This is a genomic window from Nonomuraea sp. WAC 01424 (assembly GCF_003947315.1).
Classification (GTDB): Bacteria; Actinomycetota; Actinomycetes; order Streptosporangiales; family Streptosporangiaceae; genus Nonomuraea; species Nonomuraea spiralis.
Genome location: NZ_QHHZ01000011.1, coordinates 282,284 through 338,603, shown reverse-complemented (window position 1 = coordinate 338,603; position 56,320 = coordinate 282,284). Strand labels below are relative to the sequence as shown.

Below are 56,320 nucleotides of genomic sequence, written 5' to 3'. Positions count from 1 at the left end.
CAGCGCGGGATCCGCGGCCAGCCGTTCAGCTCCGGTGCGTACGTATGACATGGATCCATTCTCTGAAAGATATTTACAACTGAGAAGTAAAGGGTGGAAATTAGCGTCATGATTGATCCGCTACCCGAGCTGTCCACCGAGCAGAGCGATCCCCGCTTCAGCCAGATCGACCGGCTGCCGACGGAGCAGGTCGCCCGATTGATGAACCAGGCCGACGCCGAGGTGCCCGTGGCCATCGCCGCGGCCGTCCCGGCCATCTCGGCGGCCATCGACGCGATCGCGGCCCGCGTGGCCGAGGGGGGCAGGCTGCTGTACGTCGGCGCCGGCACCTCGGGACGGCTGGCCGTGCTCGACGCCAGCGAGTGCCCGCCCACGTTCGGCACCGACCCCTCGCTGGTCCAGGGCGTCATCGCGGGCGGGTCCGAGGCGCTGACCCGGTCCATCGAGGGCGCGGAGGACGACGCCGAGGCGGGCGCGGCGGCCATCAAGGACCTGGAGGTGGGCGCGCTCGACTCGGTGGTGGGCGTGTCGGCCAGCGGGCGGGCCCCGTTCGTGCTGGGCGCGCTGGGCGAGGCCGCGGCGCGGCCGGCCCTTACGGCGGCGCTGTCGTGCAACCGGGGCGCGCCGCTGTCGGCCGCCGCCGAGCACGGCATCGAGGTGGTGGTGGGGCCCGAGGTGGTGGCGGGCTCGACCAGGTTGAAGGCGGGCACGGCGCAGAAGCTGGTGCTCAACATGATCTCGACGATCTCCATGGTCCGCCTGGGCCGGACCTACGGGAACCGGATGATCGAGATGTCGCCGATGAACAGCAAGCTCGCCTCCCGCGCGCTGCGTATGGTGAGCGAGATCACCGGGGCCGACGCCACGACGGCCGAGTCGGCGCTCGAGGCGGCCGGCGGGCAGGCGAAGACGGCCGTGGTGATGATCCAGCACGGGCTGGACGCGGACGCGGCACGCGCGCTGCTGGAGTCGCACGGAGAGCGGCTCAGCGACGCCCTCAGCGGCTGACGACAGCGGCTGAGGACAGCGGCTGAGGACAGCGGCTGACGGCCGGCTCCGTACAAGGCTCGACCGAGGCTCGACGAGGGGGGAACGGGGATGTCGGACCGGCTGGAGCGGCTGCTGGCCGCGGCGGTGCCCGAGGTGTGCCCGGCGGCGGTCGCGCTGATCGCCGCGCACGGCACGGTGGTCGCCGCCGCCACGGCCGGGGAACTGGTGCGCTACGCCGGCGCCCGTCCCGTCCCCGATGACGCCGGCGGGCACGGCGGGGGGAACGACGGCGGGAACGGCGGCGGGAACGGCGGCGGGGGTGCGCCGGGTGCGCTCGCCGCCGTGCGCCCGCCCGTACGGCGGGACTCGGTGTTCGACCTGGCCTCGGTCAGCAAGCTGTTCACCACCGCGGTGGTGCTCTCGCTCACCGAGGAGGGGCTGCTGGACCTGGACGAGCCGATCCCGGCCCGGATCCCCGGCGGCGACCCGAGGCTCACGCTGCGCCGCCTGCTCACGCACACGGCGGGCCTGACGCCGACCCGCCGCGTCGACCTGGAACTCCCGCACGCCGGGCCGGCCGAACGCATGGCCGCGATGCTCGCCACGCCCGTCACCGGCCCGGTCGGCGGCCCCTACCTCTACAGCGACGTCGGCATGATCATGGCCGGCCGGATCGCCGAGCTGGCCGGCGGCGCGTCCCTCGACGTCCTGGTCCGCACCCGGATCACGGACGTCCTCGACCTCCCCGGCACCGGCTACCGTCCCGTTCCCGACCGCGGGCCGGTGGACCGGGTGGCCGCGACCGAGTTCAAGCCCGAACGCCCCGGCCCCGGCTGCGTACGCGGCGAGGTGCACGACGAGACCGCCCACGCCCTCGGCGGGGTGGCCGGCCACGCGGGCCTGTTCGCACCCGCCGACGACCTGCTGGCCTTCGGGGAGGCCCTGCGCCTGGGCGGGGGCCCGATGCTGGGCCGGGAGAGCGTGACCGAGATGACCCGCGACCAGGGGGCGGAGGGGGCGGCGTTCCGGCACGGGCTCGGCGTACGGATCGGCGACCCCGGCATCGTCGGCCCGCTGGAGGGCGCGTTCGGCCACTCCGGGTTCACCGGGACGTCGCTGGTGGTCGATCCGGCGCGCGGGCTGACCGTGGTGCTGCTGACCAACGCCGTCCATCCCGTACGCGGGCGGCCGGGGATGCGCGAGTTGCGGTGCGCGGTGGCCGCCGAGGCGTTGCGGCACGTAGCGTGAGAACATGCCCGTCCAGCTGAACCACACCATCGTCAGCGCCACCGACAGGGACGCCACGGCCGCCTTCCTGGTCGACGTCCTCGGCCTGGAGCCCGCGCCGGTCTACGGCCCGTTCCGGGTCGTGACGCTGGCCAACGGCGTCTCCCTCGACGTGATGCGCACGACCGGGGAGGTGACTCCCCAGCATTACGCGTTCCTCGTGGGCGAGGAGGAGTTCGACCAGATCTGGGGCCGGATCAAGAGCCGCGGCCTGCCGTTCTGGGCCGATCCCGGGCACACCAGGCCGGGCGTGATCAACACCAACGACGGCGGCCGCGGGCTCTACTGGTCGGCCCCCGACGGGCACAACCTGGAGATCATCACGGTCCCCTACGGCGGCTAGGCCCTGGGGGCCAGCGCCTCCAGTGCCTCCTCGGCGCGGCGCATCGCCTCCCCGGCGCCGGCGGTGACGAAGTCCTTGTCGAAGTTGAGGTCGTGGAAGACCTCCGTGACGCCCGCGGCGGCCAGGGCGTCCACGTCCCGCCGAATCTGCTCGTACGTGCCGGTCAGCGGCCGGCGCCCGTCCTCGCCGCCGGCGGGCCGCACCTGCGTGACACCGCGGCAGACGAAGCGGAACGAGGCCGCGTCGCGCCCGGCGGCGGCGATCGACTCCTTGATCAGCCCGATCCGGCCCGCGACCGCCGACAGGTCCTCCCTGCTGGAGCTGATCCATCCGTCGGCCAGCCGTCCGGCCCGGCGCAGCGCGACCTCGCAGGTGCCGCCGAGCAGGATCGGCGGCGGTCCCGGCGCCGGCTTGGGGTCGATGTGGGACGGCGGCACCCGGTAGAACTCGCCGTCGTGCTCGACCACCTCGTCCGTCCACGCCTCGCGCAGCACCTCGACGAACTCCTCGCCCCTGCGCCCGCGCCGGTCCATGCCGATCCCCGCGGCCTCGTACTCCTCCGGCAGCCAGCCGAGCCCGATCCCGGCGCTCAGCCTGCCTCCTGAGACGGTCTGCAGCGTGGCGAGCTGCTTGGCCAGCAGGACCGGCTGCACGTAGACGTTGACCACGGCCACGCCCAGCCGGATCGTGCCGGTCACGCCGGACAGGTGCGCCAGCGTGATCAGCGGGTCGTGGACGCTTCGGTAGGTCGGCCCCATGGGATGCCCGACCGGGTACAACACGCGCTGGAACGTCCAGAGCTCGTGGTAGCCCAGTTCCTCGGCCCGTACGGCGATCCGCCGCATGTTCTCCGGCGTGGCCCACGGCCCTGACTGGGGTACGGCGAAACCGATTCTCATGCCCCCAGTGTGTCCGACACGGTGTCACCTTCGCCGGACCCGGGCCGCGGTCATCGCGCTGTGACGGTCACTTCTTGCAGGTCGCCGAGTAGGGCAGCGCCAGGCTCGGTTTGTGCTGGCTGAGCACCTCGAACGTGAGGGTTCCGCTGGGTTTGTCGCCCCAGCTCCAGTCCGCCCCGATGGCGGTGACGCCGCCCTTCCTCAGGGTGATCGTGCCCGACTGGGGCGAGCCGCCGTCCCTGAGCGAGCGGTAGTCGACCCGCGTTCCCGCGGTGCCGGTGACCCAGGCGTGGACGGCGACGCTCGGCCTGAGCACGCAGTCGCCGACGTAGGACCAGGTCTGGACACCCGTGATCCGCACCACGTCGGAGGTGTCCCGGGGGACGCACGTCCAGGTGTACGGCGCCTCCAGGACCGGCCGGTTGTGGCTGAGCACCTCGAACCGCACCTTTCCGGAACCGCTGCTCGTCGGCGTGTCGTACCGGAGGATTTCGAGTTGTTCCGGGGCGCCGGGCCTGAGCCGGATCTTCTGCGGCAGTTCGGCGACGCCGTCCACGATGAACCGGTACTCCATCTCGACCTCGGCGTCCGCGCTGACCGCCGCGAACGACCGGCTGTTGTGGCCGGCGGCGCACTCGCCCTTGTACTGGGGAGTCGTCAGGTACCGGATGGACACGGTCGGCTCGTCCGGCTGCTTCTGGCAGGTGAACGCGAACGAGCGCGTCGCCGGTGCGGCGGCGCCCTGGGCCGTGAGCGTGAGCTGCTGGGAGCCGGCGTCCTTGGGGCCGAACGTCCAGGTCGCGCTGACGTCCTGCGAGCGGGGCTGCGTGCTGGCGGGGAAGGTGAGCTGTCCCTTCCACTCGGCCGACTTCTGCGTCCACCAGTAGGTGACCTGCTGCTCGGGGCCGGCGGGCAGGCGTACCCGGCCGAGGGCGTGGTACTCGACGGGCTCGGCGCAGTCACCCGCGTAGTCGCCCGGGTCCAGGCTCACGATCTCCAGCTCCGGCTTCTGCGCCGGCGGCGGGGTCGTGGTCGGCGTCGGCGTGGGGGTGGGGGTCGGCGTGGGTCGCGGGGCGTCGCCGCAGGTCACCCGGTACGTCGCCCGTCCGGAGTCGTGACCGCCGGGGGTGAGCAGGTCGACGGCCTTCCATCCGTCGGCGGAGGAGCCGACGCTGAGCGGCAGCGTCACCTGGCGCAGCCGGGGTCCGCCGGCCGCGAAGTACAGCGACTCGCGCGGGCCCTCGCCGGTGGCGCTGTCGATCCACCGGTAGTCGACCCTGGCGGGCAGACGCGACACCTGGACGGTGGCCGTGAACCTCACCGTGGTGGGGCAGGCGCCGGAGTAGACCGGTGGCGCGGCCTCGACGGCGACGGCCGTGACCAGCGGCTCGTCCTGCCCGGCGGGCAGCGGACGGGCGGCGTCCCACACTTGGGGCGCGCCCGCGCAGTCCACGCGGAAGCGGGCCCTGGCCGACAAGCCCTTCTTCCCGAGGATCTGCACGGCCTGCCAGCCGGAGGTGGTCCGGTCGAAGGTCTGGCGGTCCTTCACCGTGACCTTGCGCACGCCGCGGGTGCGGACGCTCTTGTACGCGCTCTTGCTCCCGTCGCCGCGTACCCACCGGTAGCGGACAGTGCCGGCGCCCCTGACCACCAGGACGGCGGAGAAGCCGACGGTGACGGGGCATTCGCCGGAGTGCCTGGCCGGGTTCGCCTTCACCCGCGTGGCGGCCGTCGTGACCGCGGCGGCGCCGGTCTCGGTGGAGACGGCGGCGAACGCGGGAGGAGCGGTCAGCAGGCCGCCGAGCAGCAGCGTGCTCAGCAGCAACGCTGTCCTGTTCATAGAGGATGTCCCTTTCTCAGCAAGAGGAAGGGAGCCCATGGTGCCGAACGCCCCTTGTGGTGCCCTTGTGGCGACTTGCGAGCCGCCGCTGTGGGGCGCGACCCCCATAACCGCCCAATAGTCTGTACGAGTGGGTCTAGAGCAGGAGCTTGCGGGCATCGCCGCGGCATACGGCGGCACGGGCGAACCCGTACGGCACCAGACGCGTACCGACGTGGTCGTGTTACGGATGGGCGAGGTCGTGGTCAAGGCCCACTCCGCCCGCGACGAGGTGGACCCGCTGCGCTTCCGGCTCAGGGCCGCCGCCTCGGCCGCGGTCAGCGGCGTGCTGCTGGCCCCGCTGGAGCCCGAGGTGCTGACGGCGGCGGGCCGCGCGGTCACGGTCTGGCCGACCGGGCGCCCGGTCGGCCACGACGACCCCGCCTCGGCCCCCTGGGAGGAGGGCGCGCGGCTGCTGGCCCGGCTGCACGCCGTCCCCCTCACGCTGGTGCCGCCGATGCCGGCCGCCGGCGGCCCGGCGCGGGCCGCCCGCGCGGTGTCCAGGATGAACGGCGACGGCCCGGTCGAGCAGCTCGTCAGGCACGCGTTCAAGGAGCTGCCCGAGCCCGAGCCGGTGCCCGGCCTGCTCACCCACGGCGACTGGCACCTGGGCCAGCTCGTCTGCCGCGACCGGTGGCTGCTCATCGACGTCGACGACCTGGGCGTCGGCGACCCGGCCTGGGACCTGGCGCGACCGGCCGCCTGGTACGCCGCCGGCCTGCTCGAACCGGCCGTCTGGGAACGTTTCCTGGGCGCCTACCTGGCCTCGGGCGGCCCCGCGCTCGGCCAGGGCGACGATCCCTGGCAGCGGCTCGTCCTGCCCGCTCGGGCGCTGACCGTACAGCTCGCCGCCGTGGCGGTGCTCAACGCCGAGCGCGAGAACCGGGAACTGGACGAGGTGGAACATTCGTTAATCGAATCGTGCAGCAGAATCGTCCGAGCGTGACGGGGGCCGCACGCGGTAGGTTTCAGCCTGAGACCCCGGATCCAAGGAGAGCGACTTAGATGCAGTGCCCGAAGTGCCGCGGCAACATGCGGACATATGAGCGCAACGGCGTCCACATCGAGCAGTGTGACAACTGCCGTGGGATCTTCCTCGACTATGGCGAGCTCGAGACCCTGACCCGTATGGAGTCGCAGTACAACGCCGCTCCCCCGCCTCCCGCCCCCGGCCCGGCCTGGGGTGCTCCCCACCACGGCGGCCACCACTACGGTCACCACCGCCAGCGCAGCTGGGTGGGCATGCTGTTCTCCACCTGATCGTCCTGACACGCGAAAGGGCCGCGCTCCCGCGCGGCCCTTTCGCGTTGCCGGGGGTCGGCGTGCCGGGTCAGCCGGGGAAGTCGTCCGGGTTGACGGGCGCCGTACGGGCGTTGCCGCCGGTGATGGCGTGCAGGGTGATCCGCCAGTCGTGCCAGAGGATCTGGGTGGCGGTGACCGTGGTCTTGAACTTCACCGACTTCTGGAAACGCTCGAAGCTGCACTGCCGGGTGAAGGACTTGTTCTTGCCGTCCCAGTCCACGCCGTGCGTGAAGTAGATCTTGTACGTGCCGTCGCGCACGCCCCTGACCTTGAACTTGGTCCTCTTGCGCACGTACACGGTGAAGGTCTTGCTGCCGCCCTTGACCACGGTGACGACGGCGTCTCGGGTGCCGCCGTTGTCGATCTCCAGGGAGCTGCGGCCGCCCATCGCGGACCTGCGGATGAACGCGCCGTTCTTCAGCCGCCTGTTCTGCTTGCCGCCGGCCTTGACCGTGACGACGTCGGCCGGGTAGTCGCCGGCGCTCTGCAGGGCCTCGCCCGCCTTGTTCAGGGCGGTGAGCTGGGTGCCGACGTCGCTCAGCACGGCCGAGGAGGTGCACAGCTCGCGGCTGCCGACCTTGCCGGCCGTGGAGCCGAGCTCGGTGGCGAAGTCGCGCAGGCTGGTGACGTACGCGTCGTGCTGGGCGCGTACGGCGTCGGGCGGGGTGAGCGCGGCCAGGGCGTCGGCGGCGCCGCTCAGCGCCTGCTCGGCCTTGTCCACGCGCTGGTTGAGCGCCTGGACCCCGCGCGCGCCGGCCATGGCGTTGATCGCGGCGAGCATCGACTTGTGCCTGCTGTCCAGCTCGCCCTTGTACGCCTCCGGCGTCAGGCCGCTCGCGCTCGGGCTGGGACCCGCCGTGGGGTCGCCTCCGGGGTCGCCGCCGGGACCTCCGCCCTTGCCGTCCGCCACGCCGCTGACCTTCGGCTCACCGCCGGTCAGCGGTGGAGGGGAAGAGCAGGCGGCGAGCGTCACCGTCGCCAGGGCGAGAACGCAGGAGATCAACCGGGGTGAAGCCACCTGCCACACTATCGCCCGGTTGATCCCCAGACGTCAATTACGATTCGGCCAGTCCCGCGTCCCGATCCTGTCGCAGCCACCGGGTGATCCCCAGCGTCTCCAGGAACGGCAGGTCATGGCTGGCCACCACGAGCGCGCCCCGGTAGGCCGCCAGCGCCTGGGAGAGCTGGCGCACGCTGGACATGTCCAGGTTGTTCGTCGGCTCGTCCAGCAGGAGGAGCTGCGGCGGCGGGTCGGCCGACAGCAGGGCGGCCAGGGTGGCGCGGAAACGTTCGCCGCCCGACAGCGTGCCCACGGGCTGGTCGGCCCGCTCGCCCCGGAACAGGAAGCGGGCCAGCCGCGCCCGTACGTCGTTGACCGAGGCCGACGGCGCCACCGCCCGGACGTTGTCCACCACGCTCAGCGTGTCGTCGAGCACGTCGAGCCGTTGCGGCAGGTACCGCACCGGGACGTGCGCGCCGTGCTCGACGATCCTCCTGAGCAGGGTGGTCTTGCCCGAGCCGTTGGGACCGAGCAGCGCGATGCGCTCGGGGCCCCGGACGACCAGCCGGTCGAGGACCTTGACCCGCTCCCCGTCGGCCCCGTCGTCCCCGTCGTCCGGCCGGCCGGGCGGCGGGTCGAGGGGCAGGGTCAGCAGGGTCCGGCCGGCCGGGACGGCGGTGCCGGGCGGGTCGACGCGGATCTCGGCGTCGTCCCGTACGGCCAGTTCGGCCTCGGTCAGCCTCTCCCTGGCATCCTCCAGGCGTTCCTGGTGCAGCGCGCGGTGCTTGCCCGCCGACACCTGGGCCTTCATCTTCAGCCCGTTGGCGACGATCTTGGGCACCTTCTTGTTCTCGAACGCCTTCCGCGCGTTGCGCCTGCGCCGGTCGAGCTTGGTCCTGGCCTCGATCAGCTCGCGCTGCTGCCGCCGTACCTCGCCCTCGGCGGTCCGGACCGTGCGCTCGGCCGCCTCCTGCTCGGCGGCGAGCCGTTCCTCGTAGTCGGCGAGGTTGCCGCCGTACAGGTGCACGGCGCCGTCGCGCAGGTCGGCGATCTGGTCGACGAGGTCGAGCAGCGCCCGGTCGTGGCTGACCACCACCAGCACGCCCGGCCAGGCGGCGACCGCGGCGTACAACCGCCGTCGCGCGTCCAGGTCGAGGTTGTTGGTGGGCTCGTCGAGCAGCAGCACGCCGGGACGCTTCAGGAGTTGCGCGGCCAGCGCGACCATGACGGCCTCGCCGCCGGACAGCGTCGCCACCGTACGGTCGAGCCCGACGTGGTCGAGCCCGAGCCGGTCGAGCTCGGCCCCGGCGCGCTCCTCGACGTCCCAGTCGTCCCCGAGGGCGGTGAAGTGCTCCTCGGCGACGTCGCCGCCCTCGATGGCGTGCAGCGCGGCCCGCTTCCCGCTGATCTCCAGCAGGTCGGACACGGTACGGCCGCCCTCCAGCGGCACGTTCTGCGGCAGGTACCCCACCTCGCCGGTGACCGAGACCGAGCCGGAGCCCGGCGTCAGCTCCCCGGCGATGACCTTGAGCAGGGTGGACTTGCCCGACCCGTTCACCCCGATGAGCCCGGTACGCCCGGCGGGGAAGGCGGCGTCGAGCCGGTCGAGCACCCTGGTCCCGTCGGGCCAGCCGAAGGACACGTGATCGACGACAATAGAAAAAGACATAAGGCGGCTCCCATCACAAAACCCGAAATTTCGTGACTTGGCGGGAAACACCGCTGCGCACACAGCGAACCGGACAGCCGGAGCTGGAAGGAGGGCGAGGAGGTCGCCGAGGCTCAGGTGTGCGCGCGACGCCCAGGACAGGGCGGAAAGGCGCGGTGCCCGCTGCCTCAGATCCTCACGTCAACTGCCCCCATGGGTCGGCGATACGACCCGGGCATTCTACCCATATCACAGCCGTCGGGCAAGGTCCCGCGCCCGATGGGCGGCCACGTTGACCCGGTTCGCGCAGGTCAGCGAGCAGAACCGGCGGCGCCCGTTGCGTGAGGTGTCCACGTAGACGATCTCGCACCCCTGCCGGTCGCAGCGCCCCAGCCGCCGCCCGTCGGAGAAGCACACCGCCATGGCCAGCCCGCCCGCGGTGGTGTCCTTGGCCCTGGAGACGATGTCGGCCTCGGTCGAGAAGAAGTGCAGGTGAGGCTCCAGCCCGTCGTGCGTGCTGATGTGCGGTTTCGAGGCGGTGATCTCCAGCAGCTCGTTGATCAGCCGTACCTGCGCGCCGGTGTCGGGCTCGCCGAACACGGGCGCGAGGCGGCGCGCCCAGGCCGCCAGCTCCGCGGCCTGCGCCGGGGTGACGTCCGTGCGCCACATGGCGTTGGCCGTGAGCGTCTCCCGTACGGCGGCCGGGCTGAAGTCGTCCGCGTTGACCAGTGCCGCCGCGAGTTCGGCCCCGTTGCCGCCGTAAGTGTTGAAATGCATAAGGTCATTACATCAGGTTGGAGTCATGCATCCCGGAGAGCCGCACGACCCCTTCGCCCTGACCCTCGTCTCCTCCCACCGCACGTCCGAGGGCCTGGTGAGCTACCTGCGCTGCGCCTGCGGCGCGTGGGAGGTGCGTACGACCGCGACGGTCGCGTACGCCGCCCCGCGCCAGGGCGGCGGCCGGCCGATCAAGGGCATCGACTGACCCGGCGCACTCGTCCTAGAGTCGGCAGCACACCCCTCAGGAGGTCAGGCATGTCCAGCATTCCCTCCCTGCTGCGCGACCGGATCGCGGCCACCCCCGACGCCGAGGCCTACCGGGTGCCGTCGGACGACACATGGGTCTCGATGTCGTGGCGGGAGGTCGGCGACCGGGTCCGGGGGCTGGCGCTGGGGCTGTCCGGGCTCGGCGCGGGGCCCGGCCGGCGCGTGTCGATCCTCTGCTCGACCCGGCTCGAATGGATCCTCGCCGACCTGGCCGTGTTGTCCACGGGCGCGGCCACGACCACGATCTACCCGTCGAACACGGCCGCCGAGTGCGCCTTCGTCGTCACCGACTCCGGCAGCACGATCGTCATCGCCGAGAACGACGAGCAGGTGGCCAAGCTCAGGTCCGTACAGAAGGAGCTGCCCGACGTCACCCACGTGGTCGTCGTCGACGGCTCCCCCAGCGACGACGGCTGGGTGGTCACCCTCGACTCGGTCAGCGGCGGCGAGGGCGACTACGACGCCCTGGTGGACGCCATCTCCCAGGACGACCTGGCCACGCTCATCTACACCTCCGGCACCACCGGCCGCCCCAAGGGCGTCGAGCTGACCCACGACAACTGGTTGTTCGCGGCCGGCTCGGTCCGCGAGATCGACCTCATCACCCCGGACGACCTGCACTTCCTGTGGCTGCCGCTGTCCCACTCGTTCGGCAAGCTGCTGGAGGTCGTGATGATCGACATCGGCGTGCCGACGGCGATCGACGGCCGCCTCGACCGCATCGCCGACAACCTCGGCGCGCTGCGCCCGACGGTGATGGCCGCCGCGCCGCGGATCTTCGAGAAGATCCACAACACCGTCGTCGCCACCGTGCGCCGCGAGGGCGGCATCAAGTTGCGGATCTTCGAGTGGGCGCGGGAGACCGGCATCAGGGTCAGCAGGGCACGTCAGCGCGAGGCGGCCGTCCCGCTCACCACCCGGGTCGAGCACGCGCTGGCCGACCGCCTGGTCTTCGCCAAGCTGCGGGCCCGGTTCGGCGGCCGGATCCGCTTCTTCATCTCCGGGGCCGCGCCGCTGTCGCGGGACGTCGCCGAGTTCTTCGACGGCGCCGGGCTGACGATCCTGGAGGGCTACGGCCTGACCGAGTCCTCGGCGGGCAGCTTCCTCAACCGGCCCGAGTCGGTACGGTTCGGCACGGTCGGCCCGCCCCTGCCCGGCACCCAGGTCCGCATCGCCGACGACGGCGAGATCCTCATCGGCGGGCGCGGCGTGATGCGCGGCTATCACGGCCTGCCGCGGGAGACGTCCGAGACGCTGGAGGACGGCTGGCTGCGCACCGGCGACATCGGTGAGCTCGACCAGGCCGGCCGGCTGCTCATCACCGACCGCAAGAAGGAGCTGATCAAGACCTCCGGCGGCAAGTACGTCGCGCCCACCCACCTGGAGGGCCGCATCAAGGCCGCCTGCCCGTTCGCCTCGCACGTGTTCGTGCACGGCGACCGCCGCAACTACGTGACCGCGCTGGTCACCCTCGACATGGACGTGGTGCGCCCGTGGGCCGAGGCCGAGTCGCTGCCGGCCGACCCCGAGGCGCTGCGCGGGCACCCGCGTATGCGCGAGGAGGTCGACCGGGCGATCCGGCAGGTCAACGCCGACCAGGCGAGCTACGCCACGGTCAAGAAGTTCGCGATCCTGGCCGAGGACTTCACCGTGGAGACGGGCGAGCTCACCGCCAGCCTCAAGATCAGGCGCAAGGCCGTCGAGGAACGCCACGCCGAAACCCTGAACGCCTTCTACGCCGACTGACGACGGGCCCGTCGACCGGCCCCGGTGACGGCCGGGGGCCGGCCTGTCCGCGGCCTCGGGCTCAGGCGTGGCCCGAGGGCTTGCGGAACCGGTCGATCAGCGCCGTGTAGCCCTCGCCGCCGCGCCCGGCGGCGACCGCCTCGGCGGCCAGGGCCCGGATGAAGCGCGGCAGCCCGGCGTCCACGCCGTGCGACTCGCTCTCCTGGACGAGGTGTTCCATGGCGGCCAGGTGGGTGTCGAGGGTGGAGTCGGCGGCCGGGTGCACGCCGTCGTCGATCTGCCGCGCGTACCCGGCCAGCCAGCCGGCCACGGTCTCGATCCCGTTCCTGGCGACCGGGGCGAACGCCGTGGCCTCCACCCCGGCCGCGCCGAGCAGCGCGGCCCCCTGGAGGAAGCCGTTCAGGATGTTCCACATCAGGCTCAGCACGCCGACGTCGTACAGCGCCGACAGGCCGTGGTCGGCCCCGAGGTACGTCGCCGTGCCGCCCAGGCTGCCCAGCGCCTGCTCGTGCAGGTCGAAGGCCGCCCGGGGGCCGCTGTAGAGGACGGCGGCGTCCGGGGTGCCGATGGCGTCGGGGATGGCCATGATCGCGCCGTCGAGGTAGGTCCCGCCCTGCCGCTCCACCCAGGCGGCGGTGTCGCGGGCCTCGGCGGAGGTGCCCGAGGTGAGGTTGACCACCACCCGGCCGTCCAGGACGTCGCCCAGCGGGCCGAGGACCTCGTGCACGGCGTCGTACCCGGTCAGGCAGACGAGCACGAGCGGCGCGGCGGCCACCGCGTCCCGGGCCGAGCCGGCCCGCGTGGCGCCGCCGGCGGCCAGCCGGTCGGCCTTGGCCGCCGTACGGTTCCAGACGGTCGTCGGGTGGCCCTCGCGCAGGAACGCCCCGGCCAGCGCCTCCCCCATCAGGCCCAGGCCCAGGACGGTCACGGGGGTACGCGGATTCTTCGTCATCACAGTGCTCTCCAAGGTGGTTCGGCAGCTATGGAAGAATCGTCAACGTTGAGACCGGTATGAAGGTCAAGGGGGACGACCGTGCTGATCGGGGATCTGAGCCGCCGGACCGGCGTCCGCGCGCACCAGCTCCGCTACTACGAGGCCCAGGGCCTGCTGGAGCCCGACCGCCGGGCCAGCGGCTACCGCGAGTACTCCGACGAGGCCGTCCTGACCGTGGGCCAGATCAGGAAGCTGCTCGACGCCGGGCTGTCGACCGAGGACATCGCGTACCTGCTGCCGTGCGTCACCGGCCCCGCGCCCGACCTCGTCCCCTGCCCGGAGCTCCTCGACACCCTGCGCGCCCGGCTGAGCGGCCTCGACGAGCAGATCGACACCCTCACCCGGTCCCGCCGGGCCCTGCGCGCCTACCTGGAGACCACCGAACGGCGCGCGCCCGGCGAGCAGCCGGCCTGAGCGCGCGCCGGAAGGCGGTCAGCAGGACAGGTTGCCTCCGGGGGCGACCCCGAGGATCTGGGTGAAGCGCTGGTAGGCGTTGATCCGGCTCTGGACCTGGCCCGGGTTGCCGCCGTTGCACTCCAGGCTGCCGTTGATGCTGCGGATCGTCTCGCCGAACCCGCGGCTGTTGACCATGGCGGCGTGCGGCGTCATGGTGCCGGGGCCGTTCTGGGTCATCCAGTACCACAGGGCGGTCTTCCAGGCCACGGACGCGTTCCGTTCCACCTGCCAGGGGTCGTTCAGCAGGTTGATGCCGAGGGCGTCGCCGGCCGCCTTGTAGTTGAAGTTCCAGCTCAGCTGGATGGGTCCGCGGCCGTAGTAGGCGGCCTGGCCGGCGGGGCACCCGTACGGCTGGCTCGCGTCGCAGTAGTGCGGGTAGTTGGCGGTGTTCTGCTCGACGATGTACACCAGCCCGCCGGTCTCGTGGTTGACGTTGGCCAGGAACGCGGCGGCCTCCTGCTTCCTGACGGTGTCGGAGCCGGTCCCGGCGAAGGCGGGGAAGGCGGCGATCGCCGTGGTCAGGCCGCTGTAGCTGTAGAAGGAGTTGCGGCCGGGGAACATCTGGTCGAACTGCGCCTGGCTCACCACGAAGCCTCCCGGGTCCGGCGGGTCGGTCGGCCCGCCGCCGCCACCGCAGGCGTACGGGCCCCAGTACCAGGTGCTGATCACCGGGTCGTAGCCGGGATTGTCGTGGACGGCGATGTAGTACTTGCCGTCGGTGTACCGCACGATGCTGCCGGTGGCGTACCACTGGCCGGCCACCCAGTTGGGGTGGTCGCAGCCCGGGGTGGGCGTGCCGCCGCCGCAGGCGCCCTGGTCGGCCCAGACGGCCGCGCTGCCCGGGGTCTCGTTCTGCGTCCACCACTTGGCCGACCAGTTGTGCCCGCCGCGGGACACCACGGCGCCGCCGTTGTAGACGGTCGAGGCGCTCCATGGTGTCGCGCAGGCGGCCGCCCCGGCCGGCGGGGCCGGGACGACGACCGAGAACAGGCCCGCCACCACCAGCGCGGCGGCGAACAGCGTCAGGCTCCGTCGCACCAGATCACATCCCTTCGCGGAATCTCTTAAGAAAGTTTCCTAAGAGTTAGCGCGATGGTGACATGCCCGCCAGGGCCCGGCAAGGCCCAAAGTCAAGCCCGGAGTCAAGCCGGGAATCAAGCCGGGCGTCAGAGCACCCGCCTGGCCCCCGGCAACGAACGGACCGCGTACGCCAGCGCCCAGCACAGCGGCAACGACAGCGCCAGCACGAGGGCGAACTTGACGATCGCCGCCGCGTGCAGCCCTTGCACCGCCCAGGCCACGGCGACCAGCACCAGCGGGTGGATGACGTAGACCGCGTAGGCGTGCTCGGACAGGAACCTGCCGCGCGGCCCCTGCCGGTCGAACCGCTCCCTGAACAACACCGCCAGCCCGACGATCATCCCGACGGCGACCACGGACTCCCACAGCGCCATGACCGCCGACGCCACCAGGCCCGTGGTCATGCCCGACAGCGGCAGCAGCACCACGCTCGCGACACCCGTGGCGACGAACCCGGCGGTGCCCGCCCGCCTGGGCAGCGCCTCGAACCAGCCGCGCCGGAAGGCGGCCAGGGCGGCCACGAACATGGCCGCGTACTGCGGCAGGAAGTAGGGCGTAGGCAGCCCCAGCACCGGCACGTACGTGCCCTGCGGCACCGGGATGCGCCACAGGACGGTGACCGCCGCCAGTCCGGCGGTGAACAGCACGACCCCCTTGAGGGTGAGCGCGCCGCCCGCCCTCTGCCCGCCGGACCGGCCGAGCCGCCGCCACCAGGCGTACAGCAGGGCGAAGACGATCAGCACCTCGACGAACCACATGGGCCCCGGGTCCCAGGACGCCAGATAGAACTTCCAGTACGGGATGCCGTGGTCGCCGAGCGTGACCAGCGGCCGCAGCACCAGCAGGAAGACCAGCAACGGCACCCCGAGCCTGACCAGCCGGTCGCGGACGAACGCGCGCCCGCCCTTGCGGTCGTGGGAGCCGGGGGTGAAGAAGCCGGAGATGAGGAAGAAGAACCCCATGAAGAACGCCTGGTTGAAGACCACCAGGATGTCCAGCACCGTGCCCGAGGGGTCCTGGGCCGGTTCGGTGTAGTACCACATCGGGATGTTGCCGTAGGTGACGGCGACGTGGTGGGCGACGACCAGCGCGGTCAGCGCCACGCGCAGGTTGTCGATCGCGAGGAGCCTCGTCCGGGTGACGGTCGTCATCGTCTGCATGCCCTCTCGAACAGGTCGGCCAGCTCCGCGGCGTGCGCGTCGAGGTCGTGGTCGGGGTTCGCCACCCAGTAGGCGAACATGTTGTCGATGGCGGAGGAGTGGGTGACGGCCATGACGCGCCGGTCGAAGTCGCGGAACTCGCCGGTGCGCTGGCCGTAGGCGTAGATCTGCTCCATCGCCTGATAGAGCTCCTCGTTGGCCTTGACGCCGTAGCGCGGCTGCCCGTCGGCGGTGCGCAGGTTGTAGAAGATCTCGCCGAGGGCCTTGAGCCGTGTGCGGTGGTCGCGCATGTGCTCGGCGACCGCGAGGATCTGCGTCCGCAGCATCGCGGTGGGGCCTTCGACGCCCTCGACCCGCGCCATGACGTGCGCGGCGATCTCGCCGTAGACGCTGTTGACCACCTCCTCCATCAGCTCTTCCTTGCCGGCGAAGTGGTAGGAGATGACGCCCTTGCTGATGCCCGCGTGCTGGGCGATGCGCGCCAGCGACGCCTGGGCGAACCCGACCTCGGCGATCACTTCCACGGCCGAGGCGATGATCTGCGCCCGCCTGGCCTCCTCGATGAACGACCGCGATTTCTGGCCGCTCGATTGATTTTCTGACCGCATGGCCAAAATCTAGCACACTCGGCCAGACGGCTCGATGGCGAGGCCTCAGGACAGGCGGCTTCGGTAGACCTCTCTGGCCTGGTCGAGCAGGGCGACGTCGTCGGCGAGCTGGCCGGTGGTGGCCAGGCGGGCGTGCGACCTGATCAGCTCCTCCAGCAGGTCCAGCCATTCCAGGCACCAGAGCACGTCCTCCCGCCTGGCGACCCGGCGGCCGGCCACGTCCACGTGGACGGGGCTGGTCAGGGCGTAGCCGGTGCCGGTCATCGTGCGCGGGTGCGGGTCGCACACGACCTCGGCCATCACGTACGTCGGCTCGTCCACGCGCAGCTCGGCCGTCACGGTCAGCCGCTCCTCGCCGTCCGGGCGCCGCTCGTCGGCGAGCAGCCGTTCCGCGCCCGCGCGCACGCCCTCGGCCGTACGGATGCGCACGGCGGCCACCTCAGGACCGATCGCGGTGGCGGTGACGCGGACGTGGTCGCCGGGGCGGGCGTCGACGACGTCGCCGGGGCCGTACCCGTCCACCGAAAGCTCCAGCCAGGGGCCGGTGGTGGCGAACGTGCGGCCGGCCCGTACCGCGTCGGCGAACGTCCGGGCGCTCAGCCCGCCCTCGACGCGGGCGTACACACGGGCCCAGCCGGGCGGGTTGGACTGGTTGTCCGAACGGGTGAAGGAGATCATCGAGTCGGTCCCGGCGGTGACAGCCAGCCGGTTGCCCGCGCCGATCAGCCGCCGGTAGACGGCCGCGGTGGACGCGATCGAGGCGTGGGTGAGCACGTCGAGGCTGTCCACCAGGCCGAGCGCGGCGTCGGCGACCAGCTCGCGGGCGGCGCAGTTGCGCGGCACCGGGGAGACGACGGCCTTGGGCGGGTCGCCGTCGCCGACCGGGACGGAGAAGGGATGGCTGTAGCCGAGAACCGCGCCGAGGCCGCGCAGCTCCCGCAGCCCGTCGGCGTTCGGCGGCCAGTCGGCGTCGCCGTCGAAGCCGGTGTGGAAGCGGCCCGGCGCGCGGTCCGGGGCGAAGGCGTAGACGTGGCCGAGCAGGTCGTTGCGGTACTCGACGCCCATGCGCGCCACGTGCGTGGCGTCGGACCAGGGCAGGTCCATCCCGGCCCAGTGGTCGAGGGCTTCCCGGTCGTAGACGCGGGCGCCGGAGACGTTGCCGGCCAGCAGGTTCAGCACGTGCAGGTCCTCGCCGTGCTGGGCGGCGGCGGCGTCGGCGGGCCCGCCGGCCACGTCGCCCGCCCAGTTGAGGTGGACGTGCAGGTCGCCGCCGTACCAGCCGCGGGCGGCGGCGTCGTAGAGGCGTTGCGGGGCGATCCGGACCACGCGCTCCTCGCCGGGGTCGAGGGTGAGCTCCAGGGCGGACTCGGCGTACTCCATGCCTCTCGTGACGGTGATCGTCAGGGGCTCGGCCGGGACGTCGAGCGTGAGGCCATCGCCATGGAAGTACGGCCTGCCGTGGTAGTCGTGGCGGCTGGGGAAGCCGGGCGGGTACCAGCCGCGGCCGTCCCGGGAGGCGACGCTCCACCGGCACGGCTCCCCCGCCACCAGGGTGAGCCGGGCGGCGGGCATCAAGCGCAGCAGGAGGTCGAGCCGGACGCGCCGCCCGTCGGCCACGATCACGCTGTCGTCGTCGGCCTCGACCAGCCAGGCGCCGTGGGGGGCCAGCTCCCGGTGGGCGTCGTCCACGGTGACCGGGCAGGGGGTGTCGCGGGCGGAGTCGACGAGCAGGAAGATCTTCTCCTCGCCGCGTCCGGGCGGCGGCGGGACGGCGGGCGCGGGGGCCGCCGGGGTCAGGACCGTTCTCGACGCGCCCCGCAGCTCGATCCCCTCCGGCCCGATCCGCAGCGCGACCAGGTGCGGCGGCAGCTCGCCGTCGAGGGCGACGCCGAGCACCCGGTCGAAGTCGGCCTCGGCCAGGTGGGGGCCGAGCCGGTCGATCGGCTCGCCCGGGTGCAGCCGGGCGGCCTCCTCGAAGGCCAGGCGCCAGAACGTGCCGACCCGCGCGGGCGGCAACACCCGGCGCCTGGCGAAGAACCTCACGTAGTGGATCTCGGGTTCGCCCCAGGTGATGCCGTGCCCGGCCAGCAGTCCGGCGTACTCCTCCAGGGCCCCGGCGACTGTCTCGGGCAACATCGGTTCCGCACACATCGCGCTTCTCCCCACGTCGGTTGCGGGACATCGTGACATGTCCCACACAATGTGTAGATCGGCGATGACTCTGCGGATATGGATATTTCTGCCCGGGGCGCAAGTCTGTTCATCCCGGGGTGGAGACAACCCCGGGATCGCCGCCGGGTCAGGGGCGCTTGAACACCGACAGCAGGCGGTCGGCGGCGAGCGACGGGGTCAGCTCCCCCGCCAGCACCTCCCGTTCGACCTCCGCCGTGATCGCCGCCACCTCGGGGTCGTGGCGCAGTTCGGCGAGCAGGCGGTCGCGTACCAGGGTCCAGGTCCACTGGACCTGCTGGCTTCGGCGCTTGGCGGCCAGGTCGAGCGCGTCCTGATGGGCCAGGACCCGCCGCCACAACTCCTCCAGGCCGTCCCCGGTCAGGCCGCTGCAGGTCAGTACGGGTGGCGGCCCGAAGCCGGGACGCGGGTCCGAACGCAACATGCGCAGCGCCCCGGCCAGTTCCCTGGCCGCCTTCCTGGCCGCGAGCCCGTGCTCGCCGTCGGCCTTGTTGACCGCGATCACGTCGGCCAGCTCCAGCACGCCCTTCTTGATCCCCTGGAGCTGGTCACCGGTACGGGCCAGCGTCAGCAGCAGGAACGTGTCCACCATGTCGGCCACGGCGGTCTCCGACTGCCCGACCCCGACGGTCTCGACCAACACCACGTCGAACCCGGCGGCCTCCACGACCACCATGGCCTCCCTGGTCGCCTTCGTGACGCCGCCGAGCGTGCCGGAGGTCGGCGACGGGCGGATGAACGCGGCCGGGTCGGCAGACAGCCGGGCCATGCGGGTCTTGTCGCCGAGGATGCTGCCGCCCGTCCTGGTCGAGGAGGGATCGACGGCCAGCACGGCCACCTTGTGCCCCTGGCCGGTGAGGTACGTGCCGAGCGCGTCGATGAACGTGGACTTCCCCACCCCCGGCACGCCCGAGACACCGACCCGGCGGGCCCGTCCGGACAGCGGGGTGAGCTCGACGAGCAGCCGTTGGGCCAGTGCCATGTGGTCGGGCCTGGTCGACTCGACCAGCGTGATCGCGCGGGCGATCCACGTACGGGAGCCTGCCCGTACACCTTGGGCGTAGTCCTCCAGCGAGCGCACCCGGTTCACCCCTTTCATCTGCATGATCAGCCTAACTTCTGACAAGTCTTGATATTTGCCAGTAAGGTGCTGGAGTTCTGATCACAGCCGTCACAGGAGTCACTCCCCTCATGCCCAACGTCGAACCCCTCCGCGAGGGCGACCCGGCAGCGGTGGGACCCTACCGGCTGGCCGGGCGGCTGGGCGCGGGCGGCCACGGTGTGGTCTACCTCGCGCGCGGCCGCGACGGCGGTCCGGTGGCCGTCAAGGTGCTGGCCGAGGGCGTGACCGCCGGCGAGGCGTTCGCCAGGGAGATCGCCGCCGCGCGCGGTGTGGAGCCGTCCTGCGTGGCGCAGGTGCTCGACGCCTCGGCCAGAGGGCGGCCGTACATCGTGACCGAGTACGTGGACGGGCGCTCGTTGCAGGAGGCCGGAGGGCCGCGCGGCGGGGCGGAGCTGCAGCGGCTGGCGGTGGCGACCGCGACGGCGCTGGCCGCCGTGCATCAGGCGGGCGTCGTGCACCGGGACTTCAAGCCGGCCAACGTGCGGCGCGGGCCGGGCGGGCCGCGGGTGACCGATTTCGGCATGTCCGCGGCGTTCGGGGCGGGGGTGACGGCGACCGGCACCATCACGGGGACGCCGGCGTACATGGCGCCCGAGCAGCTCTCGGGGCGGCGGGCGGGCACGCCGGCGGACGTGTTCGCGTGGGCCTCGGTGATCGTGTTCGCCGCGACGGGGGTGCCGCCGTTCGGCGACGACTCGCTGCCCGCGGTGATCAACCGCATCCTGCACGACGAACCCCGTACCGGTGACCTGCCGCAACCGCTGCTCGACGCGGTGCTCGACTGCCTGGCCAAGGACCCGGAGCGGCGACCGGCCATGCGGGACGTGCTCCTCCGCCTGCTCGGCGGCCCGCCGGCCGCCGCTCCCCGCGCGGCTTCGTACGAGACGCCCGCGGTGGTCCGCCCTCCGGCGATCCCCGGCATGCGCCTGGTCGCGGGCGGCCCCCCGGCGATGCCCGCTCCCCTGCCGGAGCGCCCCGATCCGCAGCCGGCGGCCCCGCACGACTTCGGGCCGCCGCCTCCACGCCTTCACCCCGACGGCCCGCACCTCCCCGAACCGCACTTCACCGAACCGGGTGTCCCTGAGCCGCACCTCACCGACTCCCGGTTGTCCGAGGCCGACACCCTCGGGGAGGCCGAGCCGCAGGAGCACGTGCCGGAACCGGCCGGTCCGGGGGCGCGGCGTCCGGGCCGGGTGCGCAGGCGGGTGAAGACGGCGATGGTGGCCGGGGTTTCCGGGGTGTCCGTGCTGGTGCTGGCGGGCGCGATCGTGTGGCTCACACCCTCGACGCCCACGCCGACGGCCGGCGACGCGGCGGACGCCGCCGGCGCCCCCGCCACGACCGGGGCCGCCTCGCCCACGTCACGCCCGAGGCGCACCCGTACGAGCGGGCCGGAGCCGCAGTCGGAGAGCACCCCGAGCCCGCTCCCCGACCTCCTCACCCTGGGCTCCCTACGCCCCTCCGGCGGCACCAGGAACGGCGACTGCTGGGACGGCGCGGTACGCCTCCAGGCCGCGGTGGCCAGGACCGGCGACCCGGTCACCCTCCAGTACGCCTGGATCATCGACGGCGCGGTCACCACCCGCTCCTCGGCCACGGTGACCGAGAACGGCCGGCGCTACCTGACCTCCCCGAGCACCCTGACGAGCTCCGGACCCCACACCGTCACGCTGCGGATCACCGCCCCGGTCACCCGGCAGCGCACCATCGAAGTCACCCTCTGCGACGACACTCCGCTCTGACCCCCGCCGGGCGGGGTCTAGTGGCGCTCGCGGAGGGTCTGGATCAGGTCGAGGGCGGCGTCGGCGATCACCGTACCCGGCGGGAAGATGGCCGCGGCGCCGGCGGCCCGCAGCTCGTCGTGGTCGCCCGGCGGGATGACGCCGCCCACCACGATCATGATGTCCTCGGCGTCCAGGTCGGCCAGCGCGCGCCGCAGCGCGGGCACCAGCGTGAGGTGCCCGGCGGCCAGGGACGAGACGCCGACGATGTGCACGTCGGCCTCGACCGCCTGCCTGGCCACCTCCTCCGGCGTCTGGAACAGCGGGCCGACGTCGACGTCGAAGCCGAGGTCGGCGAAGGCGGTGGCGATCACCTTCTGGCCCCGGTCGTGGCCGTCCTGGCCCATCTTGGCGACCAGGATGCGCGGCCGGCGGCCCTCGTGCCGCTCGAAGTCGGCGCAGGCGCTGCGGACGCGTTCGATGCTCTCGGCCGGGCCGGACTCGTCGCGGTACACCCCAGAGATCGTACGCACCTGCTCGGCGTGGCGGCCGAACACCCGTTCCAGGGCGTCGGAGATCTCGCCGACGGTGGCCTTGGCGCGGGCGGCGTCCACGGCCAGCTTGAGCAGGTTGGCGTCGAGGCCGGGCGCGGGGTTCTCGGCGGCCTTGGTGAGCGCGTCGAGCGCGCGCTCTACGGCCTCGCCGTCGCGTTCGGCCCTGAGCCGGGCCAGCTTGTCGAGCTGCTGGGCGCGTACGGCGCTGTTGTCGACCTTGAGCACCTCGATCGGCTCGTCGTCGGCGGCGCGGTACTTGTTGACCCCGATGACCGGCTGGCGGCCGGAGTCGATGCGCGCCTGGGTACGGGCGGCGGCCTCCTCGATGCGCAGCTTGGGCAGGCCCGCCTCGATCGCCCTGGCCATGCCGCCGGCGGCCTCGACCTCCTCGATGTGGGCCCAGGCGCGCTCGGCGAGGTCGTGGGTGAGGCGCTCGACGTAGAAGGAGCCGCCCCACGGGTCGATCACCTGGGTGGTGCCCGACTCCTGCTGGAGGAGGAGCTGGGTGTTGCGGGCGATGCGGGCGGAGAAGTCGGTGGGCAGCGCGAGCGCCTCGTCGAGGGCGTTGGTGTGCAGCGACTGCGTGTGGCCCTGGGTGGCGGCCATGGCCTCGACGCAGGTGCGGGCGACGTTGTTGAAGACGTCCTGGGCGGTGAGCGACCAGCCCGAGGTCTGGCTGTGCGTACGCAGGCTCAGCGACCTGGGGTTGGCCGCCCCGAACCGCGCGACGAGCTTGGCCCAGAGCAGCCGGGCGGCGCGCAGCTTGGCGACCTCCATGAAGAAGTTCATGCCGATGCACCAGAAGAACGACAGCCGGGGGGCGAACCGGTCGACGTCCATGCCGGCGGCGATGCCGGCGCGCAGGTACTCGACGCCGTCGGCGAGGGTGTAGGCGAGTTCGAGGTCGCAGGTCGCCCCGGCTTCCTGGATGTGATACCCAGAAATGCTGATCGAGTTGAATTTCGGCATCTTTTCGCTCGTATAAGCGAAAATATCCGAAATTATGCGCATCGACGGCGTCGGCGGATAGATGTACGTGTTGCGGACCATGAACTCCTTGAGGATGTCGTTCTGGATGGTCCCGGCCAGCTCCTCCGGCGCGACGCCTTGCTCCTCGGCCGCCACGATGTACATCGCGAGGACGGGCAGAACCGCGCCGTTCATGGTCATCGACACCGACATGCGGTCGAGCGGGATGCCGTCGAACAACTGCCGCATGTCGTAGATGGAGTCGATCGCCACCCCGGCCATGCCCACGTCGCCGGCCACACGCGGATGGTCGGAGTCGTAGCCCCGGTGGGTGGCCAGGTCGAAGGCGACCGACAGGCCCTTCTGCCCGGCCGCCAGGTTGCGCCGGTAGAAGGCGTTGGAGTCCTCGGCCGTGGAGAAGCCGGCGTACTGGCGGATCGTCCAGGGCTGGTTGACGTACATGGTGGGGTACGGCCCGCGCAGGTACGGCGGCGCGCCGGGGTAGGTCCGCAGGAAGTCGAGCCCGTCGAGGTCGGCGGCCGTGTAGAGCGGCTTGACCCCGATGCCCTCGGGCGTCTCCCACACCTCGCCCTCAGGGACGGCGCCCGCGCCGGGGCCCGAGCCCCCGTCGAGCGGGACGCCGGTGAAGTCGGGGATCATCGGAGCACCTCCAGGTCCTCGAACGTCTGACGGAGCACGGCGAGCGCGTCGCACCCCGCGTACAGGCAGGCGTCCACGCCCTCGTAGTCTCCCTTCCCCGCCAGCCAGACCCGTCTCGCCCCCGCGTGACGCAGGGCGGCGGCCACGGCGCGGGCGTGCTGGGCGTACAGCTTGTCGGTGGAGCACAGGCAGGCGACGGCGGCGCCGCTCACGGCGAAGGCGGTGGCGATCTGCTCGGGGTCGGCGCCCGGCCCGGCGGTCTCGGTGGCCAGGCCACCGGCGTGGAAGAGGTTGGCCGCGAACGAGGCCCGCGCGGTGTGCGCGGCGACCGGCCCGATGGTGGCCAGGAACACCTTGGGACGCTCGGGCAGGGCGTCGGCGACGTCGCGCAGCGCCTCGAACTCCTGGGCGTGGCGCGCCACGGGCCGCCCGGCCGGGGCCGGCGGCCGGCGCAGGGGCCGCTCGCCGGGATCGGGGAACTCGCTGACGCCGGTGATCGGGGCCCGGCGGTGGGCGATGTCGTCGTCGCGGCGGGACCTGGTGGCCGCGACGCGGGCGTCGATCAGCTCACCGGCGGCCTCCACTCCCCCGGCGGCCTCGATCTCCTGGAACCAGGCCCACGCCCGCTCGGCCAGGTCGGCCGTGCGGCGCTCGACGTACCAGGAGCCGCCTGCGGGGTCGGCCACCCGCCCGATGCCCGACTCCTCCAGCAGCAGCGACTGCGTGTTGCGGGCGATGCGCCGGGAGAAGGCGTCGGGCAGGCCGAGCGCGGCGTCGAACGGCTGGACGGTGACCGCCTCGGCCCCGCCGACACCCGCCGCGAAGCAGGCCACGGTGGTGCGCAACATGTTCACCCAGGGGTCGCGCGCGGTCATCATGGCCGAGCTGGTGACGGCGTGCTGGCGCTGCCCGCCGTGCTCGGCCGCGCCGCACACCTCGGCGACCCTGGCCCACAGGCGGCGCGCCGCCCGCAGCTTGGCGATGGTGGCGAACTGGTCGGCGGTGGCGGCGTAACGGAAGTCGATCTGACCTAGCGCTTGCTCAACCGTGAGCCCCGCGCCGGTGAGCGTCCGCAACTCGGCCACGCCCCGCGCGATCGAGCACCCCAGCTCCTCGACGTCACCGCCACCCGCGTCGTGGTACGGCGTGCCGTCGACCAGCACCGCCCGCAACCCCTGGACCGCCGCACAGCGCGCGGCCAGCTCGGCCCCCACGTCGCCGCTCGCGCCCAGGTTGCCGCTGAGCGCGACCCCCTGCCCGGCCGCCAGGCCGAACAGCACCTCGGCGGCCTCCCGCGTGTGCTCCCCCGCCTCCAGCACGATCGGCGCCAGGTCGAGGTAGACGTCCTTCAGCACGGCCGCCAGGTCGCCCACCTGGATCGTGCCGTCGCCGACGACCAGCCAGAGCGAGGTCACCCCGTTCTCCAGGTCGGCCAGCACCGCCTCGGGGTCGGCCACGGTGTGCCGCTGCCGTACGTCCCAGCCGGGCACCGCCCGCGCCCCCCGCACGAACGGCGGCGCGCCCGGCGAGCCCGGATCGCCCGGCACGTCACCCGCGTCGTAGAGCGGCGCGACCGTCACACCGTCGCAGGTCAGGCTGGACAGCGCCGCCTCGGGCGAGGACGCCTCGACCCCCGACCTGCGCAGGACCTCGACCGCCAGCCTCCGCCAGTCGTCGCGAGTGGTGGGAGGAAACCCCGCTGCCAGTTCCATGCAACGGATAGTAGGCGCTGCCGGACGGCGGCAGTAACCCGGGGGTTACCCGTCGGCGAGCGGCGCCTCCCAGGCCAGTCTCCACGTGACCGGGCCCACGACACCGTCGTCGTCGACACCCTGTTCGCGCTGGAACTTGCGGCACACGTCGCGGGACTGGCTCCCGTACGCGCCGTCGACCGTCACGTCCCAGCCGCGCTTGCGCATCTGCCGCTGCCAGGTGCGCACGTCCTCGCCCTCCATGACCGGCGGGTACTTCAGCAGCCGGCCGGGGAAGGTCGGGGTCGTCGGCGGATTGGTGGGCGGGGTCGTGCCGCCGGGGCGGGGGGCGCCGCGCTTGATCCAGGCGTACAGCGGGTCGCCGGGGCAGTCGGTGGAGTAGCCGTCGCGGTGGCCCTTGATCTCCTTGCCGGCGTTGCCCCGGTCACGTACGTACTGGACGGCGTCGAGGATCGCGTGCAGGACGCCGTCGGGCGGCTGCACGAGACCGGCGTTGCCCACCAGGCCGAGCACGGCGTAATGACCGGAGTTGAGCCCCGGCCCGTTGGCGGCGGGCAGATGGTGCAGACCCCGCCCCTCGAACACCTTCTTGTGCGGACATGACACGAAGGAGTAGCCGATGTCGATCCAGCCGTTGCCGTCCATGTGGTACGCCTGGATCGATCGGACGAGGGACACACAGCCGGCGTGGTCGGAGACGATGGCGGGATCGACCCTGCCGCCGGTGTAGTGGACCTTGACGCCCTTGGTCGAGTCAAGCTGGGTGTAGGCGCCGCGCGGCGCGCGGGCCTGCCAGTCGCGGCGTAACACCAGATCGATGGCCACGGATGCTCTCCGAGAGTAGATATCGGGACGACCGAGCGTAACGCGAGCGGTGCGAGCAGGTCCGGGGATCGCGCCTTTTCAGGGCTCGATCATCCGCTCACGGCCTGATCACCCGCCGGTCGGTCACGATCGCGGTGATCAGGTCGTGCGGCGTCACGTCGAACGCGGGGTTCAGCGCCTGAGTGCCCTCAGGGGCGAGGCGTACACCCCGGACGGTCAGGATCTCCTCCGGGTCGCGGTCCTCGATCACGATGTGGTCGCCCGTGGGCGTGGCGGGGTCGATGGTGGATTCGGGGGCGACCACGATGAACGGCACCCCGGCGCGTTCGGCCCCGAGCGCGAGCGCGTACGAGCCGATCTTGTTGGCGGTGTCGCCGTTGGCGGCGATGCGGTCGGCGCCGATGAGCTCGGCGTCCACCTCGCCCTTGGCCAGCAGGTACGGCCCCGCCGAGTCGGCGACCAGCCGGTGGGGGGCGCCCATCCTGGCCAGTTCCCAGGTGGTCAGGCGGGCGCCCTGGAGCAGCGGGCGGGTCTCCAGGGCGAGCACCTCGGTCAGCCGCCCGCGTTCGTGCAGGGTCTGGACGACGCCGAGGGCGGTGCCGCGTTCGACGGCGGCCAGGCCGCCGGTGTTGCACACGGTCATGATCCGGAGCCGGTCGCCCTCCAGCAGATCGGCGCCGCGTTCGCCCATGGCCCGGCAGGCGGCGATGTCGTCGTCGCGGACCCGGAGCGCGGCGCGCAGCACCGCTTCCCTGCCCTCCCGCAGGTGGGCGGCGGCCCGGTCGACGCCCCACGCGAGGTTGGCGGCCGTGGGACGGGCCGCGCGCAGTTCGGCGATCTGGGCGGGGTCGCCGTCGGCGAGCACGACGCCGAGCGCCCCGGCGACGCCGAGGGCGGGGGCGCCGCGCACGGCCAGCCGCCGGATCGCCGCGACGAGCTCGGCCACGGTCTCGACGCGGAGCGTCACGCACCGGTCGGGCAGCAGCGTCTGGTCCACGAGCTCGACGGCGTCGCCGGCCCAGTCAATGGTCCTCACGCCGCACACCGTAACCCACCGCGCCGGTCCGGGGATCGGCGCCGGGGCCGGGGGTCAGCGTTCGGCCAGGACGATCACCGAGTCCTTGCCGCCGAGCACGACCGGGTCGCTCTTGTCCGGGTTCAGCACGATGCCGTAGTGCGGCGGGACGTTCCTGGACAGGTTGTCGCGATAGCCGATGGCGGTCTCGCCCCTGCGCCGGGCCGCCTCCACGACGGTGGCGAAGGTGACCTGCGTGCCGGTCCTGACGTAGGAGGCGGCGGGCCTGGGGTAGATCTCCGAGCCGTGGGAGTCGAACAGGTAGCCGAACACGTCGGCGAGGTGCCGGTTCTCGGCGAGCTGGGCCAGCAGGAGGCCGATGACGGTGTCGCTGATGACGATGTCGTCGGCCTCGGTGACCTCGGCGAGCGCCCGGTTGCCCTCGTCGTGCATCTCGCTGACGATCGAGTAGTGCTCGCCGAGCGTGCTCTGCATGTCGCGGAGCTGGAGCAGGGTCATGAGCGTACGGGTGTCGGCGTGGTGGGGCTTGAAACGGTCGTCGGAGAGCACGATGACGTGCTGGTAGAGGCCGATGCCGAGGGATTCGAGCGCGTACCTGTCGGTGGTGTCGCAGTCCTTGACGTTCACGGTGAGGGTGCGCAGCCCGGTCAGGCCGGCGCCGGCGTCGGGGTGGTCGGCGGCGATGTCGAGGACCGAGCCCGGGGAGACGTAGCCGTCGAGGTAGCGCACGATCTGCTCGGCGCGGCCGTTCCAGTTGAGCAGGAGGGTGCGTTCGGGCTCGGGTCGCGTGGCGCCGGTCGCGGTGACGGCCTGCTCGTCCACGGAGGGCTCGCCGGTGGCGAGCCTGATGTGGGAGTCGTCGTGGGCGATGACGATGACCTGGTCCTCGGCGGTGACGACGGTGTCCATGGGCGGGTTGAGCACGACGCCTGCCGGCCTGCGCAGGCCGATGACGGCGGCGGTCTGGTAGGCGTGCAGCGCCTGGCCGTAGGTGGCGCCCACGAGCTCCTCGTCGGCGCGCAGGTAGATCTCGCCGCCGTCGAAGTTGAGCAGGTCCATGCAGACGACGGACATGCCGGACTGGCGGGAGGACTGCACGATCAGCCGGGAGGCGGTGTCGTCGGAGTCGACGAGGTGCACGTCCTTGCCGCCGGCCAGCCGGGCGGCGGCGAGGTTGCGGCCGGAGGCGAGGGCGGCGACGACGGGCGGGTGCGAGCCGGCCCGCTTGGCCAGGGCCAGCAGGATCTTGATGACGTGCGCGTCGGGGTCCTCGCCCTCGGGGGAGAGCACGACGACCGAGCGGGCGTCATCCAGGTTCATCAGTCCGAGGTCGCGCGGCTCGGTGGGACGGCCGGTACGGCACACCAGCCGCGTCCTGCCCAGGTCGCCCACGTGCTCGCGGATGTCCTCCTCCATGGCCAGCTTGTCGTGGTCGGCCAGGACGGCGATGACCGAGCCCTTCTGGCTGGCGTGCGCCTTGACGAGTTCGGCGATGATCGTGAACACCTGGTCCGACCAGCCGAGCACCACCGTGTGGCCGGACTCGACGATCCGCGAACGGCCCCTGCGCAGGCGGTCCACCTTCTGCTTGAGGCCGTTGGACAGCAGGCCGACGAGCATGCTGACGATGAAGATGCCGCCGAGCGACCCGGCGAACATCACGGTCATGTAGCCGAGTGAGCCCTTGTCGCTGGCGACCTTGCTGGGAGTGAGGGCGTGCATGAGGGCGATCCAGAGCACCTGCCCGGCGCCGCTGACGCCGTCGGGCTCGTCGGGCGCGAGCCAGAGCGTGAACGCGGCCACCACGAGGATGAGGGCGACCGACACCAGCGCGAGCCAGCCGATGAGCGACGCCGTCCCCCTTGACATGGTGTTGTCGAACCAGTACCGCGCCCGTTCGCGTAACGTGACCCTCGACACTTCCCCGATACCTCCACGTAAGGAGTGATTTGACACGAGGACACAAGGTACCGGGCGATCTTGGTTCGCGCATGGCGGATCATGGCGGTCTTCTCCGGGTGCGGCCGGAGTGACCGACTTTCTCCCTTGGGGGCGACCACTGGCGGCCGCATCCCGGGTACTGTCTGGCTGGAGCTGAAAGGCGGCACCCTCGCCCGCACCCGGCATGACGTGCCCGGCCCCGGCAGACGTGAACGACCGCTCACATAACCCTTCGACATCCGAGCCCACGAAGGAGATCCTTTACCTATGTCTGTGATCAGGGAGGTGCCGTTCCCCAGCCCGGACTCCTCGTCCGAGCTGCCGATGAACATCTGGATCGACGACGCCGACTCAGCGATCGACGTCATCGACGCCCTGGCGCTGTCGCCGTTCGCGACGGGCGTCCAGCCCTGGTCCCGGCTGGCCAACCTGGAGCGCGTGCGGCCGGACGCGCGGCTGCGGCCGGCCGAGGGGCGGGTGTTGCGCACCGCGCAGGTGGAGGACGGTTCGGAGTCGCGGCTCATCTGCGGCGAGGGCTGGACCCTGCGGGTCGTACGCCACCGCAACCGCACCGCCACGGTGAGCGTGACGGCGGTGAGCGAGGAACTGGCCACCTCGGTGATGAAGGAGAGCATCGACGGCGCCGAGGAGCCGATGCCCGACGCCGACCACGTCGAGATGGGCTTCTGGTGGCGGGGCTCCCACGGCGGCAACCGGTCGGAGAAGCCGATCACCGCCCAGCCCTGGGACGAGATCGGTACGAACTACTCGGCGCAGGTGCGCCCGGCGCTCGGCCGCCTGATGGCCACCACGCCCGCCGGCGTGAACGGCCGGCTCATCCTGCTGCACGGCCAGCCCGGCACCGGCAAGACCACGCTGCTGCGCACCCTGGCCAAGCAGTGGCACGACTGGTGCCAGGTCGACTGCGTGCTCGACCCCGAGCGGCTGTTCAACGACCCGGGCTACCTGATGGAGGTGGCGGTCGGCTACGACACCGACGAGGACACCCAGCGGTGGCGGCTGCTGGTGCTGGAGGACTGCGACGAGCTGATCAGCTCGGGCGCCAAGGCGCAGGCCGGCCAGGGGCTCTCGCGGCTGCTCAACCTCACCGACGGCCTGCTCGGCCAGGGTCGCGACGTGCTGGTCGCCATCACCACGAACGAGGACCTGACCCGCCTGCACCCGGCCGTGATCCGTCCTGGCCGCTGCCTGGCCCAGATCGAGGTCGGCCCGCTGACCAGGGACGAGGCCGTCTCCTGGCTCGGCTCGCCGAACGGCGTCGGCGCCTCGGGCGCGACCCTTGCCGAACTGTTCGCCCTGCGCGCGGGCCGCCAGATCAGCCCCGCCGGCGCCGACGAGTCCACCGGCCTGTACCTGTGAGGTGAGCCCGCCGGGCGCGGGCCCGGCCCGGGGGCGCACCCTCGGGCCGGTACGTAAACCAACCGATGTGCGACACCGGGTATGAAACCACAATATGGCTGGTGCTCACCGTCGATCTGGCGCGCGTCGCCTTCACCCGTCTGACCGTGCCCGGAGGCACGTGGACCAGCGAGGAACACCGGGTCGGCTTCGCGGCCACCCAGCTCGTGCCCTCCTGGACCGCGCGTACGCCGCCGGGCGCCGAGGTCGAGGTGGAGCTGCGGGCCAGGACCGAGGCGGGCACGCTGACCAGGTGGTACGTCATGGGCCGCTGGTCCGAGCACGGATCGCGTACCTCGGTGCCCGGTCAGGGTGACGAGGACGGCGACGTCGCCGTGGACACGTTCGTGGCCAGGCGGCCGGTGGTGGCGTTCCAGGCGCGGGTCACCGCGCGCGGCGAGGGCGCGCGGATGACCTCGCTCGTGGTGCTGGCCTCGGCCCTGCCGAGGCGTCCGGTCGTGCCGAGCACGCCGGGGGTGACCGGGCCCGTCGAGCTGGACGTGCCCGGTTACTCCCAGCACGCGCACGCCGGGCACCACCCGCGCTGGGACGGCGGCGGCGCCAACTGGTGCGGCCCCGCCTCGGTGGCGATGACGCTGGCCTTCTGGGGCCGCGGCCCGGAGCCCGGCGAGCTGACCTGGGTGGGCGCCGGCGACCCCGCCCCGGCGGTGGACCACGCGGCCATGGGCACCTACGACGACAGCTACCAGGGCACCGGCAACTGGCCGTTCAACGTCGCCTACGCGGGCCGTTACGGGCTGACCGGCTTCGTGACGAGGTTGCTGTCGGCGGCCGAGCTGGAGGCGTTCGTGCTGGCCGGGATCCCGGTGATCGCCTCGCTGTCGTTCAGGGCGCACGAGCTGCCCGGCTCCGGCTACTCCACGAACGGTCACATCCTGGTCGTCACCGGCTTCACCGCCGGGGGCGACGTCGTCGTGAACGACCCCGCCGCGCCCGCGGACGGCGGGGTTCGCCGGGTCTATCCGCGGGCAGCGTTCGAGAACGTGTGGCTGAGGAGTTCGGGCAGCGGCGGCATCGTGTACGTCCTCCACCCGCCCGGGCACCCCCTGCCCCCCTGTACCAACGGCAATTGGTGATTCTTCATGAGTATTCGACCGATCGATGTGGCGCGTACCGACGGCGGCCCCCAGTGGGTGGAGGCCGTGGCCACGCCCGAGGGCGTGGAGGTGTGGTGGGACGAGCCGCGCCCGCACGAGGGCGGCCGGCGCTGCGTGGTGCGCCGCCTGCCCGACGGCTCCCGCGCCGACGCGCTGCCTCCCGGCTGGAACGCCCGTAACCGCCTGGTCGAGTACGGCGGCCGTTCCTGGCGCCCGCTGCCGGGCGGCGGCCTGGTCTTCACCAATTGGTCCGATCAGCGCCTCTACCGCCTGGACGCCTCCTCCGGGAAGGCCGCAGAGCCGGTCGCCCTCACGCCCGAGGGCCCGGCCCGGTACGGCGACCTCTACCTGCCGCCCGGCCGCGCCGAGGTGTGGGCGGTCCGCGAGATCGACGACGCGCGTGACCTGGTCGCGGTGCCGCTGGACGGCGGCCCGCTCAGGGTCGTCGCCCGCGCCCACCACTTCCTGATGAACCCCCGCCTGTCCCCCGGCGGCACGCAGATCGCCTGGATCGGCTGGAACCACCCGAACATGCCCTGGGACGGCACCGAGCTGTGCGTGGCCCCCCTGTCCCCGGACGGCGTGGCGGGCCCCCACCGGGTCGTGGCGGGCGGCCCCGAGGAGTCGGTGGCCCAGGCCGAGTGGCGCGACGACGGCTCCCTGTACGCCGTCACCGACCCGACCGGCTGGTGGAACGTGCACCTCGTCCACCTCGACGGCTCCCCCTCGCGCAACCTCACGCCGCTCGACCTGGAGTTCGGCGCGGCGGCGTGGAAGCCGGGCCTGGCCTGCCTGGCCCCGGCGGGCGAGAGCCTGGTCGTCGTGTACGGCACCGCCGACCACCGCCGCCTGGGCGTGCTCGACCCGGAGACGGGCGGGCTGCGGGAGATCGGCGGGGACGGGCACACGTACTGGGCCTCGACGGTGTCGGCGGCCGGGGGCAGGGCGGCGGCAGTGGGGGCGACGCCGTACACGCCGCTGGAGGTCACGCTGGTCGATCTCGGCACCGGCGGGCACGAGGTCGTCTCGGCCCCCAAGCCGCTGCCCGACCGGGCGCTGCTGCCCACGCCGGAGGCGGTGACGGTCGAGGGCGTGCACGCCCATCTCTACCCGCCGGCCGGGGTGGCGGGCCCGGCGCCGTACGTGATCTTCGTGCACGGCGGCCCGACCGGGAACCAGCCGGTCGTCCTGGACCTGGAGATCGCCTACTTCACCAGCAGGGGCATCGGCGTGGCCGTGGTGAACTACGGCGGCTCGACCGGTTACGGCCGGGCCTACCGCGAACGGCTGCGGCACCAGTGGGGTGTGGTGGACGTGCACGACTGCGCCAAGGTGGCGCGCGGCCTGGTGCAGCTCGGCCGGGCGGACGCCGCCAGGATCGCGATCCGGGGCGGCAGCGCCGGCGGCTGGACCACGGTGGCCGCGCTGGTGCACAGCGACGTGTTCGCGGGCGGGGTCGCGCACTACGCGATCACCGACCCGGAGAGCTGGGCGGCCGAGACGCACGACTTCGAGTCGCGCTACCTCGACGGCCTGGTGGGCCCGCTGCCCGAGACGCGGCAGCGGTACACCGACCGCTCGCCGCTCCTGAACGCGGCCCGGGCATCGGGCCCATGCCTCATGTTGCACGGTCTGGAGGACGCGATCGTGGACGTGGGCCAGGCCGAGCGATTCACCGCCGAACTGGACAAGCACGGCAAACAGTGGGCTCTGCTCACCTTCGCCGGCGAGCAGCACGGCTGGCGCAGGGAAGAGACCATCGTGGCGGTGCTGGAGGCCGAACTGGCCTTCTACGGGCTGATCTTCGACCTGGAGACGCCCGGCGTGCCGCCGCTGACGCTGAAGGGGAGAGCGTGAAGAGCGTCGCCGAGATCTGCTCGGACCTGATCAGGTTCGACACCACCAACCCGGGCTCGGGCGAGCGCCCGGCGGCCGAGTACGTCGCCACGCTGCTGGCCGACGCGGGCCTGGACCCGGTGGTGTTCGAGTCGGCGCCGAAGCGCACCACCGTCGTGGCCAGGATCGACGGCGACTCGCCCGACGCGCTGCTCATCCACGGCCACCTGGACGTGGTGCCCGCCGATCCGGCCGAGTGGCAGATGCACCCGTTCTCGGGCGAGATCACCGACGGCTGCGTGTACGGCCGGGGCGCGGTGGACATGAAGGGCTCGTGCGCGATGACGCTGGCGGCCGTGCTCGGCCTGGCGGCGCGCGGCGTACGGCCGAAGCGGGACCTGGTGCTGGCGTTCCTGGCCGACGAGGAGGCGACCGGCGACTACGGCTCCCGCCACGCGGTGACCGAGCACCGGCACCTGTTCGACGGCGTCACCGAGGCCATCAGCGAGTCGGGCGGCTTCAGCGTGGACTCCGGCGGGCGGCGCGTCTACCCGATCGCCGTCGGCGAGCGTGGCACCGCCTGGATGAAGGTGACCGCCCACGGCGTGGCGGGCCACGGGTCGCGTCCCGCCGTGGACAACCCGGTCGCCACGCTGGCCCACGCCCTGTCGCGGGTGGCCGCCCACCAGTGGCCGGTACGCCTGACGCCGTCGGTCGCCGCCCTCCTGGAGAGCCTGTCGGAGATCACCGGCCGGCCGATCGACCTGGACCGGCTGGACGCCGAGGCCGACCGGCTCGGCGTGCTCGGCGAGCTGTTCCACGGCCAGATCCGCAACTCGGCGAACCCGACGATGCTGGCGGCCGGGTACAAGGTGAACGTGGTGCCCTCGACGGCCTCGGCGCACGTGGACGGCCGTTACCTGCCGGGGTTGCAGGAGGAGTTCCTCGCGACGATCGACGAGCTGCTCGGACCGAAGATCACCCGCGAGTTCGTCAACCTGGAGGAGGCGCCGGCGGCGCCGTACCCGTCGGTGTTCTTCGACGAGCTGGCCGGGGCGCTGGTGGCAGAGGACCCTCAGGCGCGGCCGGTCCCGTACGTGATGAGCGGCGGCACCGACGCCAAGTCCTTCGCCACGATCGGCATCCAGGGGTACGGCTTCGCGCCGCTCATGCTCCGGCCGGACCTGGACTACTTCGGCATGTTCCACGGCAAGGACGAGCGGGTGCCGGTGGAGGGGCTGGAGTTCGGCACCCGGGTGCTGACCCGGCTGCTCGCCTAGCCGTGCTCAGGCGGCGGGGCCGAACCAGGTGGTGAGGGCGTCGCCCAGGCCGTCGGCTGCCGTACCGGCCCAGGCGACGTAACCGTCGGGCCGGACGAGCAGAGCGCCCCCGTCGCCCGGGGGCGCCTCCGCGACGGTCGGGCGCACGCGGTCGCGGTGCCCCGCCAGCGCCGCGTGGGCCGCGTCCGTCCCGCCGGGCGGGACGATCAGCAGGCCGCGCCCGTCCCGCAACAGCTCACCCACCGGCCGGCCCGCCGCCGCAGGCTCGCTCCCGCGGCGGTCGTCGCCGGGGGTGCGGGCGAACGGGAGCGGGACGGCGGTCAGGGCGGGGACGAAGCGGCCGACGCGGGGGTCGGGCGCGGTGGGCGCGTAGTCCACGTCGGTGCCCTCGACCATGCGGGTGAAGTGCCCCTTGGCGTCCGGCAGCACCATCACCTCCGACAACACCTCGCGCAGCGCGTCCACCTGCGCCCCCGGGCGCATCATGGCCACCTGGGCCCGGGTGTTGCGCAGCACCCGGACCGCCACCGGGTGGCGCTCGGCGGTGTAGGTGTCCAGCAGGTGCTCCGGGGCCGCGCCGCGCGCCACCAGGGCGAGCTTCCAGCCCAGGTTGACGGCGTCCTGCAACCCCAGGTTGAGCCCCTGGCCGCCGATCGGCGAGTGCACGTGGGCCGCGTCGCCCGCCAGCAGGACCCGTCCCTTCCGGTAGGAGTCGGCCTGCCGGGTGTTGTCGCTGTAGCGGATGCCGGCCTCCAGCCGGGCGACCCCGACGTCCTCCCCCGTCACCCGGCGCAGGCTGCCCGCCAGCTCCTCGGCGGTCATGGGCGCGTCCCGGTCGCCGGGGCCGTCGCCGAACTCGATGGTCGCGATCTCGCCGGGCACCAGCGACAGGTTCACCAGCCCGCCGGGGCCGCGCAACGACGAGGTGACCGTGCCGGGGCCGGTCAGCGTGGCCACGGCGGTCCTGCCGGTCAGGGTGGCGGGTGTGCCGGAGAAGGGGATGCCGCTGCGTTTGCGTACCAGGCTCCGCCCGCCGTCGCAGCCCACCAGGTAGGCGGCCTCGACCCGCTCGCCGTCCGCCAGGGTGGCCACCGTACGGGTGGCGTCCTGGATGACGTCCACGACCGCGCGGCCCTGCCTGATCCGTACGCCGAGCGCGGCGGCCCGCGCGGCCAGCACGGCCTCGATCTGGTGCTGCTTGAGCATGGCGTACTCGGCCCTGCCGTTCTCCTCCAGCAGCGGCAGGCCGGCGAAGTGGCCGCGCATCATGCCCTTCTTCAGCAGCTCGGTCATCATGCCGACCATGTCGGAACGGTCCGGCCCGGGGCCGCCGGCCAGCTCGTCGAACAGCTTCCACTGCGCCTCGGTCAGCGGTTCCACCAGCCCGCGCAGCTCCAGCGAGTGCAGGCTGCGGGCGTTGAGCGAGCGCAGGCCGAGGCTGCGCGTCACGCGCTCCTCGCCGGTGGCCGCCTCCAGGACCAGCGGCTCGGCGCCGCCCAGCTTGAGTTCGCAGGCCAGCAGCAGCCCGACCGGCCCGCCGAGCACGATGATCACGTCGGTCATCCCGACTCCCTTACTTACGCCGTATGCTTACGCCGTAAGTAGAGCACATACGCCGTAAGCTCTGTCAAGCACGAAGGGAGAGCCGATGGCACGGCGCGAGCCGCTGAACCGCGAGAAAGTCCTGGACGCGGCCCTGGAACTGGCCGGCAAGGAGGGGCTGGAGGGCCTGTCCATGCGGCGGCTGGCGAAGACGCTCGGCGTGGAGGCGATGTCGCTCTACAACCACGTCTCCAGCAAGGCCGACCTCCTGGACGGCATCGTGGAGCTGGTGTTCGCCCAGGTCGAGCCGCCCGATCCGGAGCTGCCGTGGCAGGAGCAGCTCCGCGTCACGGCACGCAACATGCACGCGGCGTTCAGCCGTCACCCCGTGGTGCCGCTGGCGCTGGCGACCGACCGGGCCAACCCGACCTCACCCAAGGCCATGACGGTCCTTGACGGCCTGGTCGGCACGCTGTACGCGGCGGGCTTCGACGACCTGGGCGTCTGGCGGGCGCTGACCGCCGTCAACGGCCTGGTGTTCGGCACCCTGCTGCTGTCCACCGGCGGCTTCACCGGCGACCCGGGCATGCACGCCGGCGAGGAACAGGTGGGCCTCTACATCCACGCGCTCGATCCGGTGCGCCTGCCGCACTTCACCAGGCTGCTGCGCTGGACGCGCGGTGGCGGTGTCGACCCGGCCGCCGACTTCGAGCAGGCCCTGGACCTGCTGATCGACGGACTCGTCACGGCCGCCGCCAACTAGTGGAACAAACTATTCCGTTCTGCTATAGTGGAGGCATCACGAAAGGGGCTCCCATGAGCGACAACTTCACCAGCGGCTGGGACGTTCTGGACGCTTCGCACGAGGCGCTGCGCAAGGCCGTCAGCGGCATCCCGGCCGACGGGTGGCACCTGCCGACCCCCTGCTCCCAGTGGAGCGTCACCAAAGTCTTCAAGCACGCGGTCGGCGACCAGATCGGCTTCGCCGCCACGCTCACGGGCGGGGACGGGCCGGCGTTCAACCCGTTCGACCCGCCCGCCGAGCCGGGCGCGGACCCGTCGGCCGAGCTGGAGGACGCCCTGACCCGGGCCGCCAAGGCGTGGGCCGCGGTCGACCGGGACGCCGCCGAGGTGCCGACGCCGGTGCCGCCGAACACGATGACGCCGTGGATGGGCTCGACGGCGTGCGCACTCGACGCCGCCGTGCACGCCTGGGACATCGCGATGGCCACCGGGCAGCCCTCGCCGCTGACGCCCGAGCTGGCCGGGCCGCTGCTGGAGGTCGCCAAGCAGATCGTCGACCCGCTGCGCCCGTGGGGCGCGTACGCCGAGGCCCTGCCGGACGACGCCGCCGGCGACGAGGTCGCCTCCCTGCTGCGCTACCTCGGCCGCGACCCGCGCTGGACCCCGGCCGCGTGATCCCCCGTACGCGCCCCGCCGCCCGGCGGGGCGCCGGGCGGGCTCAGGAGAACTTGGTCTTCGGACGCTCCTCGCGCTCGCCGTCGACGAAGATGTCCAGCTTCTCGTTGTAGAACGCGATCAGCCCGGCCACGCGCTCGCTCTCGGGCAGCGGAGTGCGGTAGGACCAGGCGAGGTCCTTCTTCCCGTTGACCGTCCAGTACTCCGCCGTCCCCTTGTACGGGCAGTGCGTGGCGGTGTCGGTGTGCTCCAGCAGGTCGAGCCGTACGTCGGTCTTCGGCAGGTAGTAGCGGGCGGGCAGGCCCGTCTCGAACAGGATGCGGGCGTTGCGCGAGTCGGCCACGGTCACGCCGTCGACCTCCACCCGGATGTGCCGCGAGCTCGGCAGGATGTCCACCCTCGTGTACGGGTCGCGCGCGTGCACGTAGACCTCCTCGTCCTCCTCGAACCAGGCGTCCATCGCGTCCCAGTCGAGGCGGACGTGCCCGCGGATCTCCTCCAGCGGCGAGTCGTGGTAGACCAGCGCCGCCTCCGGCGCCTCGGCGGTGCCCGCGCTTACCGTGTGGACGGCGGCGTCGCCCCTGCTCGGGGAGTGCTTGGACGTGCCGGTCGGCTTGAGCGCCGCCTCGTCGACGTCCTGGAGGGGGAGGTAGTAGGTGGGGTAGAAGGGGCCTTCCCACACCAGCAGGGCCCGGGTCGTGTCGGCGATCAGCCGGCCGCCCAGGTAGGTCCGCACGCGCTTGGCCGACCGCTCGACGCGGACCCGGCCCCGGTTCGTGGCATCCATGTTCGCGCCAACCCCCGCGGTGGCGGGGCTATTCCGGTCCTCAGACCCCGAACAGCGCCAGCGTCGCCCACGTCGTCAGCGTCCCGGTGACCGCGCCCGCCGCGACCTGCGCCCACGTGTGGTGCGCGAGGCGGACCCTGGCCCAGCACACCAGCGCGACCACGGCCGCGCCCACCAGGGCGACGGGCAGGACGGGCAGCACGTGCGCCAGCACCACCACCGTGCCCGCCGAGACGGCGGCGTGGAAGGAGATCTTCCAGCGGGTCGTGATCGGCACGGTCACCGCCAGGGCGACCAGCATGGCGGTCACGGTGGCCACCAGCAGCCGCGGCGCGCCCAGTACGACGAGCAGCGCGAGCGCGACCAGCACGGCGGCCACGGCGGCCAGCAGCGGGCCGGTGCGGCGGAGGCGGTCGACGATGTGGTGGGAGTCCAGCCGGCCCGAGCGCACGCCCAGCGCGATCACCGCCGCCGGCACACCGCCGCAGAACGCCGACGCCACCAGGCCCCAGGCGGCTCCCGTCCATCCTTGGGCGAGCAGGCCCACGGCGGGCGGCATGACGATCACCAGCACTTGCGGTGCCAGCAGGTTGGTCACCCGCTTCGCCACCAGGTCGGCCATCATGTGACGAAAGATTACGCGATCATGCCCCCGGCTCTTTCCACCGGACCCACCCCCTCGGGAGCGGGCGGACCTCCGGCTTTCGGGAGAGAGGGTCAGCCCTTGCCGGCGGCGTTGACGATGCGGGTGGTGGAGCGGTCGGGAATGGCCGCCATCTCCCAGCAGTCGGCTCCCAGGATGGCCGCCGCCGCGGCCGCCGCGGCCGCGTGCGGGTCACCCGCCGTGTGGGCGAGCGCCCCGGGCCGCATCGGCGCGAGCAGGTCGATGTAGTCCTCCGGGCCGTGGGCCTCGGACGGCCCGGTCACCACGAAGACGCCGGACACGCAGCGCAGCGCGGCCAGCACCTCGGCCCGCTCCACCGCCGGGTTGAACGGCCGGCTGGGCCCCTTCCACGCCCGCACGCGCGGATCGTCCTCCACGCCGACCACCAGGGGCAGCCCGCGTGCGGCCACGGCGCCCAGGTAGCGCACGTGGCCCACGTGCAGGATGTCGAAGACGCCGGTCACGACGGCCGCCCCCGGCCGGTCGTACGGCTCCACCCAGACGGCCTCCAGGCTGCTCACGCGACCTCCTCCGACGGCCGGGCGAGTAGGCTGCTGTGCACGCTTTGCTCCCCCAGGGGCCTAGACGACTCGTCGATCGCAGCGTACTCGGTCGGCGCGCCGGGCCGTGCAGGCGACCTTGGGAAAGAGAGTTCCTACCTTTTCGCGATAATCTTTCGCCCCCCTCTCGCGCGTCTAGTGACGTCACCTGATTCGGGGGAGGTCATCGTGGCTCCGGACTCTCACCACGCAGACGGGGGTGAATCGCCCGGGTTCCGCGACGTCGCGGTCCGGTTGCCGGGGATTCCCTCCCAGGTGTCACGTGCCAGGGGGCTCGTGACCGCCGCGCTCGGCCGCGACCATCCGCTCCACGACGACGTGGTGCTGCTCACCAGCGAACTGGCCACGAACGCCATCCTGCACTCAAGGTCGGGGGACGGCGGCTCGTTCACGGTGTCGGTGCTCAGCTCGGACACGACGGTCCGGGTGTGCGTGGCCGACGGCGGCGCGGAGGGCCCGCCGTGCGTGTGCCACGCGGCCCCGCAGGCCACCAGCGGCCGGGGGCTGCCGCTGATCGAGGCGCTCAGCCACCGCTGGGGTTTCGTGCGCGAGGCCGGCTCGACGACCGTCTGGTTCGAGCTGACGCAGGCGCGCGTCGCCGCCGGGGTGGCCGTCTAGAAAGGTGGCCGTCCGGAGGACGGCCGTCAGACATCGAGCCGGCACAACCCCTCGGCCAGCGCCTTGGTGGTCAGCCTGGTACGGCTGTCGCACCCCAGCTTGGCGAAGATGTGCTCCAGATGGGTGGTCACCGTGCGCACGCTCAGCACCAGGCAGGCCGCGATCTGCGGGTTGGAGTCGCCGGCCGCGACCCTGGTGAGCACGTCGACCTCGCGGCCGGTCAGCTCGTAGGGCAGCGGGCAGGGCCGTTCGGCGGCGACCGCGCCCTGCAGCGAGCCCTGGTAGCCGACGCCGGCCCGCAGCAGGCGCACCTCGTGCCAGCGTCCGCCGCCGTCGACCCACAGCCCGCGCCGGCTCAGCTCGCGCGAGTCGATGAACGCCCGCGCGAACGCCGCCACGGCCGGGTCGTCCCACAACTCGGGCGAGACCTCGTGGCCGGGCGCCGCGCGGCGCTCGCCGAGCCGGTCGAAGGCGACCGCGCGGAAGTCGGGCGGCAGTCCGACGGGGTCGATCACGCACCGGGTCAGGTCGGTGACGTGCGCGAGCATCGGGCTGACGGCCCCGACCAGGGCGTTGGTGAGCACTGGGAAGGCGTGCCTGGCCGCCAGGTGCAGCAGGCCGGTGTAGCGGCCGCCGTCGGCGAGGAAGAGCGGCGCGGTCAGCCCGGCCCGCCATCCGTAGGGGGCCAGGTGGCGGCGGAAGTAACGTTCGGTGCCCGGCTGCGGCATGGGCACCGGACGCCGCCCGGCGATGGCCTCGCGGCAGGCGTCGAGCGCGGCGTACTCCTCGGCGGCGTCGCGGTCGATGCGGCGGTGGCCGTCGGAGACGACGCTGTGGTGGCGGCCGGTGGCGGGGTCGAAGGCGACGAACTCGTAGGCGTCGAGCGGGACGACCCGGCGCAGCGCCGCCATCGCCGCGTGCGCGCCGCCGCCGCCCGCGACCTCGTAGCCGACCTCGGCGAACGCCTGCAACTGGCGGACGCTCAAGGTGATCTCAGCCACGGCTCTTTTATATCATTTGCCATTCCTTGACCGGCTGTTGAAGATTTTCTTCACGGCCGCCCGCGGTGCTATCGTCGAGCGCATGCAGCGCGCACTCGTCACGACGACGCCGGACACGTTCCCGGCGCGCTGATTCCACGCATCCCGGGCGGACGCCCGGGAGCTGGTCGTTCGCCCTTTCCTCGCAAAGGACGATCATGAACGACCACCGCAGGCTCGGCCGCGAGCTCGGCATCTTCGGCACCGACCCGCTCATCGGCGCCGGCCTCCCCTACTGGCTGCCCGCCGGGGCGGCCGTGCGCAAGGCCGTGGAGGACTACGTCCACGAGCTCGAACGCCGCCACGGCTACCTCCACGTCAACTCCCCCGTGCTCGGCAAGCGCGAGCTGTACGAACGTTCCGGCCACTGGGCCCACTACGCCGAGGACATGTTCCCGCCCATGAACGTGGGCGGCGAGGAGTTCGTGCTGCGCCCCAGCCTGTGCCCGCACCACGCGCTGATCTACCGCTCGCGCGGGCGCAGCCACCGCGACCTGCCGCTGCGCGTGGCCGAGCTCGGCGGCATGTACCGCTCGGAGTTGTCCGGCGTGCTCGGCGGGCTGACCAGGGTACGGGCCATCCAGCTCAACGACGGTCACGTGTTCTGCGCGCCCGAGCAGGCCGCGGCCGAGGTGTCGGCGGCGCTCGACCTGATCGAGACCGCGCACGCCAGGCTCGGCATCGAGGCCGCCCGCTACCGGCTCTCACTGCGCGGCGAGGGCGGCAAGTACGTGGACGACCCCGCGATGTGGGCGCGTTCGGAGGCGATCCTGCGCGACGTGCTCAAGGAACGCGGCCGCGTCTACGACGAGGAACGCGGCGAGGGCGCCTTCTACGGCCCGAAGATCGACATCCAGATCGCCGACCCGGCGGGCCGCGAGAGCACCCTGTCGACCGTCCAGGTGGACCTCTACCAGCCCGAACGCTTCGACCTGTCGTACGCGGGCGGGCGGCGTCCCGTCATGGTCCACCGCAGCGTGGTCGGCGGGCTCGAACGCCTGGTCGCGCACCTGATCGAGGTGCACGGCGGCGCGTTCCCCGCGTGGCTGGCCCCCGTGCAGGCGGTCGTGCTGCCGCTGTCGGACGCCGAGCTGCCCGCGGCCGAGGACGTGCTGCGGCGGGCCGTGGCCGCCGGGCTGCGGGCCGAGCTCGCGCCCGCGGACCGGGGCAGCCTGGGCGCCAGGATCAGGGCCCACAGGCTGGTGCCGTACCAGCTCGTCGTGGGCCCGCGCGAGGTCGCGGACGGCGTGCCCTCGGTACGGCTGCGGGACGGCGGCCAGGCGGGCCCGGTGCTGGTCGAGCGGCTGGCGGAGGAATGCCGGCCACGGTTCTGAGCCCTCAGAGCCAGTCCTTCTTCTTGAACACCGCGTACAGCGCCACGGACGCCACCGCCACCAGCGCCGTCGAACCCCAGAACCCCCACAGCTCCCCGGACCCGGGGTAGGGCACGTTCTGGCCGTAGAAGCCGGTGATGGCGGTCGGCACCGCGATGATGGCGGCCCAGCTCGTCACCCGCTTCATGATGTCGTTGAGGCGGAAGCCCTGCTGGGCCAGCCGGGTCTCGCGGACGTTGGCCAGCATGTCGCGGATCGCCTCGACCCACTCGGCCGCGCGCAGGACGTGGTCGTAGACGTCCTCGTAGTAGGGCGTCATCACCGGGTCGGCCACGATCTCCTGGTCGCGGCGGAGCAGGGTGCCGAGCACCTCGCGCATCGGCATCGAGATCTTGCGCAGCCTGGCGGTGTTCTTGCGCAGCACGTACATGGCGCGCTGGAGTTCCCGCCCGGCGGGCGGCGTGTCGTCGAACAGCGACTCCTCCATGGCCTCGGCCTGCCCGTCGAGGTCCTGGACCAGCTCGAACTGGCTGTCCACGACGTAGTCGAGCAGACCGTGCAGCAGGAAGGAGACGCCGTGCGAGGCCAGACGGGAGGACGCGTCCCAGCGCCGGACCACCTCGTCGATGTCGAAGCAGGCGTTCTCGCGGACGGTCACCAGGGCGTTGGGGGTGACGAAGACGTTCACCTCGACGGGGACGAGGCGGCCCTCGTCGAGGTGGATGCCGTACACGGTGATGAACAGGTGGTTGTCGTAGACGTCCACCTTGGGGCGCTGGTGGTCGGTGAGCACGTCCTCGACGGCCAGTTCGTGCAGGCCGAGCTCCTCGCCGACCAGGTTGAGCTGTTCGGGGGTGGGCGAGCACAGGTCGAACCAGACGGTGGCCTCGGGGTCGCCGACGTGGTCGGAGACCTCCTCGACGGGGAAGCCCTCCTTTTCGAGGGCGCCGTTTCTGTAGAGACGGGTACGCACTAGGCGAGTCTGGCAAATCGCCGCGCGTCCCGCACGGCCGCTCCCCCCTGATCGTTGTTGAAGTACACGTGGACGTCGTGCCATCCGGCCTCCCGCACCCTCCTCGCCCAGCTCCTCAGCGCCGCGTCGCCGTAGGAGGGACGGGGGGCGGCCAGGCCCTCGTGCAGGCGTACGTATCCCCAGTCGGCGGTGCGCCACAGCGGCGTCAGCGGCCGGCCGAGCCGGTCGGTCCAGCACAGCGCGGCCCGCCGGGCGAGCAGCACCTCGCGCACCTCGCCGGTCCACCAGGAGTCGTGCCGGGGCTCCACCGCCACCCGTACGCCGTCGGGGAAGCAGCCGAGGCAGCGGTCCAGCCGGGCGGGGTCGGCCCGCAGCGTGGGCGGCAGTTGCAGCAGGATCGGGCCCAGCTTCTCCTTCAGCTCCCCCGCCGCCGCCATCAGCCGCGCGACCGGCTCCTCGGGCGCGGCCAGCCGTTTGATGTGGGTGAGGTACCTGCTGGCCTTGACCGCCATCACGAACCCGGCGGGCGTACGCTCCCGCCAGGCGGCGAACGTCTCGGGCGTGGGCAGGCGGTAGAAGGCGTTGTTGCTCTCGACCGTGGGGAACTCCGCCGCGTACGTCTCCAGCCACAACCGCTGCGGCACCCCGTCCGGGTAGAGCACGCCGCGCCAGTCCTTGTACTGCCACCCGGAGGTGCCCACCAGCCTCGCCACATCTGGGCTCCTACCCCGGGCCGGGTGCGTTACTGTCGCAGTCCCGGAAGCCGAGGAGGATCTTTCACGCGATGGGCGCCGACCATTTCCACGGCCACTCCCATGGTTCGGCGCCGCCTTCGCGCGGCGCGGTGCTGGCGAGCCTGGCCGTGCTGGTGCCGCTGGCGGTGGCGACGCTGGCCTGTCTGGTGTGGCTCTGGCCGTCGGGGCAGGCGGGGCAGGGAACGCCCGCCGGCCGGGAGGAGCGGGCGGCCGAGCGCGTCGAGGGCACGATCAGCTCGATCACGCTCAGGCGCTGCCCGGCCGTCCAGGCGGGGATGCCGGTGCCCGACCCGGCCACCTGCGGCAACGCGACGGTGACGGTCGGCTCGGGGCCCGACACCGGCAGGAACGTCACCCTGCGCCTGCCGGGCGGGCCGGGGGCGCAGCGGTTCGCGGTGGGCGACGACGTGTTGCTGCTGCGGGCCGGTGACGGCGCCTACCAGCTCTCCGACCACGACCGCTCGACGCCGTTGTGGCTGCTCGGGGGCGCGTTCGCGCTGGCGGTGATCGCCTTCGGCCGGTGGCGCGGGGTGACGGCGCTGGTGGGGCTGGCGGTGACGTTCGGGCTGCTGCTGACGTTCGTGATCCCGGCCGTCCTGGCGGGCGAGCCGCCCATGCTGGTGGCCGTCGTCGGCTCGGCCGCGATCATGCTGGCGGTGCTCTACCTCACCCACGGCTTCTCCCTGACCACGTCGATGGCCGTGCTCGGCACGCTGGCCAGCCTCGCGCTCACCGGGCTGCTGTCGTACGGGGCGCTCGGCCTGGCCCGGCTGAACGGCGTCACCGACGACAGCGCGCTGACCCTGGGCATGAGCCTGTCGATCGACACCCGGGGGCTGCTGCTGGCCAGCGTCATCATCGGGGCGCTCGGCGTGCTCGACGACGTCACGGTCACCCAGGCGGTCACGGTGAACGAGCTGGCCGCGGCCAACCCCTCCTACGGCTTCGCCCGTCTGTACCGGGCCGCGGGACGCATCGGGCGGGCGCACATCGCCTCGGTGATCAACACGATCATCCTGGCGTACGCGGGTGCGTCGCTGCCGCTGCTGCTGCTGTTCAGCATCGGCTCCCAGCCGCTCGGCGAGGTGCTGACCACGCCGGTCGTGGCCCAGGAGATCGTCCGCAGCGTCGTGGGCACCCTCGGGCTCATCGCCGCCGTGCCCATCACGACCGCGTTGTCGGCCCTGGTCGCCACCCGCCGGTCGCCGGGCGAGGGTCAGCCGACCTCGGCGCTGCCGTCCACGCGCAGCTTGCGGCGGGCGCGTTCGTAGAAGGTGGTGCCGAGCCGGACCACCTTCGCCGCCCCCGGCCAGGCGGTGACCGTGACGCTGTCGCCGGAGCACAGGTGGCCGACCACCCGGCCGTCCACCTCGACGGCGAGCCTGCCGCTGGTGGGCAGCACCTCCAGCGTCACCTCCTCGTCGGCGCCCAGCACCAGCGCCCGGTTGAAGGAGGAGTGGGCGGCGGCGGGCACCACGAGGATGGCCTCCACCCGGGGCGAGACGATCGGGCCGCCGGCCGAGAAGCTGTAGGCGGTGGAGCCGGTCGAGGTGGACACGATCACGGCGTCGGCCGACAGGCTCACGAACGAGCTGCCCGACGGCCTGACCGACACGGCCGCCAGCCCCTCGCCGGGGATGCGTACCAGCGCGATGTCGTTGAACGCCGTCACCGCGACCCCCGCGACCACGCTCTTGACCGCCATCCGGGGCTCGATCGTGTACTCGTGGCGGTCGATGGCCGACAACGTGCCGGCCAGCTCGTCGACGTCGATCTCGGCCAGGAACCCGAGCTTGCCCAGGTTGACCCCCAGGATGGGCGTGGGCCGACCGGCCAGCAGCCGCATGGTCCGCAGCATCGTGCCGTCGCCGCCGAGCCCGACCAGCAGGTCGGCCCGCTCGACGAGGGCGACGGCGTCGACCGGTACGGCGCTGCAGTCGATGCGCCCGACCTCCTCGGGCAGGCCGAGCACCGTGGCGCCCTTGTCCGCGGCCCACCGCAGGATGGTGTCGATCGCCTTCTTGGAGTCACGCTGGGGATGCAACACCAGCCCGACTGTCCCGATCATGCCCATGCGAACAGCCTAAACGGTACGGTTCCAGGACATCGGAGGCGGGCTCCGGCGGTGCGGCGGCTCCGCTAACGTCGGGGGCATGCGGCTTCATGTGGGATGCGCGATGTGGACGCACACACCGTGGAACGGACGTTTCCTGCCCCATCCGCTCCCGCCGGGAGAGCGCCTGCGCGCCTACTCGACCTGGTGCGACGCGGTCGAGGGCAACACCACGTTCTACGCGACCCCCGCCCGCGCCACGGTGGAGTCGTGGGCCCGGCAGATCGACCCCGACTTCCGTTTCGTGGTCAAGCTGCCCAAGTCCATCACCCACCACCACCGGCTGACCGGCGCCGAGCACGACCTCCACGCCTTCCTCGACGCCATCGAGCCGCTCGGGCCGCGCGCGCACGCCCTGTGGGTGCAGTTACCGTCCTCCTTCGGGCCCGCCGACGTCGGCACGCTGGCCGCCTTCCTGCGCCGCCTTCCCAGCTCCCACCGCTACGCCGTCGAGGTGCGCCACCGCGCCTTCTTCGACGAGGCGCGCCCGGCCGAGCTGCTGGAACGGGTGCTGGGCGCCGCCGGGGCCGAGTGGGTGCCGTTCGACACGGTGACGCTGTTCCGCAGCCCGCCGACCAGCGACGCCGAGCGCGACGCCTGGACGAAGAAGCCGCGGGTGCCGCGCCGTACCCGCGCGCTCACCGGTCATCCGATCGTGCGCTACCTGGGCCGCGACTCCGTCGAGGCCACGGTGGACGGCTGGCGGGAGTGGGTCGCCACGGTGGTGGGCTGGCTGCGCGAGGGCCGTTCGCCGACCGTGTTCATCCACACGCCCGACAACGCCGACGCGCTGACGCTGGCCCGCCGCTTCCACGACGAGGTACGCGCCCGGGTGCCCGAGCTGCGGCCGCTGCCCGAGCCGATGCCCGCCGAGCCCCCGACCCTGTTCTGAGCCCCGTTGCGCCCGGCGGGCTCACTCCCGCGCCGGCCGGTCGCGCAGGGTGTAGCGGATCGGCAGCTGCTTGAGCCCGCCCACGAACGTGGTGGCGACCCAGGCGGGCTCGCCGTCGAGCTCGACGTTCTCCAGCCGGGGCACCAGCTCGGCGAACAGGGCCCGGATCTCCATCCGGGCGAGCGCGGCCCCGAGGCAGAAGTGCACCCCCGACCCGAAGGCCATGTGCCGGTTGGGGTCGCGGCCCGCGTCGAACCGGAACGGCTCGGCGAACATCTCCTCGTCCCGGTTGGCCGACGGGTACGACAACAACACCGACTCGCCCTCCCCCACCGGCGTGCCGCGTACGTGCGTGTCGGCGGCGGCGGTGCGCATGAACTCCTTGACCGGGCTCACCCAGCGGATCATCTCCTCGGCCGCCAGGGGCAGCAGTCCGGGGTCGCGGCGCAGCCGCCGCAGCTCGCCGGGGTGCCTGATGAGCGCCTCCAGGCCGCCGGCGATGGTGGAGCTGGTGGTGTCGTGCCCGGCGGTGGCGATGATGACGTAGTAGGAGGCGGCGTCGAGGTCGCTCAGCGGGCGGCCGTCCACGCGGGCGTTGGCGATCTCCGAGGCGAGGTCGCCGGTGGGCCTGGCCCGGCGGGCGGCGGTCAGCTCGCGGAAGTAGGCCAGCAGGTCGGCCAGCACCGCGGTGTGGTCGCCGGCGGTGCCGCCGCGGCGCTTGTCGTCGTCGTCCTGGCCGAACAGCTCCTGGGTGAGCCGCAACATGCGCGGGAAGTCCGACTCGGGCAGGCCGAGCAGCGACAGGATGACGTAGAGCGGGTAGTGGACGGCGACCTGGCGGGCGAAGTCGCAGGCGCCGCCGTGGGCGGCCATGCCGTCGACGTAGCGGCGGGCCAGGTCGCGCACACGTACCTCAAGGGCGCGCATCGCCCGGGGGCGGAACCAGTCGGCGGCGACGGCGCGCACGACGCGGTGCTCGGGGTCGTCCATGTGGACGAGCGTCTTCAGTCCGGTGCCGCGCGCCCGCTGCTCGGCCAGGCGGGCGTCGATCTCGGCGCTCCTCAGCACCGGACGCGGGGCGCTCAGCCACAGCTCGTTGTTCCGCTCGATCTCCAGCACGTCGGCGTGCCGGGTGACGGCCCAGAAGGGGTTGTAGCCGGGCACCTCCACGCGGTGCACGGGCGACTCGCGGCGCAACAACGCCAGGGCCTCGTGGAGCCGGGTCTCGTCGGTGTACGCGGCGGGCGTGGCGAACACGTGCCCCGCCTCCTCGACGGACAGGGTCGCGGTCACGGGCGGGCCCTCCTCTCGATGCGGGGGTACGGCCAGGAGAGCCATTCCCCCGGGGCGAGCACGCCATTCGGCCCTCCGGCCGCGCCTCGAACGGGCAAGATCGGGTGAAGCGTACCCGGACCGAGTGGAGTGGACATGACGGCGACCGCCGAGTCACTACGGCAGGCCCCCAGGGAGGCGACCGTCCGCCTGATGGGCGTCGAGGAGGAGTACCTGGTCGTCGATCCGGTCACCCGCGCGGCGGCGCCGCGGGCGGCGGCCGTCGTCGGGCGGGCCGCGGCCTCCCTGGGCGAGCGGGTCTGCACGGAGATCACGCAGTTCCAGGTGGAGGCCAAGACGACCCCGTGCGCGAGCCGGGCCGAGCTGGACGCGGAGCTGCGGCGCATGCGCGAGGTCGTGGCCGCCGCCGCCGTCGAGGAGGGCCTGGCCGTGGTCGCCTCCGGCACGCCGGTCATCGGGGACGTCGTCCCGCCGCCCATCACCGAGCACCCCCGGTACGGGGTGGGCATCGAGAACTACCGCGCCCTCCACGACGAGCAGGCCATCTGCGCCGGCCACGTGCACATCCACGTGCCGGACCGGGAGCAGGCCGTGCTGGTCTGCAACCATGTGCGTCCCTGGCTGCCGGTGCTGCTCGCGCTCATGGCCAACTCGCCCTTCTGGTCCGGCCGCGACACCGGCTACGCGGGCTGGCGCATCCTGGCCTGGAGCAAGTGGCCGGTGGCCGGGCCGCCGCCGTACTTCGGCTCGCTGGAGCACTTCGAGCGTACGGTCGCGGCGCTCACCGCCAGTGGCGCGCTGGTCGATCCCGGGACGCTCTTCTGGGACGTGCGCCCGTCGGCCCGGCTGCCCACGGTGGAGGTGCGGGTGGGCGACGTGCCGGCCTCGACGCGGGAGTCGGTGTTCCTCGCGCTGGTGGTGCGGGCGCTGGTCACGGTGTCGCTGCGCAAGGTGGAGGACGGTGATCCGGGGCCCGAGCCGCCGGCGGAGCTGCTGCGCGTGGCCTACTGGCGGGCCGCCAGGGACGGGCTCGGCGGGTTCGGCGCCGATCCGTTCACGGGCGCGCCGCGGCCGGTCGCCGAGCTGGTGGAGGAGCTGCTCGACCACGTCGGGCCCGCGCTGGCCGCCGCCGGCGACCTGGAGGCGGCCGACACGGGGTGGCGGCTGCTGCGCGAGGGCGGGAGCGGCGCCGACCGCCAGCGGGCCGCGCACGCCCGGCGCGGCGCGCTCACCGACGTGGTCGACGACCTCGCCGCCCGCTTCACCTCCTGCGACTGAAGCCGGGCGTCGTCGCGTGCTTCTCTACGGCTGAAGCCGGGCGGCCAGCCACGTGCGCAGGGGGTCGGCGTGGCGGGCCGGGTGGCGCCAGCGGGCCTGGAGGTCCTCCAGGAGGTGCTGCTCGGCGACCTGCTCCCCGTGCCGCCAGGCCCGGACGACGGGATGCAGGAAGGCGCACTCGTCGGCCCGCTCGGGGGTGGGGTGGCGCTGGATGGCGAACACGTCGCCGCGGTCGCGGGGCCCCCAGCGCAGAGTCAGCGTGAAGCACAACTCCTCGCCGGCGAACCGCTCGCGGGCGTGGTCCTCCGGCAGGTCCTCGTAGTGCCGTACGACGCCGCCGGGCCCGACGACGTAGGCGTCGCACAGGTACTCGAACTGCGTCCACAACGCCGAGCTGTGGTTGACCCGGTCGAGCATGGACTCCGTCAGTGCCCCGGCCTCGGCCGGCAGCTCGCGTACGGGCAGCGGCCTGCCCTCGTAGCGTTCGAGGAGCAGGGCGGTCAGGGAGCGCAGGTTGTAGCGGAAGCCGTCGATGAACGCCGAGGAGGCCCGTTTGAAGTCGCGGGCCTGCATCAGGGTGCCGGCGAAGTAGAGGCCGTCGACGTCGGCCGACTGGAAGTCGGGGCGGATCGCCGGCATCCGGCCGCCGGGGGCCAGGGCCGGGCGGCAGGAGTCGCCGAACAGGCCGGTGTCCATGGTGAAGCCCGTGCAGCGCAGGACCGCGTCGTAGTCCAGCAGCGCCCGCTCACCGTCGGCCAGCGTGTACGTGATCGCGGCCTTGATCCCGCCGTCCTCGCGCCACAGGCGGTCCACCGTGCACTCCAGGACGCCGTGCAGGGTCTTGAACCAGTAGCTGTCCAGGAAGGCGCCGTACTGGCCGCGTACGTGGCCGGGGTGCTTGCTGGTCCAGGCCAGCCGTACGGGGCTCGGGCTGGCGAGGTGGATGACCGCGGCGTGCGGGAGCAACGCCTGCGCGGTCTCGAACGCCGAGTTGCCCTTGCCGATGATGAGGACGCGCTGGTCGGCGAAGTCCTCGCCGGCGATGGAGACGTCCTCGTAGCCGGTGGCCAGCTCGATGCCCGGGATGTCGGGGATGTGAGGGCCGCCCCAGCCGGTCGCCACGATCAGGCAGTCGGCGCGGAACACCTGGTCCCCGGCGTGGACGGCGAAGCGGCCGCCCTCCTCCTTCTCCACGCGCTCGACGGCCGTGGAGTAGCGCACGCGCAGCCCGTGGACGCGCTGGAAGTCGGCCAGGTAGCGGACCAGGCTGTCGGCGTGCGGGAAGTACTCCTGCGAGTAGTGCGGGAACATCACGTCGGGCTCGTCGTTGAGCAGGGAGTTCCAGTCCCAGCGGAGCTGGATCTCCCGGTCCTTCTCGCCGGTGTGCACCTTGTTCAGCGAGATGAGCCGCCGGTGGCGCGGGTAGCGGCGGAAGAAGCCGCCGGGCGCGTCCTCGCGTTCCAGCGTGACGTAGTCGGCCCCGGCTCGTTGCAGGAAGTAGCTGAGCTGCAGGCCGGCGGGGCCGGCGCCGATGATCAGGAACCGGTGGTCGTGTTCCTCCGCCGCCATCAGCCCTGCTGTCCCGGCGCCGGTGGGACGGTCGTGTAGCCGTGGGCGAGGATGCGCTGGGCGGCCAGGTCGTAGCCGGCCGGGTCGTCGGGCGCGTGCGTGCCCAGGCCGTCGACGTACCGGTTGAACATGCAGAACGCGGCCGCGATCAGTACGGTGTGGTGCAGTTCCCGGTCGGTGGCCCCCTCCGCCCTGGCCGCGGCCACGAGCTTGTCGGTGACGTCCCTGCCGCTGCGCTGGACGGCCGCGGCGATGGCGAGCAGGGCCCTGAGCTTGGGCGACACGGGCGCCGCGATGGGGTCGGCGCGGACCTGGTCCACCAGCGCCATGCCCTCGGGCAGTTGCGCGGCGGCGAACGCGGCGTGCGAAGCCGTGCAGAACCGGCACTCGTTGAGCCCCGACACGTAGGCCGCGATCAGCTCCCGCTCTCCGCGGCTCAGCGTGCTGTCGCCGCGGAGGAGGACCTCGGCCAGCGCGTTCATCGGCGCGGCCGTCTCCGGGCTGAACTGGAAAAGTCCGCGGATCCCTGGCTCGTCGGAATCGAGGGCAATATGGGGCATGCACGCTCCCAGCGATGCGGTTTTCTCCTAGTCTGCACACTCCCGCAAATTGCGCAAGATCCCGTTAAATGCGCCTCCTTCTTGTCTTCCCGCAACTGATCCGCGTAATGTCACGGACGCCACTTAAACCCCGTTTGTGACTGGGCGGTCGTCATGGATGAGCATCCCCACATCACCGTTGCCAGCAACACCTACGACGCCATTGCCAAGGGTGACCTGGAGGACCTTGGCCGGCTGCTCGCCGACGACGTGGTCTTCCACGTCCCCGGCCGCGGCCCGATGGCCCGCGACTACTCCGGCAAGGACGCGGTCCTCGGCTACCTGGCCGAGCTGCTGAAGGCCACCACCGGCACACTGCGCCTGGAGCCGGAGTCCTACCTCGTCGGCGACGACCAGATCGCCGCGGTCCTGCGGATCCGGGGCGAGCGGGACGGCCGCACGCTCGACGACCGCGGCATGCAGCTCTTCAGGATCGCCGACGGGAAGATCAGCGAGCGCTGGAGCTTCCCGCTCGACCCCTACTCGGTGGACGAGTTCTTCGGCTGACCGTCCGGCGCCGGACGGGGCCGCTCAGCCGGCCTCGTCCAGTGCCTCGTCGTTCCACACCTTGACGTATCCGCTGGTCAGGCGGGCCCTGTCGGCGTAGTGGCCGGGGTCGTCGGTGGCCAGCGTGGCCAGGCCGTCCACGTACCGGTTGTACATGCAGAAGGCCGCGGCGATCAGCACCGTGTCGTGGATCTCCAGGTCCGTGGCGCCCTCGGCCCTGGCCGCTCGTACGTGCTCGTCCCCGACCTCGCGTCCGCCGCGCTGCACGGCCGCGGCGATGGCGAGCAGGGCCTTGAGCTTGCCGGACAAGGGGGCCGTGCCCGGATCGGCGCAGGTCTGGTCGACCAGCGTCATGCCGTCCGGCACGCGTACGGCGGCGAAGGCCGCGTGAGTGTGGAAGCAGAACCGGCACCGGTTCAGCGACGACACGTACGCGGCGATCAGTTCGCGCTCGCCGCGGGACAGCGGGCTGTCCCCGCACAGCAGCACCTCCGAGAGGAGGGTCAGCGGTTCGGCCGCCTCCGGGCGATAGCGGAACAACCCCCGGATACCAGGCTCATCGGATATCAGCTGAATATGCGAACGCTTCCCGCCCGCGTGATTGACGAATTCACGCCGGTCCCCGTCGCGTGAGACCGTTTGTACCCCTGAATTTCCCATTCGGCCCTCCAACGTCCGTTTGCCTGCCTATGGGAACCAGTGTGCGGGTTCACCGCGCGGAGAATCCGGCCGGGAACGACCAGGAAGTTGCGTACCGGTGACCACTTGATGCCATCCGCGGCCCCGGCGCGCCGACAGCGCCCTCGACCAGCGATAACGGACAGTATGGATATCCTGGCTTACGGTAGCTGAAGCGGCACGATCCGGGGGCGGAGCATGAAGATCGGCATCATCGGCGCAGGGAACATCGGAGGCACGCTCACCCGGCGCCTGGCGGAGCTGGGGCACGAGGTGGCGGTGGCCAACTCGCGGGGCCCGCAGACGCTCGCCGGCCTGGCCGCCGAGACCGGCGCGACGCCCGTGACCGTCGAGGAGGCGCCCCAGGGCGCCGACCTGGTCGTCGTCACGATCCCGCAGGGCAAGGTGCCCCAGCTGCCCGACGACCTGTTCGGCGACGTCACCGAGGGCGTGACCGTCGTGGACACCGGCAACTACTACCCCCAGCGCGACGGCAGGATCGACGAGATCGAGGCCGGCATGCCGGAGAGCCGGTGGGTCGAGCAGCAGCTCGGGCATCCGGTGGTGAAGGCGTTCAACAACATCTACGCCGACCATCTCGGCAACGCGGGCCGCCCGTCCGGCGCGCCGGGGCGCATCGCCCTGCCCGTCGCCGCCGACGACGAGCGCGGCAAGAAGATCGTGATGGGGCTGGTCGACGCGCTCGGCTTCGACCCGGTCGACGCCGGCGGTCTGGACGAGTCCTGGCGACAGCAGCCGGGCTCGCCCGTCTACACCACCGACAAGGACGCGGAAGGCGTCAGGGAGGCCCTCGGCCAGGCCCGGCAGGAACGCACGCCGGAATGGCGGGCCTGAAGGGCGAGTCCTCAGCGCCAGTCCTCAAGCTCGGTCCTCAGGGCTGGGCGGTGCGCAGGAGCAGCACGGCGATGTCGTCGGCGCGGTGCTCGACGGCCGCCACGGGGCCGATCATCGACTCCGCCAGGTCGGTGAGCGGCTGCCGCGGTGACGGGGCGAACCCGGCGGCCAGGTCGCCGATCGCCTCGCCGATGTCGTGCCCGGGAATCTCGATGAGCCCGTCGGTGTAGAGGGCCAGCACCGAGCCGGGCGGCAGGGCGACCTGGGCGGTGACGTACTCGGTGTGCGGGTCGACGCCCAGCAGCAGGCCGGGCGCGGAGGCCACCACCCGGGCGGGCTCCCCCGGCCGGCGCAGCAGCGCCGGCGGGTGGCCCGCGCTGGCCACGCAGGCCATGCCCCGGGCCAGGTCGATGCTGATGTACAGGCAGCTCGTGAACCGGTCCGGGGCCAGCTCGGTCAGCAGGCGGTTGGTGTGCGCGAGCACCTCGCCGGGGTTGGCGCCCGCGGTGGCGTGCGCGTGGATGGCGGTACGCACCTGGCCCATGAGCGCGGCGGCGGTGACGTCGTGCCCCTGTACGTCGCCGATCACGGCGGCGGCCACCGTCTCCTCCAGGCGGATGAGGTCGTAGAAGTCGCCGCCGATGTCCATGCCGGGCGTGGCGGGCAGGTAGCGGGCGACCACCTCCAGCCCGGGGATGCCGGGCAGCGTGCGCGGCAGCAGGCTCGACTGCAACGACTGCGCGAACTGATGCTTGATGTCGTAGAGGCGGGCACGTTCGAACGCCTGGGCGATGAGCCCGCCGAGGGCCGTCAGGCTCGCCCGCTCGTCGGCGGTGAAGCGGTGGGGACGGTCGTAGGCCAGGATGCACATCCCGGCCGTCCGCCCGCCGGCGGTCAGCGGCAGGAACGCCCAGGCGGACATGCCGTCCGAGCGGATCGCGTCCGGGTAGGTCTCGCGCAGCTCGGCCCAGTCGCCGAAGAAGGCCGGCGCCCCGGCGGCCAGGAGGTGGGTGGGCGGCAGGCGCATGAGGGGCCGGCCGTCGTAGTCCTCGATCGCCTTCTTGCTGTATCCGCGCGAGGCGGCCACGCACATGCGGCCGGCCCTGGAGGTGAGGATGGCCAGGGCCTGTACGTGGTAGGCGGGCATCACGTGGTCGGCGACGAGGTTGATCACCTCCTGGGCGGTGACGGCCCGCGCGAGGGTCGTGGCCAGGTGCAGCATCTCGTGCAGCGCGACCAGGCGCGGCGGCCGGTCGGCGGCGGCGAGCCGGTCCGGCATGACCGGGCGGGGGTCGCGGGCCATCGTGCTCGGCGTGACGCGTACGGTAACGCCGGCGATGCCCGGATAGAGGTGGAAGGCCAGCCACTGGCCGCCCGGATTGCGGGTGGTGAAGTAGGTGACCTGCTGGCTGACCACGGCGGCGCGGTATCGGTCCTCGTAGGCGGGATCGGCCAGCCAGGGCAGCGCGTCCCAGGGCCGCTTCCCGATCAGCTCCCCGGCGTCGGCCCGCAGCAGGTCGGCCGCCGGGGCGGTGAGCAGGACGAGCCGGCCCTCGACGTCGAGCATGCAGTAGCCCTCCGGCAGCCGGTTGAGGCCGGCCAGCAGGAGGTCGTCGCCGACGGGCGGCTCCCTGGTCAGCACCCGCGGCTGGTGCCCCGGCGGCACCGGCCGGTTCCCCCGGGGGACGATCTCCGCCAGGTCCTCGCAGGTGGCGGTGAGGACGTCGAGCTGATGGCCGTCGGGCCGGCGGGCCGGGGCCGGCGGCCAGAGCAGCATGAGGGCCCCTCGTACCTCGCCCCCGTGGTCGATGAGGGGCGCGACGGCCATGGCGAACCCGTACGGGAAGGCGAGCGCCACGAGCGGGAACTCGCGGGCCATGGCCTCCCGGTCGGGCAGCCACACCAGCCGCCGCTGCCGCACCGCCATCGCGATCGGCGACTGGTCGGTCGTCCTGATCAGGACCCACGAGCGCGAGAAGGGCTCGGGGAGCCCCGCCTCGGCCTCCATCATCAGCACACGC

Annotated in this window: 52 protein-coding genes (2 of these 52 cut by a window edge); 22 read left to right on the top strand and 30 right to left on the bottom strand. The window is 72.6% G+C overall.

All coding sequences use genetic code 11. The features are described from left to right. A protein-coding gene (locus tag DMB42_RS30040) for an exo-beta-N-acetylmuramidase NamZ domain-containing protein (protein ID WP_125638863.1) crosses the window boundary here: on the bottom strand, positions 1–51 show its 5' end (the start). It extends 1,062 nt beyond the left edge of the window; only the first 51 of its 1,113 coding nucleotides appear in the window; it begins with the start codon at positions 49–51; its stop codon lies beyond the left edge, outside the window. A gap of 57 nt (positions 52–108) precedes the next feature. On the opposite strand from DMB42_RS30040, the gene murQ reads away from it, so the two are divergent. From murQ to DMB42_RS30025, 3 genes are all read left to right on the top strand, one after another. Then, positions 109–1,008, top strand: a complete 900-nt coding sequence (gene murQ, locus DMB42_RS30035; RefSeq protein WP_125638860.1) for an N-acetylmuramic acid 6-phosphate etherase — start codon at positions 109–111, stop codon at positions 1,006–1,008. A gap of 90 nt (positions 1,009–1,098) precedes the next feature. Further along, positions 1,099–2,238 carry a serine hydrolase gene (locus DMB42_RS30030; RefSeq protein WP_125638857.1) on the top strand — a complete coding sequence of 380 codons (1,140 nt, stop codon included), beginning with the start codon at positions 1,099–1,101 and terminating at the stop codon, positions 2,236–2,238. Between the two features lie 4 nt (positions 2,239–2,242). Further along, positions 2,243–2,620 (top strand): VOC family protein, encoded by a 378-nt coding sequence (locus DMB42_RS30025; protein WP_125638854.1) that lies wholly within the window; start codon positions 2,243–2,245, stop codon positions 2,618–2,620. Here the strand turns inward: DMB42_RS30025 and DMB42_RS30020 are convergent. Next, complete coding sequence (locus DMB42_RS30020) at positions 2,617–3,519, bottom strand: TIGR03619 family F420-dependent LLM class oxidoreductase (RefSeq protein ID WP_125638851.1); 903 nt, start codon at positions 3,517–3,519, stop codon at positions 2,617–2,619. The two genes, DMB42_RS30025 and DMB42_RS30020, sit on opposite strands and share 4 nt — an antisense overlap. Positions 3,520–3,586: 67 nt before the next feature. Further along, the gene (locus DMB42_RS30015) at positions 3,587–5,359 is read right to left on the bottom strand and encodes a hypothetical protein (protein ID WP_125638848.1); all 1,773 of its coding nucleotides are present in this window, start codon (positions 5,357–5,359) and stop codon (positions 3,587–3,589) included. A 130-nt stretch (positions 5,360–5,489) separates the two neighbouring features. On the opposite strand from DMB42_RS30015, the gene DMB42_RS30010 reads away from it, so the two are divergent. Continuing rightward, on the top strand, positions 5,490–6,344 hold the full coding sequence (locus DMB42_RS30010; RefSeq protein ID WP_125638845.1) for a phosphotransferase: 855 nt from the start codon (positions 5,490–5,492) through the stop codon (positions 6,342–6,344). 59 nt (positions 6,345–6,403) lie between these two features. Continuing rightward, positions 6,404–6,658: a zf-TFIIB domain-containing protein gene (locus DMB42_RS30005; RefSeq protein WP_125638842.1), complete on the top strand. Its 255-nt coding sequence runs from the start codon at positions 6,404–6,406 to the stop codon at positions 6,656–6,658. Between the two features lie 70 nt (positions 6,659–6,728). Here DMB42_RS30005 and DMB42_RS30000 read toward each other — a convergent pair whose 3' ends face one another. From DMB42_RS30000 to DMB42_RS29990, 3 genes are all read right to left on the bottom strand, one after another. Continuing rightward, complete coding sequence (locus tag DMB42_RS30000) at positions 6,729–7,718, bottom strand: hypothetical protein (protein WP_125638840.1); 990 nt, start codon at positions 7,716–7,718, stop codon at positions 6,729–6,731. A 37-nt stretch (positions 7,719–7,755) separates the two neighbouring features. Beyond that, positions 7,756–9,369 (bottom strand): ABC-F family ATP-binding cassette domain-containing protein, encoded by a 1,614-nt coding sequence (locus DMB42_RS29995; protein ID WP_125638837.1) that lies wholly within the window; start codon positions 9,367–9,369, stop codon positions 7,756–7,758. A gap of 228 nt (positions 9,370–9,597) precedes the next feature. Next, entirely contained in the window at positions 9,598–10,125 is a 528-nt protein-coding gene (locus tag DMB42_RS29990; protein WP_125638834.1) for a CGNR zinc finger domain-containing protein, read from the bottom strand. Between the two features lie 25 nt (positions 10,126–10,150). Here DMB42_RS29990 and DMB42_RS29985 point away from each other — a divergent pair, with 25 nt between their 5' ends. Further along, on the top strand, positions 10,151–10,333 hold the full coding sequence (locus DMB42_RS29985) for a hypothetical protein (protein WP_125638831.1): 183 nt from the start codon (positions 10,151–10,153) through the stop codon (positions 10,331–10,333). Positions 10,334–10,383: 50 nt separating this feature from the next. Continuing rightward, a complete protein-coding gene (locus DMB42_RS29980) occupies positions 10,384–12,141 on the top strand; it encodes a long-chain fatty acid--CoA ligase (RefSeq protein ID WP_125638829.1) in 1,758 nt (585 codons plus the stop codon). A 61-nt stretch (positions 12,142–12,202) separates the two neighbouring features. On the opposite strand, the gene DMB42_RS29975 is transcribed toward DMB42_RS29980, so the two are convergent. Further along, positions 12,203–13,093 carry an NAD(P)-dependent oxidoreductase gene (locus tag DMB42_RS29975; RefSeq protein ID WP_125638826.1) on the bottom strand — a complete coding sequence of 297 codons (891 nt, stop codon included), beginning with the start codon at positions 13,091–13,093 and terminating at the stop codon, positions 12,203–12,205. Between the two features lie 81 nt (positions 13,094–13,174). Here DMB42_RS29975 and DMB42_RS29970 point away from each other — a divergent pair, with 81 nt between their 5' ends. Continuing rightward, positions 13,175–13,549 (top strand): MerR family transcriptional regulator, encoded by a 375-nt coding sequence (locus DMB42_RS29970; protein ID WP_125638824.1) that lies wholly within the window; start codon positions 13,175–13,177, stop codon positions 13,547–13,549. 18 nt (positions 13,550–13,567) lie between these two features. Here DMB42_RS29970 and DMB42_RS29965 read toward each other — a convergent pair whose 3' ends face one another. From DMB42_RS29965 to meaB, 5 genes are all read right to left on the bottom strand, one after another. Continuing rightward, positions 13,568–14,629, bottom strand: a complete 1,062-nt coding sequence (locus tag DMB42_RS29965) for a glycoside hydrolase family 19 protein (RefSeq protein WP_260478029.1) — start codon at positions 14,627–14,629, stop codon at positions 13,568–13,570. Positions 14,630–14,757: 128 nt separating this feature from the next. Then, the gene (locus DMB42_RS29960) at positions 14,758–15,831 is read right to left on the bottom strand and encodes an acyltransferase (RefSeq protein WP_125638819.1); all 1,074 of its coding nucleotides are present in this window, start codon (positions 15,829–15,831) and stop codon (positions 14,758–14,760) included. Continuing rightward, positions 15,819–16,439: a TetR/AcrR family transcriptional regulator gene (locus DMB42_RS29955; RefSeq protein ID WP_125638816.1), complete on the bottom strand. Its 621-nt coding sequence runs from the start codon at positions 16,437–16,439 to the stop codon at positions 15,819–15,821. Before DMB42_RS29955 ends, DMB42_RS29960 begins: the two co-directional genes overlap by 13 nt. Positions 16,440–16,484: 45 nt before the next feature. Continuing rightward, the gene (locus tag DMB42_RS29950) at positions 16,485–18,575 is read right to left on the bottom strand and encodes a CehA/McbA family metallohydrolase (protein ID WP_260478028.1); all 2,091 of its coding nucleotides are present in this window, start codon (positions 18,573–18,575) and stop codon (positions 16,485–16,487) included. A 163-nt stretch (positions 18,576–18,738) separates the two neighbouring features. Then, on the bottom strand, positions 18,739–19,728 hold the full coding sequence (gene meaB / locus DMB42_RS29945; protein WP_125638811.1) for a methylmalonyl Co-A mutase-associated GTPase MeaB: 990 nt from the start codon (positions 19,726–19,728) through the stop codon (positions 18,739–18,741). Positions 19,729–19,820: 92 nt separating this feature from the next. On the opposite strand from meaB, the gene DMB42_RS29940 reads away from it, so the two are divergent. After that, positions 19,821–21,494: a serine/threonine-protein kinase gene (locus DMB42_RS29940; protein ID WP_125638809.1), complete on the top strand. Its 1,674-nt coding sequence runs from the start codon at positions 19,821–19,823 to the stop codon at positions 21,492–21,494. 17 nt (positions 21,495–21,511) lie between these two features. On the opposite strand, the gene scpA is transcribed toward DMB42_RS29940, so the two are convergent. The 5 genes from scpA to DMB42_RS29915 all read right to left on the bottom strand — a co-directional run bounded on the left by scpA (position 21,512) and on the right by DMB42_RS29915 (position 29,149). Next, complete coding sequence (scpA, locus tag DMB42_RS29935) at positions 21,512–23,656, bottom strand: methylmalonyl-CoA mutase (RefSeq protein WP_125638806.1); 2,145 nt, start codon at positions 23,654–23,656, stop codon at positions 21,512–21,514. Then, positions 23,653–25,368 carry a methylmalonyl-CoA mutase family protein gene (locus DMB42_RS29930; protein ID WP_125638803.1) on the bottom strand — a complete coding sequence of 572 codons (1,716 nt, stop codon included), beginning with the start codon at positions 25,366–25,368 and terminating at the stop codon, positions 23,653–23,655. Before DMB42_RS29930 ends, scpA begins: the two co-directional genes overlap by 4 nt. A 45-nt stretch (positions 25,369–25,413) precedes the next feature. Then, entirely contained in the window at positions 25,414–26,193 is a 780-nt protein-coding gene (locus DMB42_RS29925) for an N-acetylmuramoyl-L-alanine amidase (RefSeq protein ID WP_125638800.1), read from the bottom strand. Positions 26,194–26,290: 97 nt separating this feature from the next. Continuing rightward, positions 26,291–27,229 (bottom strand): S-methyl-5-thioribose-1-phosphate isomerase, encoded by a 939-nt coding sequence (gene mtnA, locus DMB42_RS29920; RefSeq protein ID WP_125638798.1) that lies wholly within the window; start codon positions 27,227–27,229, stop codon positions 26,291–26,293. Between the two features lie 54 nt (positions 27,230–27,283). Continuing rightward, a complete protein-coding gene (locus DMB42_RS29915) occupies positions 27,284–29,149 on the bottom strand; it encodes a CASTOR/POLLUX-related putative ion channel (RefSeq protein WP_125638795.1) in 1,866 nt (621 codons plus the stop codon). 288 nt (positions 29,150–29,437) lie between these two features. On the opposite strand from DMB42_RS29915, the gene DMB42_RS29910 reads away from it, so the two are divergent. The 4 genes from DMB42_RS29910 to DMB42_RS29895 all read left to right on the top strand — a co-directional run bounded on the left by DMB42_RS29910 (position 29,438) and on the right by DMB42_RS29895 (position 34,823). After that, positions 29,438–30,550 (top strand): DUF5925 domain-containing protein, encoded by a 1,113-nt coding sequence (locus tag DMB42_RS29910; RefSeq protein ID WP_125638792.1) that lies wholly within the window; start codon positions 29,438–29,440, stop codon positions 30,548–30,550. A 101-nt stretch (positions 30,551–30,651) separates the two neighbouring features. Beyond that, positions 30,652–31,686, top strand: coding sequence for a C39 family peptidase (locus DMB42_RS29905; RefSeq protein ID WP_260478027.1), 1,035 nt, complete (start codon positions 30,652–30,654; stop codon positions 31,684–31,686). 6 nt (positions 31,687–31,692) lie between these two features. Then, the gene (locus DMB42_RS29900; RefSeq protein WP_185844927.1) at positions 31,693–33,564 is read left to right on the top strand and encodes a prolyl oligopeptidase family serine peptidase; all 1,872 of its coding nucleotides are present in this window, start codon (positions 31,693–31,695) and stop codon (positions 33,562–33,564) included. Continuing rightward, a complete protein-coding gene (locus tag DMB42_RS29895) occupies positions 33,561–34,823 on the top strand; it encodes a M20/M25/M40 family metallo-hydrolase (protein WP_229824137.1) in 1,263 nt (420 codons plus the stop codon). Before DMB42_RS29900 ends, DMB42_RS29895 begins: the two co-directional genes overlap by 4 nt. Positions 34,824–34,829: 6 nt before the next feature. Here DMB42_RS29895 and DMB42_RS29890 read toward each other — a convergent pair whose 3' ends face one another. After that, entirely contained in the window at positions 34,830–36,386 is a 1,557-nt protein-coding gene (locus DMB42_RS29890; RefSeq protein ID WP_125638789.1) for an FAD-dependent monooxygenase, read from the bottom strand. Positions 36,387–36,471: 85 nt separating this feature from the next. Here DMB42_RS29890 and DMB42_RS29885 point away from each other — a divergent pair, with 85 nt between their 5' ends. Further along, entirely contained in the window at positions 36,472–37,128 is a 657-nt protein-coding gene (locus tag DMB42_RS29885) for a TetR/AcrR family transcriptional regulator (RefSeq protein WP_125638786.1), read from the top strand. A gap of 53 nt (positions 37,129–37,181) precedes the next feature. Next, entirely contained in the window at positions 37,182–37,784 is a 603-nt protein-coding gene (locus DMB42_RS29880; protein ID WP_125638783.1) for a TIGR03086 family metal-binding protein, read from the top strand. Positions 37,785–37,827: 43 nt separating this feature from the next. On the opposite strand, the gene DMB42_RS29875 is transcribed toward DMB42_RS29880, so the two are convergent. The 3 genes from DMB42_RS29875 to DMB42_RS29865 all read right to left on the bottom strand — a co-directional run bounded on the left by DMB42_RS29875 (position 37,828) and on the right by DMB42_RS29865 (position 39,756). Beyond that, a complete protein-coding gene (locus DMB42_RS29875) occupies positions 37,828–38,571 on the bottom strand; it encodes a DUF427 domain-containing protein (RefSeq protein WP_125638780.1) in 744 nt (247 codons plus the stop codon). Positions 38,572–38,611: 40 nt separating this feature from the next. Then, positions 38,612–39,196, bottom strand: coding sequence for a hypothetical protein (locus DMB42_RS29870; RefSeq protein WP_125638777.1), 585 nt, complete (start codon positions 39,194–39,196; stop codon positions 38,612–38,614). A gap of 92 nt (positions 39,197–39,288) precedes the next feature. Beyond that, a complete protein-coding gene (locus DMB42_RS29865) occupies positions 39,289–39,756 on the bottom strand; it encodes an adenylyltransferase/cytidyltransferase family protein (RefSeq protein ID WP_125638774.1) in 468 nt (155 codons plus the stop codon). Positions 39,757–40,050: 294 nt separating this feature from the next. Between DMB42_RS29865 and DMB42_RS29860 the strand changes: the two genes are divergently transcribed. Then, entirely contained in the window at positions 40,051–40,413 is a 363-nt protein-coding gene (locus DMB42_RS29860; protein WP_229824136.1) for an ATP-binding protein, read from the top strand. 26 nt (positions 40,414–40,439) lie between these two features. Here the strand turns inward: DMB42_RS29860 and DMB42_RS29855 are convergent, their stop codons facing one another. Beyond that, positions 40,440–41,414, bottom strand: a complete 975-nt coding sequence (locus tag DMB42_RS29855; protein ID WP_125638771.1) for a LuxR C-terminal-related transcriptional regulator — start codon at positions 41,412–41,414, stop codon at positions 40,440–40,442. A 65-nt stretch (positions 41,415–41,479) separates the two neighbouring features. Here DMB42_RS29855 and thrS point away from each other — a divergent pair, with 65 nt between their 5' ends. Continuing rightward, positions 41,480–42,787, top strand: coding sequence for a threonine--tRNA ligase (gene thrS, locus DMB42_RS29850; protein WP_260478026.1), 1,308 nt, complete (start codon positions 41,480–41,482; stop codon positions 42,785–42,787). A 4-nt stretch (positions 42,788–42,791) separates the two neighbouring features. Here thrS and DMB42_RS29845 read toward each other — a convergent pair whose 3' ends face one another. Continuing rightward, positions 42,792–43,760 (bottom strand): magnesium transporter CorA family protein, encoded by a 969-nt coding sequence (locus DMB42_RS29845; RefSeq protein WP_260478025.1) that lies wholly within the window; start codon positions 43,758–43,760, stop codon positions 42,792–42,794. After that, on the bottom strand, positions 43,760–44,473 hold the full coding sequence (locus DMB42_RS29840) for a DUF72 domain-containing protein (RefSeq protein ID WP_125638762.1): 714 nt from the start codon (positions 44,471–44,473) through the stop codon (positions 43,760–43,762). Before DMB42_RS29840 ends, DMB42_RS29845 begins: the two co-directional genes overlap by 1 nt. Positions 44,474–44,544: 71 nt before the next feature. Here DMB42_RS29840 and DMB42_RS29835 point away from each other — a divergent pair, with 71 nt between their 5' ends. Further along, entirely contained in the window at positions 44,545–45,786 is a 1,242-nt protein-coding gene (locus DMB42_RS29835) for a YibE/F family protein (RefSeq protein WP_125638759.1), read from the top strand. Here the strand turns inward: DMB42_RS29835 and DMB42_RS29830 are convergent. Continuing rightward, a complete protein-coding gene (locus DMB42_RS29830; RefSeq protein ID WP_125638756.1) occupies positions 45,732–46,589 on the bottom strand; it encodes an NAD(+)/NADH kinase in 858 nt (285 codons plus the stop codon). The genes DMB42_RS29835 and DMB42_RS29830 overlap by 55 nt on opposite strands. 79 nt (positions 46,590–46,668) lie before the next feature. Between DMB42_RS29830 and DMB42_RS29825 the strand changes: the two genes are divergently transcribed. Then, the gene (locus DMB42_RS29825) at positions 46,669–47,520 is read left to right on the top strand and encodes a DUF72 domain-containing protein (RefSeq protein ID WP_125638753.1); all 852 of its coding nucleotides are present in this window, start codon (positions 46,669–46,671) and stop codon (positions 47,518–47,520) included. A gap of 21 nt (positions 47,521–47,541) precedes the next feature. On the opposite strand, the gene DMB42_RS29820 is transcribed toward DMB42_RS29825, so the two are convergent. Then, positions 47,542–48,813, bottom strand: a complete 1,272-nt coding sequence (locus DMB42_RS29820) for a cytochrome P450 (protein WP_260478024.1) — start codon at positions 48,811–48,813, stop codon at positions 47,542–47,544. A 135-nt stretch (positions 48,814–48,948) separates the two neighbouring features. Here DMB42_RS29820 and DMB42_RS29815 point away from each other — a divergent pair, with 135 nt between their 5' ends. Then, entirely contained in the window at positions 48,949–50,091 is a 1,143-nt protein-coding gene (locus DMB42_RS29815; protein WP_125638748.1) for a glutamate--cysteine ligase, read from the top strand. 24 nt (positions 50,092–50,115) lie between these two features. Here the strand turns inward: DMB42_RS29815 and DMB42_RS29810 are convergent, their stop codons facing one another. Further along, a complete protein-coding gene (locus DMB42_RS29810) occupies positions 50,116–51,660 on the bottom strand; it encodes an NAD(P)-binding domain-containing protein (protein ID WP_125638745.1) in 1,545 nt (514 codons plus the stop codon). After that, on the bottom strand, positions 51,660–52,220 hold the full coding sequence (locus DMB42_RS29805; RefSeq protein ID WP_125638742.1) for a carboxymuconolactone decarboxylase family protein: 561 nt from the start codon (positions 52,218–52,220) through the stop codon (positions 51,660–51,662). Before DMB42_RS29805 ends, DMB42_RS29810 begins: the two co-directional genes overlap by 1 nt. Before the next feature lie 153 nt (positions 52,221–52,373). On the opposite strand from DMB42_RS29805, the gene DMB42_RS29800 reads away from it, so the two are divergent. Further along, positions 52,374–52,766: a nuclear transport factor 2 family protein gene (locus DMB42_RS29800; RefSeq protein ID WP_125638740.1), complete on the top strand. Its 393-nt coding sequence runs from the start codon at positions 52,374–52,376 to the stop codon at positions 52,764–52,766. 24 nt (positions 52,767–52,790) lie between these two features. Here the strand turns inward: DMB42_RS29800 and DMB42_RS29795 are convergent, their stop codons facing one another. Continuing rightward, on the bottom strand, positions 52,791–53,306 hold the full coding sequence (locus DMB42_RS29795; RefSeq protein ID WP_229824133.1) for a carboxymuconolactone decarboxylase family protein: 516 nt from the start codon (positions 53,304–53,306) through the stop codon (positions 52,791–52,793). A gap of 321 nt (positions 53,307–53,627) precedes the next feature. Between DMB42_RS29795 and DMB42_RS29790 the strand changes: the two genes are divergently transcribed. Then, entirely contained in the window at positions 53,628–54,299 is a 672-nt protein-coding gene (locus DMB42_RS29790; RefSeq protein WP_396984080.1) for an NADPH-dependent F420 reductase, read from the top strand. Positions 54,300–54,336: 37 nt separating this feature from the next. On the opposite strand, the gene DMB42_RS29785 is transcribed toward DMB42_RS29790, so the two are convergent. Then, a protein-coding gene (locus tag DMB42_RS29785; RefSeq protein WP_125638731.1) for a SpoIIE family protein phosphatase crosses the window boundary here: on the bottom strand, positions 54,337–56,320 show its 3' portion. 137 nt of this gene lie beyond the right edge of the window; only the last 1,984 of its 2,121 coding nucleotides appear in the window; the start codon falls outside the window, past its right edge — the gene reads right to left on this strand; its stop codon occupies positions 54,337–54,339.

Bases quoted from the DNA above. Each gene is read 5' to 3' on its own strand.
- murQ (WP_125638860.1), top strand. From the start codon at position 109: ATGATTGATCCGCTACCCGAGCTGTCCACCGAGCAGAGCGATCCCCGC.
- DMB42_RS30030 (WP_125638857.1), top strand. From the start codon at position 1,099: ATGTCGGACCGGCTGGAGCGGCTGCTGGCCGCGGCGGTGCCCGAGGTG.
- DMB42_RS30025 (WP_125638854.1), top strand. From the start codon at position 2,243: ATGCCCGTCCAGCTGAACCACACCATCGTCAGCGCCACCGACAGGGAC.
- DMB42_RS30020 (WP_125638851.1), bottom strand. From the start codon at position 3,519: ATGAGAATCGGTTTCGCCGTACCCCAGTCAGGGCCGTGGGCCACGCCG.
- DMB42_RS30015 (WP_125638848.1), bottom strand. From the start codon at position 5,359: ATGAACAGGACAGCGTTGCTGCTGAGCACGCTGCTGCTCGGCGGCCTG.
- DMB42_RS30005 (WP_125638842.1), top strand. From the start codon at position 6,404: ATGCAGTGCCCGAAGTGCCGCGGCAACATGCGGACATATGAGCGCAAC.
- DMB42_RS29995 (WP_125638837.1), bottom strand. From the start codon at position 9,369: ATGTCTTTTTCTATTGTCGTCGATCACGTGTCCTTCGGCTGGCCCGAC.
- DMB42_RS29990 (WP_125638834.1), bottom strand. From the start codon at position 10,125: ATGCATTTCAACACTTACGGCGGCAACGGGGCCGAACTCGCGGCGGCA.
- DMB42_RS29985 (WP_125638831.1), top strand. From the start codon at position 10,151: ATGCATCCCGGAGAGCCGCACGACCCCTTCGCCCTGACCCTCGTCTCC.
- DMB42_RS29980 (WP_125638829.1), top strand. From the start codon at position 10,384: ATGTCCAGCATTCCCTCCCTGCTGCGCGACCGGATCGCGGCCACCCCC.
- DMB42_RS29975 (WP_125638826.1), bottom strand. From the start codon at position 13,093: ATGACGAAGAATCCGCGTACCCCCGTGACCGTCCTGGGCCTGGGCCTG.
- DMB42_RS29960 (WP_125638819.1), bottom strand. From the start codon at position 15,831: ATGCAGACGATGACGACCGTCACCCGGACGAGGCTCCTCGCGATCGAC.
- DMB42_RS29955 (WP_125638816.1), bottom strand. From the start codon at position 16,439: ATGCGGTCAGAAAATCAATCGAGCGGCCAGAAATCGCGGTCGTTCATC.
- DMB42_RS29950 (WP_260478028.1), bottom strand. From the start codon at position 18,575: ATGTTGCCCGAGACAGTCGCCGGGGCCCTGGAGGAGTACGCCGGACTG.
- meaB (WP_125638811.1), bottom strand. From the start codon at position 19,728: ATGAAAGGGGTGAACCGGGTGCGCTCGCTGGAGGACTACGCCCAAGGT.
- DMB42_RS29940 (WP_125638809.1), top strand. From the start codon at position 19,821: ATGCCCAACGTCGAACCCCTCCGCGAGGGCGACCCGGCAGCGGTGGGA.
- scpA (WP_125638806.1), bottom strand. From the start codon at position 23,656: ATGATCCCCGACTTCACCGGCGTCCCGCTCGACGGGGGCTCGGGCCCC.
- DMB42_RS29930 (WP_125638803.1), bottom strand. From the start codon at position 25,368: ATGGAACTGGCAGCGGGGTTTCCTCCCACCACTCGCGACGACTGGCGG.
- DMB42_RS29910 (WP_125638792.1), top strand. From the start codon at position 29,438: ATGTCTGTGATCAGGGAGGTGCCGTTCCCCAGCCCGGACTCCTCGTCC.
- DMB42_RS29900 (WP_185844927.1), top strand. From the start codon at position 31,693: ATGAGTATTCGACCGATCGATGTGGCGCGTACCGACGGCGGCCCCCAG.
- DMB42_RS29890 (WP_125638789.1), bottom strand. From the start codon at position 36,386: ATGACCGACGTGATCATCGTGCTCGGCGGGCCGGTCGGGCTGCTGCTG.
- DMB42_RS29885 (WP_125638786.1), top strand. From the start codon at position 36,472: ATGGCACGGCGCGAGCCGCTGAACCGCGAGAAAGTCCTGGACGCGGCC.
- DMB42_RS29880 (WP_125638783.1), top strand. From the start codon at position 37,182: ATGAGCGACAACTTCACCAGCGGCTGGGACGTTCTGGACGCTTCGCAC.
- DMB42_RS29875 (WP_125638780.1), bottom strand. From the start codon at position 38,571: ATGGATGCCACGAACCGGGGCCGGGTCCGCGTCGAGCGGTCGGCCAAG.
- DMB42_RS29870 (WP_125638777.1), bottom strand. From the start codon at position 39,196: ATGATGGCCGACCTGGTGGCGAAGCGGGTGACCAACCTGCTGGCACCG.
- DMB42_RS29835 (WP_125638759.1), top strand. From the start codon at position 44,545: ATGGGCGCCGACCATTTCCACGGCCACTCCCATGGTTCGGCGCCGCCT.
- DMB42_RS29830 (WP_125638756.1), bottom strand. From the start codon at position 46,589: ATGGGCATGATCGGGACAGTCGGGCTGGTGTTGCATCCCCAGCGTGAC.
- DMB42_RS29825 (WP_125638753.1), top strand. From the start codon at position 46,669: ATGCGGCTTCATGTGGGATGCGCGATGTGGACGCACACACCGTGGAAC.
- DMB42_RS29815 (WP_125638748.1), top strand. From the start codon at position 48,949: ATGACGGCGACCGCCGAGTCACTACGGCAGGCCCCCAGGGAGGCGACC.
- DMB42_RS29810 (WP_125638745.1), bottom strand. From the start codon at position 51,660: ATGGCGGCGGAGGAACACGACCACCGGTTCCTGATCATCGGCGCCGGC.
- DMB42_RS29805 (WP_125638742.1), bottom strand. From the start codon at position 52,220: ATGCCCCATATTGCCCTCGATTCCGACGAGCCAGGGATCCGCGGACTT.
- DMB42_RS29800 (WP_125638740.1), top strand. From the start codon at position 52,374: ATGGATGAGCATCCCCACATCACCGTTGCCAGCAACACCTACGACGCC.